Genomic DNA, 57,671 nt, shown 5'->3' with positions numbered 1-57,671 from the left:
GGTGAGAGATTCATACATGCTGAGCGAACCAATCAACTGTTTGCAAAAACGCAGCTCTTGTCACTTTATGTCCCGCCTCATCATCAGAAATAAATTTCAGCTTCCCGTTCTCATAAAAAGGTTTTATTTGTTGATAAAACTCATATGTATAATGATAAGGTACCACTGAATCTCGCTGCCCGTGCCACATCATGAGCGGGCGGCCGCGCAATTTCTCCGGCTGAAGCGAAAGATCGTACGGAGCCAGCCGCTGCCGCTCGTTTTCCAGCTGTTGATCTGTCAACAGAATCTTGCGTTTCATATTTTTCACCATTTCGATTTGAACATCAAAAAACGCTTGATAATACGGACTACCCATTAAGGAAACAGCGGCTTTAATCCAGGGATACACAGCAAGCGAGCCAAATGTCACGATTCCTCCCATTGAGGTACCGGCGACGCCAATGCGCTCTTCCTGTACAAGACCACCAGAACAGAGCTCATTTTTTATCTGTTCTATATCGCCAATCGTCCGCAGAACAATATTCCAAAAGGATAATCGCAGCTGCTCGTCTGTGAGGCGTTGTGCTCTTTCTCCATGGTAAAGCGCATCTGGCAAAATGACCCGATATCCCGCCTCAGCCAGCAAATAACCAAAATGAAGATTGTGCTCTTTTGCGCTCGTAAATCCGTGCACAAATAGGATAAGGGGCAGCTTTTCTTGCTGAGCCTCTTGCTTGACCACATGCAATACAGGAATGTCGGCAATCGCTTCATTTCTAATGACAATCATAGCCACTTAGACTCCTTTACACTTTTTCTCTTCCTTTAGTGTAACATGTAGACAAAAATTTTGGAAAAGAGTTACACTATCTGTGTAAGCTCTTTATCCATTTATGCCAAATCCAAAAACTATGTACAAAGGAGCTATTATGGAACGATATTTAATTGCGTTAGATTTAGACGGTACATTGTTAAAAGATGACAAAACGATCTCTCCGCTAACTAAACAGGTTATTTTCCGCGCGAAAGAAGCTGGTCATATCGTTGTCATAGCAACTGGCAGACCTTATCGCGCTAGCAAAATGTATTATGAAGAGCTTCATTTAACAACACCTATTGTCAATTTTAACGGGGCCTTTGTGCATCATCCAAGAAACGACTCATGGGGAATACGCCACTCTCCGCTTAATCTGGAAACCATTAAAGAAATTATTGAAGTGAGCGAAACATATCACATCAAAAACATTTTAGCGGAAGTCATGGATGATGTGTATTTTCATGACCACGATGAAAAGCTGTTGGATCTCGTGAAATTGGGCAATCCCAAAATCGAAATTGGCGATTTGCGGAACATGTTAAAAGCTGATCCAACGAGCGTTCTTATTCATACAGATGAACAGCATGCCGATGAACTGCAACGTTATTTATCCACCGTTCATGCCAATGTGCTTCATCATCGCCGTTGGGCTGCTCCTTGGCATATTATTGAAATTGTTCGTACGGGTGTTCATAAAGCATTCGGATTGCAGCAAATTTGCAACTATTTCCAAATCCCTCAAGAACGCGTCATCGCGTTTGGGGATGAAGACAACGATCTTGAAATGATTCAATGGGCAGGATATGGCATCGCGATGGGAAATGCCATTGAACCATTAAAACAAATCGCCAATGATGTGACAAAAACCAATGAGGAAGACGGCATCGCTGTTTATTTAAAATCGCTGTTAAAGCTGTAACGAATTGCCTTACTATCATTCCCCCAACACGGTTACAATATAAACGACGCAGCGATGCGTCTTGATTTTCAAGGGGGAATGCGTCTTGGGTAAACGAAATAAATCAAAGCGGTTTATTCAGCAAAGCACGGATGCTGTGGAAAAACATGATGAGAGAATCCCTTATCACATGACATATGCGGAAGCCGAAGAGCGAAAAGCAAAAGAAGCGATCGAAACTTCCCTTGGAGGATACTAACTGTGGGGAGCCGTTTATTTCAAGAAGCTCAGAAAGCCGTTATGACTGCAAAAGTAACAACAGAGGAACAAACGGTTGAAAAAGCGAAAAACGCTTTATCTTCTGCTTATACTCATTCGAATTTGGCAGAAAAAAGACAGCTGCGGCAACTGCAGAATGAATTAAACGATTTATAATCATTTTAAAGAAGCCGCGGGTTGATCCGCGGCTTCAACAAGTTATAGGCAAACTCTCGATCCTCTAAAAAACAGCGACATAAATGCTACGCTAAAAAACTGTATAGCGTAAACGATTCCCCTATTTTTTTCCACCCTAAAATGGCCACAGGAATATTCAGCAGGAATAAGAGCAATCGTGTCGAAAGATGATAAGGAGTATAATCTTCCACAAGCTTTGAAGCAAGCTGAGCAATACCAGCAAAACCGCTCGTATAAACGTTGGCCGGAATCAAAAACAGATTCATCGCTGCCGCATTCAGCAGCGCATCCATTAACACGATCACCAATTTTTTTACCTGCAGTCCAATCATCGTATCACTCCGTATCAGAAAAGAGAAATTGTATTTTTGTTGTTAACTCGTTACACTTATAAGGACGAAATCATTTTTTATTTTATAGTGAGAAGGTGAACACAATGTCGATTCATATTGTAGCGGATAGCGGTTGTGATTTGCCATATTCTTTTTTGCAGGAGCGCCATATTTATTTGCTCCCTCTTATCGTTCATTTAAGCGGCCGCGACTATGAGGATGCCGTCACCATCGATCCAAAGCAGGTGTATGAGGCGATGCGCAACGGGGAAGTGGCAAAAACATCCCAAACAAGCCCACAAAAAATAAAGGAAGTATTTTCCGAGCTGGCTAAAGACGGGCGCCCTGCTCTCTATATCGCTTTCTCATCAGAGTTGTCGGGTACATATCAAACCGCCATGATGATGCGCGAAGAAGTTTTAGAACAATATCCTGATTTTCAATTAACGATTATTGATTCCAAATGCGCATCGCTTGGCCTAGGGCTTGTGGTCATGAAAGCAAGTGAGCTCGCACAAAAAGGAATGCCTTATGAGCAGCTATGTGAAACAATCGATGCTTATTGCAGCCGAATGGAGCACATCTTTACGGTTGACAACTTAGAATTTTTAGCGCGCGGCGGGCGAATCAGCAAGGCATCAGCTGTTGTCGGAGGCCTTTTAAACATCAAGCCGCTCTTGCACGTAGAAAACGGCAAACTTATTCCGCTTGAAAAGATTCGCGGGCGCAAAAAAGTGCTAAAGCGAATGCTTGAGTTGATGGAAGAGCGCGGAAGTGATTTGCAAAAGCAACTCATCGGCATAAGCCACGGCGATGACGAGGAAACCGCATTAGAACTTAAGCGGCAAATTGAAGCCAAATTCGGCTGTACCCGCTTTTATATCTCCCAAATTGGAGCAGCCATCGGCTCACATTCGGGTCCTGGGACACTTGCCCTCTTTTTCTTAAACGAATATATTGAAGCATAAAACATTCTCTTGTTGCTCACACTATCGCTAGACAACCTCTAAAAAAGGAGGAGAAGCTTCATATGGCTCATACAAGCGATAATGATAAAAAAGCACGAGACAATAACGCCAAACAGCATGAGAAAAATATGCTTCACGAAAAAAATCGACAAGCGGGAAAAAACGAATACTCAAAAAAAACCGATCATTTGTAAAAAAGCATGTTGTAGACAAAGTCCATGTTGACTTTGTCTACAACCATTTTCATATCCTTTATTGAAGGTCTCACGAAAGCGCTTGGCAGACAAGAAACGCAACCGAGTGGAGGCCATGAACGGAACAAAAACGTTCATGAGCAGACGAACGACGAGGCCCGTGACACAGGATGAAACCGCTTGGCAACAGTCTGAGGGGCTTGCAGAGCAAGCTCTTTTTTATGTGTTTTTCAGCTGAAGCTTTTGTATAATAAAAAAGCAAGAAGGACACATTTTCTATCGAATGAAACAGAGCCGTTCTAAAAAGACAACGTTTTTTACAAAAGCGCTCCCAATCTCCATGCTAAAAAATACAAACGTTAAAATATGAGGCTTCATTAGATAAAAAATAAAGGCACAAGGAGGACCAGTTCCTGCCTCTTGGTACCCATTTTCCCATGAGAACTTATACGATCACACCGAAAAGAAATAGGATTAGGCGTGTTGAAAATCCAATAAAAACCTATTAATTCCTCGCTTTTCTATCGTAGTCAGCAAGCCGTTTGCTGGCCGACTGAAGATTTTTAGCATGCCCTTCTCGAACAACGTCACGTTCTTGTTCGAGGAAAGAAGCAGAGTGCTGCCCTATCATTCTGTATTTTTTCGTAAAATATAATATAGAGAAAGGATATGAATATCCATGAAAGAGTCCGTTACGCAAACGCCCCAAACAATCAAAGTCATCATTGCGGATGATAATTCATTTGTTCGCGAAGGGATGCGAATTATATTAAGTACCTATGATGAGTTTGACGTATTAGCAACCGTCAACGACGGCCAAGAAGCTGTTGAATACTGCCAAAAATTTTCTGTCGATATTGCGCTACTGGACGTGCGCATGCCGAACATGAATGGAGTCGAAGCAACCAAGCTCATATGCGAGCAAACAAACACAAAACCTCTGATCCTTACCACTTTCGATGATGACGAATACATTTTGGACGCCATCCGCAACGGCGCAAAAGGGTATTTTTTAAAAAATACGGATCCTGAACGCATACGAGAAGCGATTAAAGCTGTATACAATGGAAATACCATTATGCAAGATGTGATTATGGAAAAAATCAAATTAAATTTAACAAACGACAAAGAACCGGAGCCAAAAATTGATAAAACGCTTTTCACAGATCGGGAAATGGAAATCATGGCGTGCATTGCTAAGGGGCTTTCAAATAAAGAAATTGCGAAGCAGCTTTTTATATCGGAAGGAACGATCGCCAATTATATTACTTCGATTTTAGATAAAACCGGATTGCAGCATCGCACACAAATCGCCATTTATTATTTGACAGGAAAAATTTATTGAGGGATCGCAATGGAGCTTTTACTGATTTTAAATAAATTCATTTTATGGTGCTATATCTGCATTTGCTATTTATATTCAGATCATATCAATGCGGCTTTGTTTGTGTTTACTTCGCTCGCTTATCTCTCCATTAATATGAGCATTTATCTTTTTAAAAAAACACAACTTAAATACAGTGGCATATGGCTATCCATGATTCTTATTTTAGCTGCGAGTTTTCAAGTGGATCCTTTCTTTATGTTGCTTTTGCCAATGAATCTATACGAATTTTTTTCTATTTACATCAATAAAAAATGGATGCTATTGATTTTGCTGATGCTTCCGCTTGCCGTGATTTCTCACAGCCTGCACCCTGCCTATTTTCTTGCAGCGTCCTTTCATTTCATGAGCGTAACGATCACTGAACAGTACGTACAAAGAGCCGCAAAATTAGAAAGCGCCCTTGACACCATGAGAAAAGATATTCATCGATTAACCAAAAGCTTAAATGATTATTATGAATATATGAAACAGTCACAATATATGCTGCAATTAGAAGAACGCAATCGGCTCGCTCAACAGCTTCACGATCAAATCGGGCATGCCATGACTGGCGCTCTGATCCAAATGGAAGCGGCCAAGCGTTTACTTGATACGAACAGCTATAAAGCGAAGGAATTACTGCAAAACGCCATCCACATTTCAAAAGATGGCATCGAAAACATCCGAACGACATTAAAGCATATAAAGCCTCGTTCTGAGCAAATGGGCGTGAACCGAGTGAAATTATTCATCGAAGAGATGGCCGCACAGCACCATAGGCACATCCCATTGGTCTGCAAAGGTGATTTGGAGATCATCACTCCCATTCAATGGAAAATTATTTATGAAAACATGACCGAAGCATTGACTAATGCCATGAAATATGCCAACGCCACCGTTATTTCTATCGAGATACACGTACTAAATACGCTTATTAAAATGGAAGTCAAGGATAATGGAAAAGGAGCAGATAAAATCAAAAAAGGCCTTGGCATCATCGGCATGGAAGAACGGGCCGCTTCCGTCAATGGCATGGTCATTGTCGATGGTACAAACGGCTTTTCCGTCACCACTCTTCTTCCTATCCAAAAACATGAACCAGTTCAGACGTAACATATGAATATTCTCATGTTAAAGAAATGAACTCATTCACTTATATGAGTTCATTTTCTTTTTTATACTGAAAACATACTGAAAATAAAGAGGTGAGATCATGAACATTTTAGAAATAAAAAACGTGACAAAAAAATTTGGTGATTTTATCGCCGTTGATAATATGTCCTTAACCGTAGCAGAGGGGGAAATATTTGGATTTCTGGGGACAAACGGAGCTGGAAAAAGCACGACCATCAACATGATCTCTGGGCTTTTGCGTGCCAATTCTGGAGAAATTAAAATCCTTGGCAAAGATATACACAAGCACAGCCGATTTGCCAAAAAAAATATCGGTATCGTTCCACAAGACATCGCGATTTATGAAGATTTGACAACATACGAAAATGTTAAATTTTTCGCAGGTCTCTATGGGCTGCGCGGTACCCAACTTCATGAGCAAGTAGAAAAAGCATTAGAGTTTGTCGGGTTAAGCGATAAACATAAAAGCTATCCGAAAAGCTTCTCCGGCGGAATGAAAAGACGATTAAACATTGCTTGCGCGATCGCCCACCGGCCAAAGCTCATCATTATGGATGAACCAACAGTAGGAATCGATCCGCAATCAAGAAATTATATTTTAAACTCTGTAAAAAAATTGAATGAAATGGGATGTACGATTATTTATACAAGCCACTATATGGAGGAAGTTGAAGAAATTTGCTCTCGTATTGCGATTATCGATCACGGCAAAATCATCGCTGAAGGAACAAAAGAGCAGCTCAAAGCCATTATTACCAATACAAAAGATGTTTGGATTGAAATCAAACCGATGGAAACGATCGATTTAAATAAAATCGAAGCCATTAGCGGCGTAAAAGCTGTCCAAATGGAGGAAAACCTAATGAAAGTCAGTTCGGATGTCAGTGTCAACAACTTAAACGACATCATTCAATGCCTCATTAACGACAAAGTAGAAATCCGTTCACTTAAAGAACAATCGCCAAATTTGGAAACTGTGTTTCTGACTTTAACCGGAAGAAGTTTAAGAGATCATTAATGCAAAGGAGGGATGTTTTTTGAATATCATTCGTATTGCGTTCAAAGAAATAAAAAGCGATTTTCGCGATATACAAACACTTGTTTTTATGCTGGCATTCCCGATTGTATTAATGCTCATACTAGGAACGGCTTTATCTAATACCTTTAATACTTCCACTTCTGTTGGCGAGATCCATGTATTATATAAAGATCAAACATCCGGAGAATTTTCAGGCTATGTTCGTCAGTTTATGAAGGAAGCCAAAAAATCCGCTCTTCATTTTAAACGAATCTCTGGCCAGCTTGATGCAAAAAAAGAGGTACAGCAAGGCTATTATGATGGATATATGACAATTACCAATGAACAAATCCAGCTATATGTAAACGATACAAACTCGATCAAAGGGAGCGTTATTCAAGGAATGGCTGCCGCATTTGCCGATCAATATAACATCGCCACAGCCGTCGCAAAAGTAAAACCCGAGCAAGTACAGCTGTTAATGAACAACAAAGTACAAAATGATTATATAAAAGAAACGTCTCTGCATTCGAAAAGACAGCCAGGCGCGATGGACTATTATGCGATTGCTATGACAACGATGATCGCCCTTTATGGAGCCTTGTCAGCAAGTTATTTAATTCGGGGGGAAAGAACGCGCAAAACGGCAGATCGATTATTGGCAGCACCAGTCCATAAATTTGAAATTTTTATTGGAAAAATATTTGGAAACATGGTTGTGAATTTTCTTTGTGTCGCCATTGTCATTACGTTTAGTAAATTCGTCTTTAAAGCCTATTGGGGACATCATCTTGCTCTAGTATATCTTGTCGTATTTACAGAAGTATTATTTGCGATTAGCTTGGGTCTTGGGATCAGCTATATCGCAAGAACAGAAGGAGCGACCAGAATGATTCTTATGATTGTTATACAGCTAGCGTCTTTCTTGGGCGGAGCGTATTTCAAAATAGAAGCTACAGGCCCAATGGAAAAATTGATAACGAACCTCTCCCCTCTCACATGGGTCAATACAGCTCTTACAAAAATCATTTATTTAAACGATGTATCAGCCGGTTCTTTCGCCATGCTGCTAAATGTCGGATTGGCAGCGTTGTTTTTGCTGATCGCTGGGACGGCGTTCACAAGACAGGAGGGATTATAATATGCAAGATGTGATGTGGTTGGTGAGACATACATTAAAAAAGACGTTTAGTAATAAAAAAAATATTTTATTGTATTTTGGCACACCGCTTATCGGCATTATCATATCCCTGCTTGTCTACAGCGGTTCTAACGAAAAAAATGTACACATCGGCATTGTCAATAACGATCCTCATTATATGACGAATGACACGATCCATTTTATCAAAGGGTTAGAACATCTTTCTGTAACGAACATTAAGGAATCAGAAATAGACGATCAAATCACATCCGGCAAGCTCGATTGCGTGCTTGTTTTTCATCCAGGCTTTTCTAAAAGTGTCCAGCAAGGACGACCCGACCATCTGCAAATTGTTTCGATTCATGGCTCGGAAATTACCGGTTTCATCAAATCGTACCTATATCACTACATCAATAATATTAGTGCGCTCGGAAAAATAGCTAACGGGGATGAACGCACATTTTTGCAAATGTACGAACGCTACCAGCAATCGCCGTTTCGGACATCGGTCCATTCGTTGAAAGATACATCGAAAAATATCGGCATGACCTATCAGACCATCGGATATTTGCTGATGATTATGCTTTTTTCAGCGGGCAATTTAGCGGAAATGATCGTGAAAGAAAAAGAGAATCGAACATACTTCCGATTATTATCCGCTCCTATTAATGGAAAAAGATACGTATTGTCAAATATCATCGTCAACATGATTGTGATGACCGGACAGATTATCCTTACATTAGTGATAATGGATCGAGTATTTCACATAAAAACAAATATTGCTTTTTGGCAAATGGCCGTTGTTCTGATGTTATTTTCACTAGTAGCCATCGGCATCGCTTTTATAACGGTCGCTTTTGCAAACAGCTCTGCTTCAGCAGGAGCGATGCAAAACTTGATCGTTGTTCCTACCTGCATGCTTTCAGGATGTTTTTGGCCAGCGGATATTATGCCTACTTTCGTACAAAAAATAGCTAATTTTCTGCCGCAACGCTGGACGCTGGATGCGTTGTTAAAATTACAGCAAGGCCATTCCTTTGGAAGCTTATATTTGAATTTGCTCATTATCCTCGCATTCGCACTGATCTTTTTCCTCATCTCGGCCTATAAGTTTGGAAGAAATAACAACGTTAATAATTTTGTATAATAGGTTTCTTAAATGTACTAGAGACAACCTTTCAGCCTTAAAACAAAAGTTCTCCACCTAAAAAACGTGGAGAACTTTTGTTTGATGATAAATTTACTCCATGCGGAACTTTGTCATCACTGTATGCAATTCATCCGTCAATTGACGCAGCACCGCCACTTTTTCTACCATTTTTTCAAAAGCGACGAGCTGTTCAGACATCGAAGCAGCAATTTCCTCGCTGCCGGCCGCCGATTGTTCGACAACCGCGCTAATGCTTTCCACATTTTGCAGCACGCTCTCGCCCAATTGTTTAGAGGCAGCCACATCTGCTACGAGCTCCTGAATATCAGCCGATATCCCAATCACCTTGCTTTCAATTTCACGAAAAGCTTCTGCTGTTGCTTCCGTTGACCGAGATTGCTGTTCAGCAATTTTCACTCCTTGCGTAACCGCAGATGAAACAGAAGCGACCCCTTGTTTAATGTGAGAAACAGTGGCAAAAATTTGCTTCGTTGCTTGCGCAGACTGCTCGGCAAGCTTGCGCACTTCTTCTGCCACTACCGCAAATCCTCTTCCCGCTTCTCCTGCACGGGCTGCTTCAATGGCCGCATTTAACGCAAGCAAGTTCGTTTGCTCCGCCATCTCCGATACAGCCTTTGCCATTTGTTCAATATCCGCTGCATGGCTAATAAACTCTTGTGTTTCCCTCTCGATCAGCGCTGTCGCTTCAGCGTTATCGCGGATCAACTTCATTTGCTCCCCAATCGCCTTTTGTCCGTTGCGAATCGCTTCTACTGCGACTTCGCTGTACTGAGCCGTTTGTTCCGTCCGTTCAGCGGTTTGTGCAAACGTATCATCCATTTTTTCGATAAGCAATACCGCTTGCTGCAGTTCTTCGGAAATACTTTGAGCGCCGGCTGATAGCTCATTCGTAGATAAAGCAACCTGCTGGTTAATTTCTGTGAGCATTTTATTTTCTTGTTCAATCTCTTTAGCAAATGTTTCAACACGCCGGCTTGCGGAATCTACGGAATGTAGCAGCCGCTGCAGCTCATGGACCATTTGGCTGAATGAAGTGTTGAGCTCGCCGATTTCATCATGATGTTTATAGGAAACAGGCTCAACAAGCAAATGGCCGCTCGCTATTTCTTTCGCGTTGGCCGCTAGATGCTCAAGAGGTTTAGTAATAGAACGTGTGAGCCGTAAACTGCTTGCGCCAGCCAATCCAAGAAGCACCATACTTCCAATGATTGCCGTCCACACCACAAAGCGGATTTGTGCTTGCATCTCTTGCTGTAATTGTTCATAAAAATCATTTGCAGCCAACTTTAAACCATATATATCATTCATAGCCCCTTCGATTCGCATCGCTTGCCGTCTGGCCTCAGACGCATCAAGAGTGTTCAAAGCTTCAATGGATTGCTCATGTACATTGGAAAATTTGGCCGTTGCTTTTTCCAATAAAGCTTGAAAATGGTTTTGCTTTAACATCTTCTTCAGCTTACGAATGAGCTGCTCTGTTTGCTGAACTTGTTCAATGGCCCCCTGCTTATTTCCTTCTGTCATATTGTAGGCAAAGTTATTTAAGCTTTGTTTCGTTGATTTCATGCTCGCTTCTAGCTCCTGAACAGTGAGAAGCACGGGCACAATATCTTTGTTGGTCGCTTGAATCGACAGCATATTGACAATAATAAATCCCATCATGCCGATCGAAAGCAAAATCGAAATCGTGGCATGAAGCCATAGCTTTTTCCGAACCGTCATCGTTATCCCCTTTTCTATTCCTTCGTTGTTACTTCACCATTTTCAATTTTTTGCTTCCATTGTTCGATCAATTTTTGTTGCGGCTCGCTCCATGCCATCACGCGAATCGGCGCAAGTCCGACGCCATTTTCCTTAAGGCCCAGTTGAACCGCCCCTTGTGGCATTTCGCCTTTTTGCACATATTGCTGTAAAATCGTAAACAGCGCCACATCCACATTTTTCACCATTGATGTGACAACCGCCTTTTCCGCATAAAAATATTGGTCGCTGTCAACGCCAATAGCATACTTTCCTTGCGCCTCCGCTTCCTTTAACACTCCCACGCCCGTAAATCCAGCGGCCGTATATACGACGTCGCAGCTGCCTTTAAACATTTCTCCCGCAAGCTTGGCGCCAAGCTGATCATTTCCAAAATCCCCGGCATACACCACGCTCACAGAAGCTGAAGGCTTTAAGGCATGAACCCCTTTTTCAAAGCCGTCGGCAAATTTGTGGATAAGCGGTACATCGTCTCCGCCAATAAAGCCAACCTGATTCGTTTTGGTCGCTAACGCCGCGACTACTCCGGCTAAAAAGCTTCCTTCATCTTCCTTAAACGTAATCGAAGTCACGTTTTTCAAATTGGACACAGCATCCACTAGAATAAAATGCTGCTTTGGATATTGCTTCGCTACTTTTTCCAAATCCTCTTGCACCATGAATCCGAGGCCGATGACAATATCATTTCCCTCTTCGACCAATTCTTTTAGCCCTTGCTCATACGTTTTCGTATCCTGCAATTCGCGATAATCGAACACAATGCCAAGCTCGTTGCGCGCTTTCATCAATCCATTGAAAGCAGAATCACTAAACGATTGATCTCCAAGTCCGACGTCAGACAACATAATACCGACTTTTACTCTTTCTTTTGTTGTGGCCGTTTCCTGCGCTGAACATCCTGAAAAAAGGCACACGACCACCATCATAACAATGATAAGACGTAGTTGCTTCATCGATTTATCCCCTTATGCTGTAATCTATCCACTATTTTTATCGGCGATATAGGGGCATCTTTTTAGCCCTGCACAAAAAAAGCGGAGTATTGTACCCCCGCTTCTATTCTTCCTTATGCTTGATATAAGTCCAGCCATTTTCTTGATAAATCCTATCTTCTTTCATAAGCCGTCCCAATGCTCTTTTAAACGCGGCTTTACTCATTTGAAAGCGCGCTTGAATATCCTCTGCATTGCTTTTATCATGATAGGGCATGGCCCCTCCTCTGCTTTCAAGGTAACGATAAATCATTCCTGCATCTTCGTCGATGCTTTCGTGCTTGCGCGGCAGCAGCGACACATTCATTGTACCGTCTTCTTTGACAGCGATGACACGCCCTTCGACCACTTCGCCAAGACGCGGTTCTCTCCTGCGTTGAGATTCGTGGATAAAACCGATATAACCCACATCTGAGATCATAGACGCTCCAGCTTTGATCACACGATATATGCGACCGCGCACATTTTGATTAAAGACGGACTCCGAAGCTTTCGTAGCAAGCTGCCGGATTGTTTCCTCATCCGCCAAGTTAGCCAACAAGCGCCCTTTCCGATCTGTCTTTAACGAACAATATAACTGATCCCCTCGCTGTGGCCATAGTGACAAAAGAGGAGGCAAATCATCGCTAGACACAAGCACATCTTTTGATATGCCAATGTCAACAAAAACACCGAGCTTTGGAACAACATCAACCACCTCCACCCAATGATATGTATCCTTTGTTATTTTGGGTGATTTCATTGTAGCGCTCAACCGTCCTTGATGGTCGTGATATAAAAAGACATGGACCTCTTCTCCGATTGCAAGCGGACGGTCTATCTCCGCTTGATGAAGCAACACTTCTTCCTGACCGCTCGCTAAAAACCAGCCAAACGGAACCTCCCGCTTTACGGTTAATGTTCTTATTTCTCCTGGTATAAGTTGTTTCATGGATGCATCTTCCTTTTTATTGTTTATCATGCTACATTTTACTATAATAAGAACGAAATGACCAAATTTTACTGGAGGTAATATATGTCAAAAGAAAGCTCATTTGATATCGTATCCAAAGTAGATTTATCTGAAGTTACTAACGCCATTCATATCGCCATGAAGGAGATTCAAAACCGCTACGATTTCAAGGGAAGCAAAAGTGACATTTCCTTAGAAAAAGACGAACTGATCCTCGTTTCCGACGATGAATTCAAACTTGAGCAATTGAAAGATGTATTAATCGGCAAACTGATTAAGCGCGGGGTCTCTATCAAAAATATTCAATACGGAAAAATAGAACCAGCCTCAGGAGGAACGGTCCGTCAACGTGCCAGCCTTGTTCAAGGCATTGACAAAGATCATGCGAAAAAAATTAATACGATTATTAAAAACACAGGCTTAAAAGTAAAAAGCCAAGTTCAAGAAGATCAAATCCGCGTCAGCGGCAAAAGCAAAGATGATCTGCAAAAAGTGATCACAGCGATCCGTGAAGCTGATTTGCCGATTGATGTACAATTTGTCAACTATCGATAGGGGTTTGTGCGCTTCGTCTTAACAGCCTAATTCCTCCGAATTAGGCTGTTTTTATAACCAAAATGCGAACTATAGATTTCCCGGCGTAAGTCCACAAACTTTGCCTGATCGTCGCCTTTTGAGCGCTGATCCGTTCCATCTAAAAAATAATCAAAATTTGCAGTTGAATATTTTCTAAAAATTATTTAAATTATAAATAACGTATTGATTGAAAATTGCATACTCATTTTTCTTATCAAGAGAGAGGGAGGGACTGGCCCTGTGAACTCTCAGCAACCTGACCGTATGTCAAGGTGCTAATTCCAGACAGGCTTGATGCTTGGAAGATAAGAAGGAGCAACCCAAAGTCTTCTTCTTATTTTTAGAAGGCTTTTTTTATTTTTTAAGAAGACGAAGGAGTGATACGCATGGGATTTTTAGAAGAATTGCAGAAACGAATCATCATCGCCGATGGGGCGATGGGAACTTTATTATACTCCCATGGAATTGACCGATGTTTTGAAGAATTGAATCTCTCCAAACCAGAAGATATTATCCATATTCATGAAGCTTATCTTGACGCTGGCGCAGAAGTCATTCAAACCAATACATATGGCGCAAACTATATGAAGCTAGCACGCTATGGATTGGAGGACGATGTAAAAGAAATCAACCGCGCAGCTGTAAAGCTAGCGAAACAAGCGGCCTCAGGCCGTGCCTATGTTCTTGGAACCATCGGCGGTCTTCGCACATTCAAGAAAAGCGCCATCACTCTTGAAGAAGTGAAACGGACGTTTCGGGAGCAGTTGTACGTGCTTTTGCACGAAGAAGTAGATGGAATTCTGCTTGAAACCTATTACGACTTAGAGGAGCTTCAAACGGTGCTCGCCATCGCCCGAAAAGAAACAACATTACCGATTATCGCCCATGTGACCCTTCACGGTGTTGGCGTGCTGCAAGACGGGACTCCGCTCAGCGATGCGCTTTCCCAATTGGAACAATTGGGGGCCGATGTAGTTGGATTAAATTGCCATCTTGGTCCGTATCATATGATTCGTTCTCTTGAAGCCGTGCCGCTTCCCAGCACCGCATTCCTTTCCGCTTATCCGAATGCTAGCCTTCCAGATTATCGCGACGGCCGCCTTGTTTATGAAACGAACGCCGAATATTTTAAGGAAACGGCTCTCTCCTTTCGCGAACAAGGCGTCCGCCTGATCGGCGGCTGCTGCGGAACGACTCCTAAACATATTGCGGCGATGGCACAAGCCTTGATTGATCGCACGCCCATTCAAACGAAACAAGTGAAACAGCAGCAAGCAAACATCTCGATTCCATCAGCAGAGCCAAAATCTGAACCGCCTTTAGAAGATATCGTAAAAAAACGGCGGTCGGTCCTTGTTGAATTAGATCCGCCGAAAAAGCTGGGCATCGGAAAATTTTTGGAAGGAGCGAAAGCGCTCAAAGAAACGAATATTGATGCCCTAACACTGGCTGATAATTCTTTAGCTACTCCGCGCATCAGCAATGTCGCGCTCGGAACCCTTATTAAGCAACAGCTAGGCATCCGTCCGCTGATCCACATTACATGCCGCGACCGCAATCTGATTGGTCTGCAATCTCATTTAATGGGATTGCATACACTTGGCATTACGGATGTACTTGCTGTCACCGGAGATCCATCCAAAATCGGCGAATTTCCTGGCGCAACATCTGTGTATGATTTGTCATCATTTGATTTAATTCAGCTGATTCGCCAATTTAATGAAGGGATTTCCTACTCCGGTCAGCCGCTTGGGCAAAAAACCAACTTCTCTATCGCTGCGGCCTTCAATCCGAATGTCCGTTATTTAGATAAAGCGGTGCAGCGGCTTGAGAAAAAGATTCAGTGCGGCGCCCACTACTTTATTTCGCAGCCGCTCTATTCCGAACAAAAAATCGAAGAGGTATACGAGGCAACGAAACATCTTGAAGCGCCGATTTATATCGGTATTATGCCGCTTACAAGCGCACGTAACGCCGACTTTCTGCATCACGAAGTACCGGGAATCACGTTATCGGACGATATTCGTTCCCGAATGGCGGCTTGCGCCCATGATCCGATTCAATCGTCGAGAGAAGGAATTGCCATCGCCAAATCGCTCATCGATGCGGCTTTTGATTTATTTCGCGGCATTTATTTAATTACGCCGTTTTTGCGCTATGAAATGACAGTCGAGCTCGTCCGCTATATTCAAGAAAAAGAACGTTCGATTTCAGAAAGGAAGGTACTTCATCATGGCTAGCCAACTGTATAATCAGCTGAAAAAGAAAATTTTAGTAATGGATGGAGCAATGGGAACGATGATTCAAAGCGCCGAGCTTACAGCTGCTGATTTTGGCGGCGAATCATACGAAGGATGCAATGAATATTTATCTGTGACCTCCCCTCACGTCATTGTACAGATTCACGAAGCCTATCTTGAAGCGGGAGCCGATATCATTGAAACCAATACGTTCGGTGCTACCAGCATGGTGTTAGACGAATATGGGCTCGGCCATATGGCGCTTGAATTAAATATAGAAGCAGCCAAGCTGGCTAAGCGGGCGGCTGAACGCCATTCCACTTCAAGCTGGCCGCGGTTTGTCGCCGGTTCGATGGGTCCAACAACGAAAACCCTTTCTGTTACCGGGGGGACAACATTTGCCCAACTTGTAGCCGCCTATGAAGAGCAAGCGCGCGGCCTATTAATCGGCGGCGTCGATCTTCTGCTTTTAGAAACGTGTCAAGATACACTTAACGTAAAAGCGGGTTTTATCGGCGTTTCACAAGCATTTCAGAAGACAGGAAAAATCGTTCCGCTTATGATATCCGGGACGATTGAACCGATGGGAACGACGTTGGCGGGACAAACGATTGAATCGTTTTTTATTTCCGTCCGCCATATGAAGCCATTTGCCATTGGGCTCAACTGTGCAACCGGGCCGGAGTTTATGACTGATCACTTGCGTTCTCTTTCTCAACTAGCCGATACAGCCGTCAGCTGTTATCCAAACGCCGGGCTCCCGGATGAAGAAGGGCATTATCACGAAACACCGGATATGTTAGCAAAAAAAATCCGCCGCTTTGCTGAGAAAGGCTGGCTCAATATCGTCGGCGGCTGCTGTGGCACAACGCCGTCTCATATTCGCGCTATCGCTGAAGCGGTTCGCGATGTCGCTCCGCGCACGATTCCAACCTCATTCTCCGTTCATGCTGTTTCAGGAATCGAGCCACTTATTTACGATGAAACAATGCGCCCGCTTTTTGTCGGCGAACGAACAAACGTCATCGGCTCTCGCAAATTTAAACGTTTGATTGCGGAAGGAAAATATGAAGAAGCAGCGGAAATTGCTCGAACGCAAGTAAAAAACGGCGCTCATGTCATCGATATCTGCCTTGCAGATCCGGATCGCGACGAAAAGGAAGATATGGAACAATTTATCCAGCAAGTCGTTCGAAAGGTAAAGGTGCCGCTCGTGATTGATTCAACGGATGAAAAAGTGATTGAGTGCGCCCTTTCCTATTCGCAAGGAAAAGCGATTATTAATTCCATTAACCTCGAAGACGGAGAGGAGCGTTTCGAAAAAATTGTTCCTTTCATTCATCGCTATGGAGCGGCCGTTGTTGTTGGCACGATTGATGAACAAGGAATGGCCATTGCCGCTGAACGAAAGCTTGAAATCGCTTTGCGTTCTTACGATTTGCTTGTCAATAAATACGGCATACCGCCACATGACATTATTTTTGATCCGCTCGTTTTTCCAGTCGGCACCGGCGACGAACAATATATTGGCGCCGCGAAAGAAACGATTGAGGGCATCCGACTCATTAAAGAACAGCTGCCACATTGTCCAACCATACTCGGTATCAGCAATGTCTCATTCGGATTGCCGCCAGTTGGCAGGGAAATTTTAAATTCTGTTTTCTTATATCATTGTACGCAAGCCGGCCTTGATTACGCGATTGTTAATACGGAAAAGCTTGAGCGCTTTGCTTCCATTCCAGCGGAGGAAGTGCAATTGGCTGAGGCGCTCCTCTTTCATACGAATGATGAAACTTTAAACATCTTTATTCAGTTTTACCGGGGCAAAACGAAAGAAACGAAAAAAACGAATACTCATTTATCGCTCGAGGAACGGCTCGCTTCCTATGTCGTCGAAGGAACAAAAGAAGGACTGCTTGAGGATTTAGAGTTGGCCTTGCAAACATATAACACCCCTCTGGATATTATCAATGGTCCGCTTATGACCGGTATGGATGAAGTAGGCCGGCTGTTCAATGACAACCAGCTCATTGTCGCTGAAGTTCTGCAAAGTGCTGAGGTGATGAAAGCAGCGGTCGCCTTTTTGGAGCCTTATATGGAAAAAACCGAAACCAGTCTAAAAGGAAAAGTGATGCTTGCTACCGTCAAAGGGGATGTGCATGACATCGGCAAAAATTTAGTGGACATTATTTTAAGCAACAACGGTTATCACGTGGTGGATCTAGGCATTAAAGTCACTTCCCAGCAGCTGATTGAAGCCGTAAAAGCCGAAAAACCCGACATTATTGGCTTATCGGGGCTGCTCGTCAAATCAGCCCAACAAATGGTGCTAACCGCTCAAGATTTAAAACAAGCCGGCATTTCCTTGCCTATTCTTGTCGGTGGAGCAGCATTATCGCGAAAATTTACCGAAAATAAAATCGCTCCAGAGTACGATGGAATCGTGCTTTATGCAAAAGACGCCATGGACGGGCTCTCCCTTGCCAACCGCCTGCAGCAAAACGAGGTTGAATATAAACGAAAGGAACAAAGCTTTACGGTATCAGCGTCATCATCGCAAACGGCTACTCTTGTTCGGTCCAATGTATCCATCCATGTTCCAGTATATGTTCCGGCAGATCTAGAGCGTCATGTCCTAAAAGATATCCCGATCGCTCACATTGAGCCGTATATTAACTGGCAAATGCTGCTCGGACATCACCTTGGCTTGAAAGGAAAAGTGAAAAAGTTATTAGCGGAACAAAATGAAAAAGCTGTTTTTCTCAAACAATTGATAGAGGATCTTCTCTCTGCCGCCAAACAGCAACAGTGGTTAAAGCCAGCGGCTGTCTATCAATTTTTTCCCGCTCAAAGCGATGGAAACCGTATTTATATTTACTCGCCGAAAGATGCAAAAACCACGATCGAAACATTCGAGTTTCCGCGGCAGCGCCAGTCACCTTATCTTTGTTTGGCTGATTATATCAAGCCGGTGGAAAGCGGGCAGCTTGATTATGTAGGATTATTTGCCGTGACCGCTGGAACAGGCATCCGTGAGCTAGCGCAAGAATGGAAAAAAAGCGGCGAATTTTTAAAAAGCCATGCAATTCAAGCGCTGGCGCTTGAAGTAGCAGAAGGGCTGGCTGAACGGATCCATCAAGTCATGCGCGACCGTTGGGGATTTCCAGACGATCCTGATTTCACAATGGAGGAACGGTTCGCCGCCAAATATCAAGGACAACGCTTTTCTTTTGGCTATCCGGCATGCCCAAACCTAGAAGACCAAGAAAAACTGTTCCATCTTTTGCATCCAGAAGAGATCGGGATTGATTTAACGGAGGAATTTATGATGGAACCCGAAGCCTCTGTATCTGCCATCGTTTTTGCTCATCCAGAAGCGAAATACTTTAATGTATTGTAAAAAAGCTGGCGAATGCCAGCTTTTTTGTTTCGTCTGATCGAATGTCGCCAGTCACGTATTTCTTTTATCATCATCATTTTTTGAGGGATGCCTCACTTCCGGGATAAATGTTGATCCATCAAGCCGTATCTATATAGTAAAATAATGGATAAACGGCTTTCGTGATATTTTCGCTTGATTCTCCCATACTAAACAATGACTGAACATGATGGTATAAGGGAGGAATGATCAAGATGGTCACAAAGCAGCAAATGACCTTGCCGCCACAGCATCAATATCAGCAGCCGGGATTACAATCCGTGATGCAGCCCGAGCCCGTCTCCGAGGATCCTGCCTATCGAGGAAGCGGCAAGCTTCAAGGAAAGATCGCCTTAATTAGCGGCGGAGACAGTGGAATCGGCCGAGCGGTTGCCATTTATTTTGCGAAAGAGGGCGCGGATGTCGCCATTATTTATTTGAACGAACACCAAGATGCAGAAGAAACCAAGCGGCAGGTTGAAGAAGAGGGACGCCAATGCCTGTTGATTGCCGGAGATGTGGGAGATGAGCATTTTTGTATCGAAGCTGTCAAGCAAGTCATCGCTGCATTTGGAAAGCTAGATATTCTTGTCAATAACGCAGCTGAACAACATCCTCAAGACAGCCTACTGCACATCACCTCAGAGCAACTAGAAAAAACGTTTCGCACGAATGTGTTTGGCTACTTTTATTTAGCGAAAGCGGCACTTCCTTATTTAAAAGAAGGCAGCTCCATTATTAACACCTCATCCATTACAGCTTATGAAGGCAATGAGCAGCTGCTCGATTATTCGGCAACAAAAGGAGCGATCGCGACATTTACACGCTCGTTAGCTAAATCTTTGGTACAAAAAGGAATTCGCGTCAACGGTGTCGCCCCCGGGCCGATTTGGACACCCCTCATTCCTTCAACCTTTTCAAGCGAGCAAGTAGCTGCATTCGGTTCGAATACGCCGATGAAACGACCTGGACAGCCTGAGGAAGTAGCGCCAAGCTATGTGTTTCTCGCCAGCGATGACGCCTCCTATATAACAGGACAAATGATTCATGTAAATGGTGGAAAAATCGTGAACGGGTGAATGTAATAAAATTGAACATTTATTGTTAATTTTATTTACAGTATACTTGATTTATCATGTATGATCCAATTATGATTATTACGTACAGTGTTTGATGTCAGCCTTTTGCACAAACCAAAAGGTGACCCCTCTCTTCCCTTTGATAGACTTGCAACGATATGTTGCAAGTTTTTTGTTTATATACGAATCACCCATTCTTCTTATGCGCAAAAAAGCACCTGAATTTTGTCCGCTCACAAGCCTCTCTTATTCGATTTTCGTCTTCGCTTGACTGCGTCCCTTGTCTGCCAAGCGCAAACCAGCCCGGTGCGGAAATGGAGAATGCTTAACAATGATGGCCGACAAAGTCGAAACGGACTTTGTCGGCCATCTAACTTTTTTCATTTTGTTTGATCGTCATCGCAGGAAAATCGTTTCATAAGCTGGTGCGGAATAATAATTCGCTTGATCGGCTCATTTGGATTCGCAATTTTTTCGATTAAACTTTTCGTCGCTTCATATCCAAGCTGAAAAATATGAATATCGACTGATGTTAATGGAGGGCGTGAGAGCTCCGCTAACAGCGTATTATTAAAGCTGACAATGGATATATCCTCAGGAACGCGAACGTTCATCTCGTCCAACGTATTCAAAACCCCAAGCGCCATCAAATCATCCGCCACCACTAACGCTGTCGGCGGTTCACGTAACGACAGCAGCTCTTTCATCGCTTCTTGTCCGCCTTCTTTTAAAAATTCTTCATGCATAATATACTCTTGGCGGTACGGCAGCCCGGCTTCTTTAAGCGCCGCTTCATATCCTAGCAGCCGATCGACTGTCACTAAATAGCTGATATTGCCTCCGACAAATGCTATTCGCTTATGCCCAAGCTCAACTAAATATTGAGTCGCTTCTTTTGCCGCGCGATAGTTATCATTATCGACATGAGTAATTTGTTCTGCCATCTGGTGAGGCTTTCCAATGACAACAAATGGGAAGCGGTTCTTCTGCAAATATTTCATCAGTTTATCATTCGTTCTAGAGTAAAGCAAAATAACACCGTCAACCCGCCGCCCCTGCAGCATTTCGATCACACCTTCATAAATCTCGCTTTCCTTTTCGCCTGTCGACATTTGCAAAGCATATTTTTTCTCATGTGCTGCTTTGCTAATTCCGCGAATCACCTCAGGAAAAAACGGATTTTGCAGCGCTTGGTCAGTTGAGCTCGGCATCACGATTCCAATCACCTGCGACGATTGATTCGCCAGGCTCCGGGCAATAAAATTGGGATGATAGCCAAGCTCTTTCATCGCTTCTCGCACTTTTCTCTTTGTTTTTTCACTAATGCGCGGACTATCTGCAATGACTCTTGAAACAGTGGAGGGAGCCACATTCGCTCGTTTTGCAACATCTTTAATGGTGACGTTCATTTCACATCCCTCCTTCTCCATCCCTCAATTGTGGTCGATCCATAAGATGTTCTGCTTATCATCCCATCTACCATGTTGCTCGTTTCCATCGACGATCACAGTCGTCTGTGCCGTTCCTCCATGAATCGCAAATGACAGCTTCCAGTCTGGCCGGTACTCCCCTTCCGTTTTCGTGTCAATCCGAACAATATTCTCATCATACCTTATATCCAAATGCAAACGGAAATAAATTCCTTTCTCATAAGCAAACGTTTGTCCATCATCATCATATATCATATATGCGGTTTTTCCATCACACTTTTTATATAAGCGCACGATGCGCTGTTCATCCGGCATATCAGTAGAACGTCTTGCATTGGCAAGCGCAATGGCTGAGCCTTGCTTCACAAAAATTGGGAGCTTGTCTAATTCCGCATGAACCAGATGGTATTGACCTCCCTCCCAAACGGTATCTGTCCAATAATCGATCCATTTCCCTCTCGGCAAATATACAGCTCGATAAGCGGTGTTAGGCGTCATAATCGGAGCAACCAACACATTGTCACCAAGCAAAAATTCATCATAAAGATTATACGTATGAGGATCATCCGGATACTCAAAAAGCAAAGGTCGCATGACAGGAGCACCTGTCTCATGAGCTTCTGCAAAAAGCGTGTATAAATGCGGCAACCATTCGTAGCGCATCTGGATATATTGTTTGATAATTCGCTCATACTTTTCAGCAAACGACCACGGTTCTTGCCGGCGGAATCCGATCGCACAATGATTGCGAAAATATGGAGTAAACGCCCCCACCTGCGTCCAACGTGCTAAAAGCTCCCCGTTCGTATCGTGAGCAAACCCGCCAACATCCGCTCCGCAAAACGCTACGCCTGATAATCCTAAATTCATGCACATTGGCAACGACATTTGCAAATGCTCCCAAAAGCTGCGATTATCTCCCGTCCATACAGCTGCATAGCGTTGGATGCCTGAGAAACCGGCACGCGTTAACAAGAACGGACGCTTTCCGTTCAACAGCTTTTTCATGCCGGTGTATGTCGCTTCTCCCATCATCAATCCGTAAAGATTATGAAGTTCACGATGCGTTTTCGGGTTTCCATCATTATCATGCATCACGGCAATATCCATCGTTTTTGTTTCATTAAACACAGACGGTTCGTTCATATCGTTCCAAATACCTTCGATGCCTAAATCAGCATAAAACCGATGCTTGTCGCCCCACCAGCTTCTCGCTTGTTCATTTGTGAAATCCGGAAACGCGCTTTTTCCTGGCCAGACCTCCCCAATGAAAAGATTTCCCTCCATGTATTTGCAAAAATAATCGTCCCTTACTCCTTCTTGATAAATGGCGTATTCAGGATCCACCTTTACCCCAGGATCTACAATCGGAACAACACGAACCCCTTCCTGTTTCAAATCGGCAATCAGCTGCTTCGGATTCGGAAAGCGGTTTCTATCAAATGTAAACACACGATAGCCATCCATATAATGGATATCTAAATACACCGCATCAAGCGGAATATCTTTTTCTATAAACGTCTGCACCAGTTCTCTTACTTCCTGCTCCGTTTCATAGCTATAGCGCGATTGATGATAGCCGAGCGCCCATTTAGGAGGAATCGGCATTTTTCCTGTCAGATTCGTATATTGCTTCAATACATCGCGCGGAGTCGGACCGGCAAATACATAATAATCAATCGGTCCGCCCTCCGCCGCGAAGCAATATTCATCTTCGAACGTTTGAAAATCAAATATGGTCCGATACGTATTGTCAAAAAACAAACCGTGTGCCCATCCATTCCGCAACGTCATAAAATACGGATGAGACTGATAAAGAGGGTCCGTTTCCGGATTATGCGGCGCATACACATCTGTATTCCACATGGTCCATTTTTCACCGCGCTTATTCAGAAATCCGGTTTTTTCACCGAGCCCATAAAAATGGTCGGCCTGATCCATTCCTTTATAACAGTAAACATCACCTTCATAAGTGAAGGCCATCCCTCTCGCTTCCTCCCCTACAAGCAAACGGCCCGCTTGATCATAAATCTGCACACGAAAGGGCCGTTTTTTCACTACCACTTTCATTTGTGGTGAAGCCAGCTCTACCTGTTCCTCTGTTTCATGCACATCCACTTTTACCTTTTTTGGCTGCATGACGACGGCACGGCTTGTTTTCATGCTCGTTTCGCCAAAAGGATTAAAAGCGACGCGGACGATAGGATGATCATAAAACTGAACGTTCACTACACCTGCATCACATCGGAAGAAAAACACTTCATCTTTACAGGAAAAAGCCAGCATGTTTCCGATATCGATTACATTCCGTTTACGCCGCTTTCCCTCGCGATCCGGCAAAATAGCAAAGCTTGTATCTTCCAGCATCTTTTCTCCCTCCTACCTAGACCGTTTGGCACGCTTTTTCGCATAGTATAAAAACAATCCAAACAAGACATAAACAGCAATGAGCGCAGCGATAAATGGAATATTCAGACCCGTCTTTTTGGCAAGCACGTAAATTTCTGCTGTTTCCCTATCCGAAATCAAGTTATACCCGTTTTTGCTGCTTCGCACTAAATCGCCAGATAACAGTCCTCTCAACTCTTTTCCAGTGGCAAGCTGAGCGTTTGTTAAATGGACTTTTTGCGTTTTGTTTGTATTATTTATCGCGATGACAGCTGTTTCTCCCTTATATGTTCGTTTAAAAACAGCCATTCCCTTCTTTTCGTACAAGAGAGTAAAATCCCCCCGCCGCAAAGAAGGTAATTGCCCGCGCAGTTCTCCTAATTTTTTTATATAGTTCACCACTTCATCATCGGTGCGGAAATTCATAAGGCGATGATTATCAGGAGCCTTTCCTCCGTCTAACACAATTTCTGTTCCGTAATAGACAATAGGAACGCCTGGCGCTGAAAATAAATAAGCTAGACCAAGCTTCATTCTGGTTATCGGATTTTGCTTGTTTTCTAAAGCAAGCCTTGTGAATCGAACAGTTCTGTCATTGTCCAAAAACGTACCTAACAAATAAGGATGATCATAATAAGAGACATTGTTCTTCCAAACACGATAAAGCGGCGCAAGCGATTGATTCACATTGCTCAATACCTTTGACGCTTCATTATAAAAAGGATAATCAAGAAAACCATCGATTCCATCCTTCTCATAATCCGCTATATAACGCGGATCATTGCTGTCTATTCCTGCAAGCAGATAAAAGTCTTTCTTCACTGCTTTGACTTCATTTGAAAACTCCTGCCAAAACGATTTAGGCACATGTCCAGCGTCATCAAGATAATAACCATCAATATTCGTTTCTTTTATCCACCATTTAGCGGCATCAATCAAATAACGTTTCACTTCTGGATTTTCTTGTGCAAGATCTGGCAACCCATTTAACCAGCCGGTCTCTATTTGCTGTGGATTATTCCAGTCTGAAATCTCTCTTTTCTCATGATACCAATCTTTTTTCGCCGGATCGTTTATCCACGGATGGCGAGACGACGTATGATTCGTCACAAAATCCAAAATCACCTTCAGCTGGCGCTTATGTGCTTCTTTCACCAATGTTTTTAAATCACTGAGCGTTCCAAAATGCGGATCGACTTTATAAAAATCCGTAACCTTCTTTCCTTGATAATCCCCTGGCTCCGTTTGAAAAATCGGCGTCAGTCGAATCGCTGTAAATCCCATGCTTTGAATATAATCCAGTTTAGCTGTAATTCCCTTTAAATCCCCTCCGAAATAGGCGCGAGGATCTTTGACATTGACACCTTGGTCGCTTGTCGAATCCAAATTGTTAAATCGGTCAACCGTCATAAAGTAGACGGTTTCGTCTTGCCATGTCCTCTTTTCATTTGTGTCTGCCTGTGCAGGAATGGCAAATGAAAGTAAAAAAAGAAGCGCTAAACTAGAAACAAATGCTCGTTTCAACCTTCCCACTCCCTATCTATTTCGAGTCTACTTACTGTTTTAATATAGCTCGAAATAGCCTGAAAAGAAAGAACTTGAACGGTTCTTTCCCTCTCTTTCTTATCCTTTTGTTCCGCCAGTTGTCAATCCTGATACGAAATATTTTTGGAACGAAAGGAACAAGATCGCAATCGGCAGAGCGATCAGCACAGAGCCAGCAGCAAACGTTGTAAATTCACTTCCAAACTGCTTTGCGACCAAGTCATACAGTCCAACGGCCAGCGTATACTTTTCTTTGCTGCGAAGCAGGACGCTAGCCAAAATAAAATCGGCAAACGGTCCTGTAAAAGCAAATAGCGCCACAACCGCAATGATCGGCTTAGCCAACGGCATAATAATTTGCCAAAAAATGCGCAAATGTCCGGCGCCGTCGATTCTCGCAGATTCATCAAGCTCTTTCGGAATCGTATCTAAATACCCTTTCATCAACCAAGTGTTCATCGGAATAAATCCGCCTACATAAACAAGAATCAGCCCTAAATGCGTATCAATTAATTTTGTGAGCAGCCCTAAAACATAAATAGCAATTAATGCGGCGAAGTTCGGAATCATTTGCAAAATCAAGAAGGTGATTAAACCATTTTTCCTTCCGATAAAACGGTAGCGGGAAAATGAATAGGCCGTCAAACTTACGAGAATAACAGAAAAAACCATCGTAAGTGTAGAGATTTTTAAAGAGTTCCAGTACCAGCGCAAATAATCGCTTTGATCAGGGTCGAACAGCTCTTTATAATGAGCGAGCGTTGCATTCTCTGGGATCATCTTCGACCCCGACAAGCTCTGTCCGGGATTAAACGAAGAGCCAATAACCCAAAGAAGCGGATACATAATAATGGCGACGACCACTAAAATCACGATATACGACAAGGTTAAACGAATGATTTTTCGTCTTTTCATGCCCATTTCACATCATATCCTCTTCTTTAAATGATCTCGTTCTTCTAAACTGCCATAAAGCAACGGAGACAACAACAAGCGATAACAGCAAGGTTACAGCCGCGGCTTTGGAATATTGTGCCGACGTCATCGTCAGACGATAAATCCAAGAGATTAAAATATCGGTCGCACCGGCGTTTTGGCCCGAGACCGCCGGCCCTCCGCCATTAAACAAGTAAATAATGTTAAAGTTATTAAAATTAAACGTATACTGCGTAATTAAAATAGGGGCGACTGTATAAAGAACGAGAGGAAGCGTGATTTTTGTGAATTTTTGCCATGCTGTAGCTCCATCTACCGTTGCCGCTTCATACAATTCACTTGGAATCGATTGCAACACACCCGTTGTCATCGCAAAAATGAATGGAAAACCAAGCCATGTTTGAATGAAAATCAGCGCCACCTTTGTCCAAAATGGGTTTGTCATCCAATCAATAGCCGGAAGCCCCAAGGAGGCTAAAATGGTTTGATTGACCGCGCCAAAAGATTCATTAAACATGCCCGCAAAAATCAAAATAGTCACAAACGCCGGAACGGCCCAAGGCAAAATAAAAATAGTTCGGATAATCGCTTTTCCTTTTAAATCTTTTTGATTGACGAGAATCGCTAGGAAAATGCCAAGAGCAATTTGCAAGGTAGTCGCACCAAACGTCCAAATAATCGTCCATGCCAATACGTTAATAAACGTTTTCCGCCAAAGGTCAAGCTTCACTAAGTCAACAAAGTTTTGCAAGCCAACCCAATCGACTAATTTAGCTGGCGGCGTATGATACAAATCGTAGTTTGTAAACGCAAGCAGCACAACGAAAATAATCGGAAAAACAACGACAAAAATGAGCAAAATAAATCCCGGCGAGATCATTAAATAAGGAAATCCGCTATCGACAAGCGTTTGATATTGTTCACGCAGCGAGTTGATTTTTAAGCCAAGGTCGCGTTTTTGTCCGTTTTTATACGCATCCTGCAAATTAAACGCATAAAACCCGAGGCCAAATACGAGCACGATCGCCGCTAAAATCCCTTCCACCAACAAAAAAATGGAATGATCACGCGGGACTATTTCACCAAGCGTCACTAATCCCCACAAACCGATATCCAATAAATCATGAAAGACAATAAAAAAAGAAACCGTTAATACAAGAAAGAAAATACCTTTCGTATATTGGCGGTTGTATAGCTGTCCGAGTCCCGGAATAATCGATAAACCAAGCGCAATCTTCCGATGACGAGATTGATAGATAGTCGACTCCACATAAGCCCCTCCTTTCTAACATATCACCACTCACAACCAGTTCATATTTGAGAATGTTAGATTCATCACCTGCAAATATCAGTTCAGCATCCAATCCTTTTCTATCATCAAAAGTTCTATCGGCCATAAAAGCATAGTTCGGCAAATGCGATAGGCGTGTGAAAACATGGAAGCCATCCATACTATAAACGCCCGTGCAAAACATGGAGCCCAGCAGAAGCAAGGAACCTTTTCCACTCTCCTGTTTGATCGGCAAATGGTTTTTTCTTGATGCATCAATATGAACCCCTAAAGCGAGCCGATCACTATCGATTTCGATAGTCGGTCGACCGAACAGCATTGCTTCCAGACAAATTCATTTGCCTGGAAGTAGCTGATTGTTCGGTTCCTGGTCACGTTTTGGCGTGACTGAGACAAGGCAGCGACTTGCCTTTGACCGCCAATTTTCCACCAATCATTTGTTTCATCTTCAAGTTGTCTTATCGCCGATCCCGTAAAAGAGAGGCGCTCTCTTTTTACTCGCCTGAGTGATTCGTTTCAATATTGGTTTGAATGGTTTTCACCGCTTCATCTAATGCTTTCTTCGGTTTTATCTTTTGGTTCGCCACTAATTGCAGAGCGGTTGCCATCGGGCCCCATACTTCAGACATTTCCGGAATATTCGGCATCGGAACCGCGTATTGGGATTGAATCGCCACAGCCTTGGCCCCTTCATCTTCTGCAATAAGCGGATCATCAACGAGAGCTTTAACCGGCGGAATCTCTTTTGTTAATTCAAAGCGCTTTTTCGCACTTTCTTCATTCGTTAAAAACTCAATTAATTTCGTCGCCCATTCTGGATTTTTGGAAAAAGCAGACACATGCCATCCTTTTACGCCCATAAACGTTTTCACATGTTCTCCGTTTGGCAATGTTGGCATCGGTGCAACTCCAATTTCAATTCCCGCATCACGCATTCCTTGAAATGCCCATGGTCCATTCATGACAGAGGCTACCTTTCCTTCATTAAACAGGCCATCCATCGTCGAACCGCCGTTTTCACCGATAATTCCTTTCGGGAATAATTCTTTATACCATTTTTGGATGTATTCAGCTCCCTTGACTGCCCCATCGTTATTTAAACCGAGATTTTTCGGATCCAATGTGCCGTTATCCTCTTTAAATACATAGCCGCCCATGCCGGCAATCACACCGTGTGCAAAATAAAAGTTATCCCAAAGAGCTAAAAATCCGTATTTGTCTCCTTTTGTAAATCCCTTCGCAAATTGATACAGCTCATCCATCGTTTCCGGCGCTTTATCCATCAGCTTTTTATTATAGATAAATACCGGGGTTTCTACGGCCTTTGGCAGCCCATAAAGCTTTCCTTTATAGGTCTCCGCTTTGATAGAGGATTCTGTAAACTGATCTAATACGGATGGATCAACGTTGATTTCACGAATGAGTCCTTCCGTTACAAGCTGGCCGATCTGGTCATGAGGCACTGTAATCACATCGGGACCTGTGCCTGCCGGGCCATCTAAACGCAATTGTTCCCGTTGCTTTGTCGCCATCTCTACTTCTTTATACTCGACTTTAATCCCATATTTTTCTTCAAACGCTTTAATGGCTGGCTCAAGCGCTACTCCCCGCTTGACATCTTCCCAAACAACAAGCTTATCTGGCTTAGGAGGCATGCTGTTTTCTGATGTTTCCGTTTGCTTATTCCCTTCATTTGGATTCGTCTTCGTTGTTTCCCCATCAGGTCCGCACCCTGCCAACACCCCTGTCGTCAATGCGAGCGAGGAAAAAAGAGATACCATCCTTTTCATTCCGATCCCTCCTGTTTATTTACAAAAAATGAAAATGGCAAGCGTTTTCATAATGATTAATTAGGAAAACGGTTGCACAAATTATCACTTTTATTATACAATCATTTTGAATTTTGACAACTCTTTTTTACATGTTTTACAATTGGTTTAGCGATTGATTGACTTTTTATATAGTGATCAATTACTCTTAAAACATACGGAATGAATACGTTTCCTTTTTGTTTGGCAAAATAACAAACAAGCTATCATATTCATCTTGTCACTGTGTAACCAAATGGCAATCGCTTGCACTTAATCTTTTTTAAAGGAGCTGATTCCATGTTCAAAGAAGCCATTTATCATCGTCCAAAAGACAACTTTGCTTATGCATATGACGAGCAAACACTACATATACGATTGCGGACAAAAAAAAATGACGTCGAGCATGTCCGCCTTATTTACGGCGATCCATACGAATGGGAAAACTGCCATTGGCAGGTAAGCTATCAATCTATGCAAAAAAGCGGAACAGATGAACTGTTTGATTATTGGTTTATCGCCTTAACTCCTCCATATCGTCGCCTCCGTTACGGTTTCGAACTGACAAGCAACAACGAGCAAATCGTTTATACAGAAAAAGGATTTTACAGAACGGCACCGATGGATGATACCGCTTATTATTTTTGTTTTCCTTTTTTAAACAAAATCGATGTGTTCCAAGCACCTGAGTGGGTAAAAGATACCATTTGGTATCAAATTTTCCCAGAGCGCTTTGCCAATGGCAATGAAGCATTGAATCCTGCTGGAACATTGCCGTGGGGAAGCGCTGATCCTACGCCGACCAGCTTTTTCGGTGGAGATTTTGAGGGCATTATTCAGAAACTGGATCATCTCGTTGATCTAGGAGTTAATGGAATTTATTTCACGCCTATCTTTAAAGCATCATCCAATCATAAATATGATACGATCGATTATTTTGAAATTGATCCGCAATTTGGAGATAAACAGACATTTAAAAGGCTTGTGGAGCTTTGCCATCAAAAAGGCATTCGCGTCATGCTTGATGCGGTTTTTAATCATAGCGGTTACGAATTTCCTCCATTTCAAGACGTGCTGAAATATGGAGAAAATTCTAAGTATAAACATTGGTTTCATATTCGCGAATTCCCACTGCAAACCGTGCCGCGTCCAAACTATGATACATTTGCTTTTACTCCGAATATGCCAAAGCTGAATACAGAAAACCAAGAGGTGAAAAACTATTTATTAGATGTGGCGACTTATTGGATTCGTGAATTTGATATTGATGGCTGGCGCTTAGATGTCGCTAATGAGGTCGATCATCAATTTTGGCGCGAGTTTCGCCAAGCGGTGAAAACGATCAAACCAGACGCCTATATTCTTGGAGAAATTTGGCATGATGCTATGCCTTGGCTGCGCGGCGACCAATTCGACGCTGTGATGAATTATCCTTTTACAAATGGGACCCTTCGTTTCTTTGCTCAACATGAGATTCGCGCTTCACAATTTGTCGGAATGATGACACATGTGCTCCATTCCTATCCAACGAATGTAAATGAAGTAGCATTTAATTTACTCGGCAGTCACGATACGCCTCGTCTGCTGACTCTCTGCAAAGAGGATGTGCGGAAAGCAAAGCTCTCGTTTTTATTCCAGCTCTCTTTTACAGGAACACCTTGCATCTATTATGGCGATGAAATTGGAATAACAGGCGATCAAGACCCAGGCTGCCGCAAATGCATGATATGGGATGAACATCAGCAAAATCGCGAGCTTTTTAGACATGTCCAAAAGCTTATTGCATTGCGCAAGGCTTATAAGGCATTTGGAAATCGCGGAAATCTTCATTTTATCGATGCAAATGATGAAACGAATCATTTGATCTATATGAAAACATTCGAAGAAGAAGCAATCATTTTCCTCGTGAACAATAACGAACAAGAAATAGAGATCACCTTGCCTCTCTCTCTAAAAGGAAAGCTGCTCACGAATTTATGGACAAATGAGCAGTTTGCAGCTGAGGCTGACACATTAAAGTCGACACTTCCACCATACGGATTTTTCATCTATAAAATCGAAGATTGGTTATAAAGCGAGGAAGCATCTCCTCGCTTTTCATATGCGGTAAACGATGCGGCGGTACTCTGTTGGCGTCACTCCCTCCACTTTTTTAAACAAGCGGGAAAAGTAAGCGGCATCTTCAATCCCTACCCGCTTGGCGATGGAATCAATCGTATCGTTCGTTTCTGCCAGCTGCTTTTTCGCCTGAGCTATCCGATAGTAATGCAAATATTGCATGACGCTCATTCCCATCGTTTTTTGCATGCAGCGCGTGATATAGTCTGGATGAAAGCGCAACGATCGAGCTAATTTTTTCATCTCAAAAGGCTCACGATAGTACTTATGGATATATTGAACAGCTTCGGCACATACTTTTTCTGATGCCGTTGGAATGTCCAATGCTTGTTTCTGAAGCTGCACGAGAAACTCCGCGAAATAAATTTGCTGTTTAAGCGCACGATCAGGAGAGCTATCGTGCTCTAAATGAACCACTTGTTCCAGCAATTGCTCCATTCTTTCTTTTTGCTTCATTACCCCAAACTGCGGCAAGTAAAATTGATATTGTGCTGCCTCTACATATGATGCTTCTCGTTCCATTACATCATGCCAAGCGATTTCTCCTTTAGGAAGGATCTCATAATGTTGCTCCATGGTGAAATGAAGCCAGACAAACAAGGTATCTTCCACACATGGGCGATAACCATAATGTCCGCGTTGCGGTATCAGAATCATATAGGTTCCTTCTTTTACTTCAAATAGCTGATCTTCCTCTGCCATAAATAAGCAGCCTCGCTTTACATACAGCAAATCAAATACTGAAAAAGTTCGCTTGAAGTGTTTTTTTCCTTGCACAAACATCGCCTCTCCTCCCTTAATAAAGGTCGGAAAAGGCGGACACCTAAAGGCAATATGCCGCATAATCAATCTCCTCTTTATGTCGGAAATATACAAATCGAATCGTGTTGCTCCCTTTTATTATGCCGTAAAATCGATACACTGAATATAGCTTTTATTTATAAAAAAATCGGCATCAATCAAAATCGAAAACGTTTCAATCGATGAAAGAACTAGATTTATATATACCAGGATCAAATGCCGTTTATTTAAGTTTGATGCATCCACGTTTTTTGTTCTCAAATGAGATGATGATCACCGATTTCGACGGCCGGGCGATCGACTGCCGTCGCTTTCAGCTATAAAGGAGGGAACGATTATGTCTAATCATAAACACTTGTCATTATTCGCACTGACTTGGCCGATTTTTATCGAAACGCTTCTGTATATGTTGATGGGCAGTGCTGATACACTCATGCTCAGCCACTATTCTGATCAGGCCGTCGCCGCTGTTGGCGTCGCGAACCAAATTATTTTTCTTGTTATCGTCATGTTCGATTTTGTGGCAATGGGTACTGCTATTTTAGTCGCTCAATATATCGGCGCAAAAGATGTCAAAAATACGAGAGAAGTTGCCCTTGCTTCCATAAGCGCTAACTTTTTCTTTAGTTTTTTTCTTAGTGCCATTCTCCTGTTATTTGGAAAGCAACTATTATATGCCATGAAGCTGCCTGATGAACTTTTAGATGAAGCCTATTCTTATTTAGCCATCGTTGGCGGTTTTTTATTTGTTCAGGCTCTTATGATGACGGCTGGGGCCATTTTAAAAAGCCATGGGTATACTCGCAACACGATGTATATTACCGTCGGCATGAACATCCTTCATATCATCGGAAATTACATTTCTATTTTTGGGCCATTTGGTCTTACGGTTTTAGGGGTCAAAGGAGTCGCCATTTCTACCACCATTAGTCGAATCATCGCATTAATCGCTATCTTTTTCCTTTTGGCCAAGCGAACGAACTTGATTCCGTCGCTATCACGCTTCGCCTATTTGCCTATGCATCACATTCGTAGCTTGCTGAAAATCGGCATCCCTGCTGCCGGAGAAAATTTGGCCTACAATACAGCGCAAATGGTGATCACATACTTTATTACATGGATGGGAACTGAAGCGCTAACAGCAAAAATCTATACGCAAAATTTGATCATGTTTGTTTTTCTGTTTGGCATTGCCGTCGGCCAAGGCACGCAAATTCTCGTCGGTTATTTCGTTGGAGCCAAGCAATATGAGCAGGCATACGCGCGCTGCTTAAAAAGCTTGTATAGCGCCATCTCGATTTCTATTGCTATGGCTTTTACATGCTATCTATTGGCTGAACCCCTGCTCTCATTTTTTACACATAACAAAGAGATCATCGAAATGGGAAAAACGCTGTTATTACTAACTATTTTACTTGAACCGGGCCGTTCATTTAATCTAGTGATTATTAGTTCGCTCCGGGCAGCGGGCGATGTGCAGTTTCCTGTTTACATAGGAATTGCATCGATGTGGGGAGTAAGCGTCGTACTTTCCTATATTCTTGGCATTTATTTTGGTTTGGGGCTCATCGGTATTTGGATTTCTTTTATTGCTGATGAATGGCTGCGTGGACTATTCATGCTATGGCGCTGGCGATCAAAGACTTGGTGCCATAAATCCCTTGTCCAATTCCCCGTGGGAACGACATAATAAAAAGCAAAGGAGAAGCTTGGTAAACAAAAGCTTCTCCTTTTTCTTTTTTAATCTTTAATTTGAATGGAGTAATGCTCGAACCAAGTGTGAACTTGGCACAAATAAGCAAGCAGCTGCGGTCCTGTCATCAGCTGGCCAAACCAAGGCATTTGAAATGATTTCCCTCCTGTTTCCACCATTTCTTTTAGCTTTCCAGCTTCAAAAAATTCATATAGTGCAGAGGATCGCTCTTTTAATATTTCTTTCATTCTCGCTTTGACTAATTCTGTATAAAGAGGATGATGTGTTTTCGGATAAGGGCTTTTCTTGCGATATAGCACTTCTTCTGGCAAAATTCCTTCCAGCGCTCGACGCAATATTCCTTTTTCTCGATTTCCGTACATTTTCATTTCCCATGGAATGTTCCATACATATTCTACTAAACGGTGATCGGCAAATGGCACACGCACCTCTAGGCTCGCTCCCATGCTCATTCGGTCTTTGCGATCAAGAAGGGTTGTCATAAACCAAATCATATTTAAATAAAACAGCTCGCGCCGTTTCGCTTCGACGGCACTCTCTCCTTCCAATCTTGGAACCTCTGCGATCGTTTCACGAAATCGCGTTTGCACATACTCATCTAAGCGCAATTTTTTCCGCCATTTTTCTTGAAGCAAATCCATTCGTGCCTCCGTGGACCGCATCCAAGGGAATCCATTTCGCGCCAAATCATCTGGGCGATGAAACCAAGGGTATCCGCCAAAAATCTCATCGGCGCACTCTCCTGATAAGCTAACAACAAAGTCTTTCTTAATTTGTTGACAAAACCAAAGCAACGATGAGTCTACATCGGCCATTCCTGGCAAATCACGTACCGTAACGGCCTCTGTTAAATAATCAGCTAAATTCTGCTGCGAGATGACACAACGATGGTGAATTGTCGAAAATGTATTCGACATTTTCTCAATCCAAGGACCATCGGCATTCGGTTGAAAATCATTCGCTGTAAAGTACTGATCATTCCCTTCATAATCAATCGAATACGTATGCAGCGGGCCTTTCCCAGCCTTTTCAAACGCATTGGCGGCTATGGCAGTAATGGCGCTTGAGTCCACCCCACCTGATAAAAACGTACAAACAGGTACATCGGATACAAGCTGTCGCGTCACTGCATCAGTCAGTAGAAAACGGACTTTCTCTACCGTCTCTTCAAGCGAATCGGAGTGGACATGGCTTTTTACGTTCCAATAGCGGCGAATGTTGATACCTTCTCGCGAATAGATAAGCATATGGGCTGGACGCAATTCATGAATGCCATTAAATACTCCGTGCCCTGGAGTTCGAGACGGCCCCAATCCAAACACTTCCGCCAATCCTTCGCGGCCGATTTCTGTCTTTACTTCAGGATGTGCCAAAATCGCTTTAATCTCGGAACCAAATAATAAACTGCCTCCAATATGGCGGTAAAAGAGCGGTTTAACTCCTAAGCGATCCCTTGCTAAAAACAATTTTTCATTTTTTCCATCCCAAATGGCGAATGCAAAAATTCCATTAAGATAGTCCACACATGTTTCTTGCCACTCGATATAGGCTGTTAATAATACTTCTGTATCCGAATGGCCTTGAAATGTATAGCCCCTTTTTAAAAGCTCTTTGCGAATTTCTTCGGTATTATACAGTTCGCCATTATAACAAATTGTATAATCACTGCCATGTTTTTGTCTTGTCATCGGCTGTATGCCGCCTGCTGGATCGACGACGACAAGTCGTTTATGTCCAAATGCCACATGCTGGTCTAACCAGTAGTTTGTATCATCTGGACCGCGCTTTGCCAATGCTTCCGTCATTTTTTCAATGGTTGGTTGTGCAGTGCGCATCTCTCGCTGGAAATCCACCCAACCGGTGATCCCACACATATGAATCAATCCTTTCTTTTCTTCAGCGTAAAAACAGGTTGCTTTTTTTCATTATATGCAGCTAAGCGCTAGGCGCTCGTCGCCGCTTTTTTCTTTATCTACTCTGGCGACCGTCTCTCTTGTGCGAAACCAACTCCCTCCGGGTGGAGCGAGTAAACTTTGTCAATCCATCTTTCTCTCTAAAGCTAAGCGTTCTCCGCCGTTTTCCTTTATGGCATGCTTTCATTGTATGCAAATGCAGCGATTTCGATGAATTGTCCAATAGAGTGAATAAATGATGGGCAAATAGGTGAAAACGAAAAAAGAAAGGAGATGAGGAAAATTGACTCTTGAACAAAAGTTGGCACAGATTCCCGCCCAACAGCGCGCTTATATACAAGGAGAAATTGAATATGTAAACGGGGAATGGGTTTTTTTTGATGAAGAAGAGGAAGAAGCAGGACTGCTTGCAGAGTGGAGTGATGAGGAAATCGAAATTTTCCGATTCGGCCGCTGGCTTCGCGGATATTATCAACACAATGGAGAAATTCAATTATCTGGAACAAGAGTTTTACTGCAAAAGGGCGAGCTGGTTCGTTTTCGCAAACGATTGCCGTATGCTTATCGCAGCTGGCTTGATGCTCTTCCTGAAAAAACGTTTTTTGGCTTCATTGAATGGCTAAATAAACTGAATTTTTCATTATACGATTGTCTGTATTGCTATAACGGGCTCTTGTTTGAGAAGCGTACAGGCGTCAATTTTATGATTTTTGATAATACAGAGCTGATCGGGAACGTGCAACACTATTATGAGCGAGGCGAAACGAATAAAGATCGCTTTGAAATGACGTTCCATACAGGCAATCGGTTTATTTGCACACAAATCAGCTAAAAAGGGTGTCCACAGTAATTGGGACACCCTTTTCAATATAAGTAATACTTGACTGTCGTTTAGGAAAAAACATGGAATCCTAACGGAAGCTTAAGTCCTAAATATAAAACAAGCACAAAAGCCAGTACAAGCTGAATCCAAGCACTTTGGGCACGCTCTCCCTTTTTGGCGCGGACCATCACCATCTCCATCGCGACAATGACCCAAAGACCAACAATCGCTTTTACGATATACAGCGCTGAAATCGAATACAAGCTAAACAATAGCATCGCTCCAGTAGCGATAATGAGCAGATAAAACAAGCGCAAAACCATATGGGCGATTTTCGCCTTCGGAGAATGAGCTTTGTACATCGACAAAGAAACAAAAAATAAAATGAAAGCAATCACCCATGTTGTAATGTGTGCATGCGTCATCGAAAATGATCTCCTTTCCAGCATTCGTTTTCTTCATCATAGCATGTTTTTGTAAAAAAACGAAATGGCATGCTTGTCTATAAATAGAATACATATCATCAAAAGATAAGCCGTATAGCCGTTTCCAAAACAGAGCCCCCATTTTTCGACGGTCGAGCGATCGCCGAAATTGGATCATCACCTGTTCACACGGAAACAAAATGAAGGAATCGAGTTGTATTTATATCGTCATACGCAATGCTCCATCGCGCCATCAGGTAAGAAGCTCTCTTTGCAAGCAAGAAAATGGACAAAGGCCATAAAGTTCCTTCTTTTTCCCAATCTAACAAGCTCGTATAATTTTTGCTATAATATATAATGGAGCGAATATTGCAAATAGGAGGAGCACACATGAGCAAAACAACAGAAATTATTCACTTAACTGAGCAGTTTGGCGCAAACAACTATCATCCGCTGCCAGTCGTTCTTTCTAAAGGAGAAGGCGTATGGGTAGAAGACCCTGAAGGCAATCGTTATATGGATATGTTAAGCGCCTATTCCGCCGTCAACCAAGGACATCGTCATCCGAAAATCATTCAAGCGCTCAAGGAACAGGCAGACCGCATTACCTTAACATCTCGAGCGTTTCATAACGATCAGTTGGGCCCTTGGTATGAAAAAGTAGCCAAATTAACAGGAAAAGACATGGTTTTACCAATGAATACAGGCGCAGAAGCGGTAGAAACAGCCGTGAAAGCTGCGCGCCGCTGGGCGTATGATGTCAAAGGCATCGAAGAAAATAAAGCGGAAATTATCGTTTGCGAAGATAATTTCCACGGACGGACAATGACCGCTGTTTCCATGTCTTCCAACCCTGAGTATCAGCGCGGATTCGGACCGATGCTTCCTGGCATCAAAGTGATCCCATTTGGCGATGTGGAAGCATTAAAGAAAGCGATTACACCAAATACGGCTGCCTTTATCTTTGAACCGATCCAAGGGGAGGCAGGCATTAATATTCCTCCAGAAGGATTTTTAAAAGCCGCCTATGAAGTATGTAAACAACACAACGTATTGTATATTGCCGACGAAATTCAAGCTGGCCTAGGCCGCTCAGGAAAAATGTTTGCATGCGATTGGGAAAATGTTGTGCCGGATATGTACATCCTCGGCAAAGCGCTAGGCGGCGGTGTATTCCCGATTTCTTGCGTAGCGGCCAATCGCGATATTTTAGGCGTTTTCAATCCAGGTTCACACGGTTCGACCTTCGGCGGTAATCCGCTCGCTTGCGCTGTTTCCATCGCAGCCATCGACGTTCTTGTTGAAGAAAAACTAGCAGAACGTTCTTTTGGATTAGGTAATTATTTCCAAGAAAAGTTACGTGAAATTCAGCATCCTGATATTAAAGAGGTCCGTGGCCGCGGATTATTTATCGGCGTTGAATTGCATGGGCCTGCCCGTCCATATTGTGAAAAATTGCAGAATGAAGGATTACTATGCAAAGAAACACATGACACCGTCATTCGTTTTGCCCCTCCATTGATCATCACGAAAGAACAGTTGGACTGGGCAATCGAAAAAGTGAAAAAGGTGTTTAATGAATAAATAAAAGCAAAGAGAACAGCAGGTAATAAGTCGGTTTTCCGGCTTATAGACGCCCCTTTAATGCTTTATAGAGTTGACTTTCTGGACAGACCCTGCAACCATTTTAACCATCCTTCATGGATTGGGCTGGTTTCACATCAGACTCACTTGAAAGCACTTGGCAGACAAAGGGGCTGTGCTTTAGCGAAGATACCAATTGACCAAAGACGTTTAGGGGCTGAGGAGCGAAGCCAGTGACGAAAGATAAAAGCGTTTATCAGCAGTCAAGGGCTTTCCGGATGAGGAAAGCCCTCGTTTATGACATTCTTATTCGCCAATTCGATTGCGAAGCGTGCCGATTTTTTCGATGGTGATTTCCACGATGTCCCCTGATTGCAAAAAACGCGGCGGTTTCATGCCTTTTCCGACTCCAGCCGGCGTTCCTGTCGCAATAATGTCGCCAGGCTCTAACGTCATTCCTTGTGAAATCGTAGAAATAATCGTTTCAACCGAAAAAATAAACTGTTCCGTATTCGCTTTTTGCCGTATTTCCCCATTCACTTTCGTTTCAATATGCAAGCGGTTCGGGTTAGGAATCAGCGACTTGTGCACGATCCATGGCCCCATCGGACAAGACGTATCCAAGCTTTTGCCAAGCAAAAACTGTTTATGGCGCTGCTGCAAATCCCGCGCTGTAATATCGTTGATAATCGTATAACCAAATACGTAGTCCAACGCTTCTTCTTCTTTAATGCCTTTTCCTTTTTTGCCGATAACAACCGCTAATTCTCCCTCATAATCTAATTCTTCTGTCACATGGGCATGGCGCAAAACAAGGGACTCATGTCCTGTTACGGTTGTCGGCGCTTTAGAAAACAGCATCAGATGTTCCGGAATGTCATCCGCGCTTCCAAGCTCAAGTGCGTGATCGACATAGTTTTTCCCGACGCAAAAAATATTTTTGAGAGGACGCGGAATCGGCGCCAACAGCTGGACGCTTGCAAGTGGATAGACATAATCAGCAGCTCGCTGCTTCTCGCTCCATGTGACAATTTCCTGCACTTTATCGACAAACGCATCACCAAGCGCGATACACTCAATAAGTGAGTGGGGCAGCGTGGACTCCTCTCCCATGGCCTGCTCCGCCATTTGCAAGTGAATGACTTCATTTTGAGCGCTTAGTACGCCGACAAATGACGTTCCTTGGCGCTTAGCTGTCACAAATTTCATGATCCTTGACCTCCCTTTCTCCCTTTGATTATTCTCTATCTTGTCGTCCAAACCCTCCCAAAAATTTGTAGAAATATAGAATATTATGTCTTTTTTTAGCGAACCTCTTCCCTTCCTTCCCATTCTATGTATAATGATGATATACTATTCGCCATACTAAATTCCTAAAACATCATAATAAAACGTTGGTGAAAAACAATGATCATGTTGATTGAAGAAAAAAGACAACAGATGATTGAGTTAGCTTTAACATATGGTCTAACTGCCAAAGAAACCATTCAATGCAGCCAGGAGCTCGATGAATTGTTAAATATTCAATTAAGAGAGGCTCTAGCCTCTAAGCAGCATCATTATTCTCTTTCTAAATCCGCCTATCTTCGCATCGAATAAAAATCTACTGAAAAAGCCGATTCAGTAGATTTTTTATTTTTATCATGAATCTCTTTATGTTCTTTTAAACGGCTGCTTCTGCCCATATATGATTGTTCTCCATAGCCATTCTACCGGTCCTGTTCGATAGCGCTTCATCCATCTGTTGCTGATGACCACTTGCAGGCTATAAATGAAAATCGCCAAAAGCAATCCGTAAAATGGACGAACCGTTCCATATAATCCAAAGCCATAATGATAAAACAATAACGTGCACAAAATAGATTGAAATAAATAATTTGTTAGCGACATTTTGCCTACAGCTGCAAAAATGGAAAGAATTTTATTTCCCCATCTCATATCGGAACATAACGCAATGGTGGTCACATAAAAAATAGAAGTTAATGGCCCGCCCAGCATGTTTTGTACATATTCTGCCGCCATATTTCTTTCCGTCCAGTACGGCAAAAGCTTCAAGCTCCAGCCAAACAAAAGAGTGAAAATCCACAGTTTTTTCAATGTTTTTTTATTGGCAGAAATAGAGGAAAACCATTGTTGTTTGGCAACGTACGCCCCGAACAAAAACATGGGCAAAAGCGAAAGAATAATAAAGATCGTTCCTTCTGCGTTGTTTACATACATCCAGTCGTGCCAACGCTGCTGAAAAATCTCTGCAAATGTACCGTCTCGGTAATGATGAAGAGCCTCGTGAGCCAAGGTTTCGTCAGATGGTGCATCCGAATTTCCAGGCTCTATCCATACTGCAATCCCCAATAAAGCGCTAAGCAGTCCGTTGGGAACGAGCCAAAGCAGCAATGCCCAGACAAAGAGAGAACGCGGGGACGCCCGATGAAACAATAGCATAAACATTCCAGTAAGAGCATAGGAAATTAAAATATCGCCATACCAGATCAGAAAGGCATGGAGACATCCGATTAAAAGCAAGGAAATCATCCTTCTGGCAAAAAGCCGGACAAACGGCCTCTTTTTCATAAGCACTCGTTCACGAAAGATGATGACGCCAAAACCGAATAAAAAAGCAAATAATGGATAGAAGCTAGCTTCAGCAAAAATATCAATCATTTTTTCCGTCAAGCGATCGGAAGCATGGCTCGACCCGCTTCCGTGGCTCAAATACATGATAGGAGAGTTAAAATGGGGCATATTGACTAGAAAAATGCCCAAAATAGCAATCCCCCGCATCATATCGACAGATTGAATACGTTCTGTATCAGAAATAGAATGAAATTCGCTCATTGTCTTACCTCACCATTCACTCATGCCTGCTCATGTCTTCAACAATATAAAAAACAAAGGCCATCTGTCAATGAACAAATGGCCTTTCCTCCCCAAGACATTGCGCGTTTAGTTTACATATCTGTCTGCTTTTCCAATGGACGTCCAATATTCCTTGCGCAAATGCACTTTTTGAATTTTCCCTGATGCCGTTTTCGGAAGCTCATCCACAAATGTCACACCTGTAATGGCTTTAAAATGTGCGAGTCTTTCTCGTGAAAAAGCAATAAGCTCCTGCTCTGTAACCGTATGTCCTGGGCGTGTCACGACAAATGCATGTGGCGTTTCTCCCCACTTTTCATGGGGCACAGCAATCACTGCCACCTCCAACACGGATGGATGATCATACAGAACACCTTCCACCTCAATGGAAGAAATATTTTCGCCGCCACTAATAATAATATCTTTTTTTCTATCAACGATATCAATATTTCCATACGAATCAACTGTAGCCATGTCTCCCGTATGAAGCCAGCTGTTTCGGATCGTTTCCATCGTTGCCTCGGGATTTTTCCAATATCCTTTCATTACACCGTTGCTGCGCACAACGACTTCTCCAATCGTTTGACCGTCATGTGGAACGGCTTCACCATGCTCGTTCACCACTTTTACTTCGCAACCGATCATGGCGTGTCCCGCCTTTGCTTTCATCCGGTATTGTTCATGAAGAGGCAAGTCGCTTAGATGCGAGCGGATCGTAGAAACAGTGCTTAGCGGCGACGATTCTGTCATGCCATACACTTGGATAAACTCCCAGCCCAGCTCTTTTTCTACGCGTGTGACAAAGGCCGGCGGCGGTGCGGAACCAGCGATGACAACACGAACGGGATGCTCCATAATAGGAACATGCTGTTCGTAATATTGCAATAATGAATTGAGCACAGTGGGAGCCATATGCATCACATTAACCTGATATTTTTGAATGTATTCAAAAATCAGCTCTGGCGCCGCTTTTCGCAAGCAAATATGCGTCGCTCCATTCGCCGTATAATAAAACGGAGATCCCCACCCATTCACATGGAACATTGGCAGCACATGCAAATAGTTATCGCGATCTGATACGCGCAGGTGATGCATCGTTATTAGCGCATGAAGATAATTATTCCGGTGTGTAAGCATGACCCCTTTCGGATTTCCGGTTGTTCCGCTCGTATACAGAAGGCTGCATACATCATCCTCGTCGATATCAGGGCGCTGGAATGGCGCAGAAGTGAACTGCGTCAGCCATTCATCGTAAGCGATTTCATTCGTTTCCTGATTTTTCCCATGAACAATGATCGCTTCGATGGTTTCAAGCTTGTCCTTAATCGGCAAAATCAAGTGGTACAGCTCTTGATCTACAAACAGCACTTTGCTTTCACTATGATTTAAAATAAACAAATAATCGTCTGGTTTTAAGCGAATGTTTAACGGAACCATGACCGCGCCAAGCTGAAACACCCCATAAAATCCTTCGAGCATTTCAAGCGTATTCGGAGCCAAATACGCCACGCGATCCCCTTTTTTTACCCCCAAATCCCTCAGACCGTGTGACAGTTGATTGACTCTGTCATTTAGCTCGCGATATGTAAGCTCCTTTCCTTCGTCAATCACCCCTATTTTGTCGCCGTATAACGACACCGCCCGGTCCAAAAACTGGGTCAGCAGCAACGGTACTTTCATTTTTCTCTCTCCCCTCCGTGTTTATCTATCTGAAAATTCAATAAAATTATAACACATGGGTGATATAGATGTAACTTACTATTTCACATTTGTATGGATCAATGATCCAGCACATTGCTCTCTAGGCGAAAGCCGACTTCGACATCACATTTTGGCGTGGCCGGCTGCCGATCTCTCCAAAATATCTTCAAACAGCCTTTACATAAGAAAAGCGCTACAGGTTTGTAGCGCTTTTAATTGTTTCCAATATTGCTAGCGTCCTTCAAGCTTGGATCCAAAGTATTAGTGACACTAAACAATACATTCGTTTGAATAAAATTCCCTACATTATCTCCGCCGCCTCCATGAAAAGCCTTCGCCGTACTTTTTGGCGCAATTTGTAAAACATCTCCTAGATTTACCGTTCCATTTCCGCTAATGCTTGTCACCATGATACCGCCCAAAATCAATGCTGGCATGTCGATCATCCTCTTTTTTGTATTACTGTTATTTTATGAAGAGCAAACAAAAAACGATAGGGACATCCATCTTATATTCAACACTTTATTTCCATCTCCATATAATGATAAACAGATACCTATGATGAGAAAGGACGTGGTCATATGCCATCTTTTATCGGGGGGCCTATAAAAATCACACATGTCAGCGGCGATGGAACCGTCAATTTTGGCGATGTACTGCAAATCGCGCCAAAAAGCGCCTTAAAATCCAATCAAGGCGCCGGCGGCGGAAATAACGGAGATTTTTTGCAAACCAACACATTTGTCAGCTTTACAAACACATCCGATCCTGACGTTAATGATGCCAATAATGTCGCCAACAATTAAAGAAATGCACATTTTTCTCTATTCGCCCATAACCTATAACGAAAATAAAAAAAGGGTGTATGATGATGCCAGCATTCGTTGGGGTAGTAAAACTTAACAGTATCGGAAGCAGCGGTGTATTTCATATTGGTGACGTTTTTGCGATCAGTCCTTACAGCGTCGCGAAAACATTTGCCGGTGCTGGTTCTTTTAATACAGGAAACGGCTTAAGCATATATAATTATTACAGCAATACGAACACAAATGATGCAGATTTTATGGATGATAGTGTGGTCGGCAACGCATAAAGGAGTGACACGATGAACTTTTATATCAATCAAAGCATCTACATTTATCAATTTAAAATCGGCTCTGTGACCAACTCATCCGTGCTCCAAATCGGCAGCGCTGGGCAAATTCAGGCGCTTTCCACATTAAGCAACACAGGCGGATTTACCGAGCCTGCACCTGAAGCGATCATTTCCGCTCCTACAAGCGAGTCCAGCGCTCCATTGGTCCCTCTTCATTCCGCAACTCGCGAAAAAATGACAAAAAAAAGTGATGACAACCACTCATAGCCCATATATTGAAAAGAGAAGGGATCATTGAGAGGATGAGAAGCGACTATGAGCAGCTTGTTTCCATACGACTATTTTATGAAATTGCAGCAATATTTATTATGGCAAACAAACAAGATCCAAACCATCGAAAACCGGCTTGCCATTCTTGAAAAAGAGCTGCATGAAATCAAGCAGCATCCACAAACAATGATTGAACGAATTGAGTATAAATTTGATCAGCTCAAAGTAGAAACATTAGAAGGCACGTTAAATATCGGCCTCACGCCAAATGGCACGGGATCCATTGAAGATTTTGCGGTCGATGCTAAAAAAACGATTATTCCTAAACCAGAACCGGCCCTATTCGGCAATATCCAAACCAAAGTCAATGGTTATTTGCAAAATGAATGCATGCAAGTATTACAAGAGCTCGAAGCGAAATACGCCTATCCTTTAGATGATCCGTATCGCCAGTTTATTCTCCAGGATATTCAGCGTCAGGTCGATGAACGGATCCGCTTCTATTTGCAGCAAACCATGAATGGCGGATATGTCCCAGATCAAAAATCAGCGGAAAATATAGAGAATATGATATTTATGAAGCTGAAGGAAGACATTGAGCAATCATTAGAAAGCTTTATTAAACATCTTCCAAAACAAGGAGGAACATCATGAACTATACTGTGATTAATCGTGACGTGCAAGTAGGCGACATTTATCTTACAGCTGTAACGAGCTCAGCTATTTTTCTCATCGGAGATGCAGACGTGATAAATTTATCATCCGCTTTTGACACACCGCCTGAATCATTGATTATTGGCCCTCTCGTCCCGCTTGCTCCAAAAGGATCGTAACACCACAAGCTTAAGGGAAGGTTGTCGGTATTGATGAAGCGCTTATCAATGGTTCAATGGCTCAATAGTAACACCGTCCTTTTGAGCTCGGTGTTGCAAATTGGCGATTCTCGAGAAATTAACGCTCGTTCATACGTTTTAGCTGTTCAAAGGCAATACGAATGGTTTGGTGGGAATGAAGGAGAAGGGGCTTTTCCTGTGTTTACAAGGCCTTTGCCGAAACTTCCCGTATCCGCATACGTGCAAACTCGCCGCTTGAATGAATCACCTGTTCTTTCAGTTCGTTCGATTCACTTAATCGCTGTTTCCACCGCAGCAGTCGTTCATATCGGCTCCACTTCTACGGTTGATGCCGATACGCGCATTAAGCATATTCGGCAACTATCAGAGCCAAACATTCCTTTCTCTCTTTCGCTTCCACAAGCAGCAATTCGATAACAAAGGATGGATGAACATGCCAGCAGTTGTTGGTCCAATTAAAATTACAAACGTGAGCAGCGGTGCTGTTTTTCAAGTAGGAGACACCATGTACATCGCACCAAAAACATCTACCAAAACCCAAGGGGGATCCGGAGGATTTAATACGGGCGATTTTATTTTGACAAATAACGGTATCAGTTTTACAAATTCCCTCGATCCGGATGTATTCGATAACAATGTCGCTGGTAATAACTAAAGTTTTTCCAAAAAATGAACCTCTCCCACCAACACTCCGTTAAGAGGTGAGAGGCTTCTCCGTTAAAAAGCAGCAATGACAGCTACGATCGATGTCACTTATTTGCATGATAAAGGCTGGGTGTTTTCCCACAGCCCGATGATGGAACAACGCCGCTTCACAGAACCAGAACGGGTCTGAAAGCGGCGTTACTTCAACTTTTGTCACACATCTATGTAATGAAAAGACTAAGGACGGACAAGCCTCCAACTATTCGTTTTTCAGAAATCATGATATGCATCAAGTAGATAAAAACCCCTCTTTTGGCTACTTGACTACATGACTTCTAATTTAACACGCGTGCCCCGGCCAGAAGGCTCAGCAGGTTCGACAATGAGCCGCTTTGGAAGACGGGCGCGCAACTCCTGCACATGGCTGATCACGCCGATCGCCATATCGTTCGCCTGCAGCCGTTCTAAAGCAGAAATGACGACATCGAGAAGCTCCCCATCCAGTGTGCCAAACCCTTCATCCAAGAAGAAAAACTGCAGCGGATACTCACCGCGAAGCTGGATTTGTGCCGATAAGGCTAGGGACAATGACAGAGAAGTTAAAAAGGTTTCCCCTCCTGATAACGTCGTTACTGGACGTCGCACTCCTCCATTCGCATCATCCCTGATCATAAATCCTCCCTCTGAATCGACTTCGATGGCATAGCGCTGTCTTGTTAGCTCGCCAAGCCGCTCAGACGCATCACGAGTGACACGGATCAACTGCTCCTCCGCCATAAATTCAACAAAGCTGTTTCCGCGCAACACATTTTGCAGCTCACGATATTGCTGGACTAGCCGTTCCACTGCCATTCGCTGCTGCTCCAGCTCTTGAAAGCGTTTATGCTTTTCAGTCAGCTCCTCTACTCTTGTTTTAGCAGAAGCCACTTGTTTGATTAATTCTGTCGTTTTCTCTTCTTGTTGCCGGAGCATGGAAGCGCTCTGCTGCCATTGTTCTTCACTGATTTCCATGCCATTCATCCGGTCCGTCACCCGCTGCCATTCATTTTGCCATTTCAGCCAGTTTTCACGGAATTGTTGGATACGTTCTGCCATCGCGTTCTTTTCTTCTTGTGTTAATGGAGTTTTACGAATTTCATCAGCGTTTGCAAAAGAGCTCTGCTGCAACATCTCCCTCCATTTATCCTCTGCTTGCTCCAGCCGTTTTTCCCCTTCAGATAGCGCTTGTATCGCAGCCTGTTTTTTTGCTTCTAACAGCTGATATTGGCGCTGCATGCCGTTGTACGATTCATACGCTTCTTCTTCTTGTTTTTGCAACTGAACAAGCTGCTGCTCCACATCCGCCAATCGATGCTCAAGCGGTTGTTCGTCAATAGGAAATGGAAGGGATTGCTCGTACTCTTTATATTGTTGCTGTTTCATCTGCTGTAAAAGCAGAGCATCCGCTCGCTGCCGCTGTAGCTGTTGCCATTGTTCTTTTGCTTGTTCACATTCCTCCTGTTTTTGTTCAAGAAATACAACGCTTTTATCAATTCGTTCCTGCAATAATTGTGCTTCTTTTTCATCCGCACGCAATTGGTCCATCATTTGTTCAATCGCTGTAAATGAGAGATTTTCATAGATTGCTAGCCAATTTTGCATGCGTTCGTCCTTCATGCGCTCTCTTTCTTGGTATTTAGCGAGACGCTCTTCTATTTCTTGCTGCAGCGAATGGCGCTGATTGACAATCTCTTGCCGCTGCTTTTCAAGCGTTCGCCGCCTTTCCAGCATCGTATTGATTGCTTCACGGCATTGGAAATAATCCTGCTGTAAAGCTTTTACTTCTGCGGCCAGATCATGGAACTGTACGTCGATAGGAGCATAAGACTCTTCTTCTGCTTCTCTTTTTGCCCTAGACGCATCGCTTAACACTACTCCCTCTCTATTCTCCTCTTGCATAACCGCTTCAGCTAATTGTTCCAGCTGAATTTTCAGCGACTGGAAGGACGAAGCGAGCGGCTGTGCTCTCTCCAGCTCCTCGTCCCATTTTAACAGCTCCTGCTCGCTCGGTTGCTCGCTAGATGATAGGGCAGGAGACGGGTGATGGAGAGAACCGCACACAGGACAAGGACTTCCTTCTGTTAACGTTGCCGCCAAAGAGGCAGCCACATGCTGCAGCCGTGTCTTCTCCGCTATTTTTTGCTTTTGTTTGATCTTATAGATGAGCTTTTCAAGTTGGATTTGTTTTTCACATACACGATGGTAAAGCCTCTCGATTCGCTGAAAATGGGCTGTCCACGCTTTCTTACCATCTTCCAGTTGCTTTTCATACACACTTTCGCGCTGCACAAGCCGATCATAGCTTTCTTGCTTTTGTCTATACTCCCTCTTGATTTCTTGCAGCGCTTGATCAAGCACCATCACTTCTTTTTTTTCTTCATAAGCCCGATAGATCCGCTCTTTTACTTGCGCAGGGACCTGCTTTTGCCGCCATTGCTCCTTGAGACTTTTTTGCTTGTCCAACGCTCGTTCATAAAGCTGGGAAAGGTGTTCGAACGCTTGCTGTGCTTGCTTTTCTTTTGCCATCGTTTCCGAGATCCGCGCCCTAATATCCTTCATTTCTCGCTCCATTTGCTGCATCCGCTCCCACAGCTGCTTGGCTTGCAAAAGCTGTTCTTTCTTCTGCAAAAGCTTCGGCTCCTGCTCATTTTTTTTCGCGCGAATAAAACGGTAAGCTTCAGCTGCCTGTTCATATTGCTGACGAGTAACATGAAGCTGCTGCTCAATGCGCTTCATTTCTCTTTCCCATTCTTCAACCTCTCGCTTTGCTTGTTCATATTGCTGAGCGTAGGGAAGTAAGCGTTCCGCCTCCTCCGCCTTTTGGCGCTTTTGTTCAAGCGTGAGGATTTCCGTCTCCTCCATCCGGCATTTTTCCAACTGCTGTTCGATGTATTCCTTTTCCTTTTGCCATTGCCACAGCTCTTTATCACGTTCATATCGCTCTTTTATTTGAACCAAATAAAGCTGCTGCTGCTTGAGTTCTTGCTCCAGTTGTTCTAATTGCTGCAGTTGTTCATCCAACGTTTCTTTTGAGGCATTGCCAAGTCCTGCTTGCTCCGCGCAAATGGTTTCTAACTTGGCTGTAGCGTTTATGAATCTCGTTTTTAGCTTTTTGTTCAATTGATCCCCATATTGTTCAAGATTAAAAAGCCGCTGCAGCATTTGCCGACGCTCGACACCCTTTAGCGATAAAAATTCAGCAAATTTCCCTTGCGGCAGCACGACGGCCCGCGTAAAATCCTTCATTTCCAAGCCGAGCAGCTGCTTGATTTGATCGTCGACCTCCCTTGTTTTATCCGCAAGCACCACTCGTTCTGAACCTTCCTCAATTAGACGGCTAATCGCTGTTTTAACACGAAGTCCCTCACTTCTCTTAAAGCTTCGCTCAACGGTATATTTTCTCTTTCCATTGGCACTGGCCAATTCAAAAGTAAAGGAAACGACTAACTCCTGCTCTGCATGATTCATAATGCCGTTCGTATTGTTGGCCGCGCGCTCAACATTTCCGTAAAGCGCCAAAGTCATCGCATCTAAAATGGAGGATTTGCCGCTGCCCGTCGGTCCGAAAATGCCAAAAAGGCCCCCTTCACACAGCTTATCGAATTCGATCACCTGCTTTTCGCGAAAGCTATGCAATCCGGCAACCGTTAAACGAATCGGCTTCATGCTTCATCACCATCCTCATCTTCATCAGCAAGCAGTTCGAGGAACATCCGGACAAGCTCTTCCGTCGGCTTGGCCCCTCCTGTCTGCTTTTCATAAAAGCGCTGAAATAGCACTTCAATCGGAGTATGCTCGCGCTCCTCTTGTACAGCCTGTTGCTTGGTTAAAAAATGAGGGCGAATATAGATAAATCCGTCATAGCTTTTACGTAAACGATGAATTTCTTCCAATGTCAATGAATGCTCAACATAAATTTCCAAATCAATCCAAGCATTGCGGTCTTTTCCTTCCTCAAGCCAGCGATAAACCTGGGCCAAGCCTTCGGTCGCTTTCCACTTGGCAAGCGGTCTGCCGCATGACAACGGTAGCTCTGACACATTCGCTTCCTTTTGGGGATGAACATCCACAATCGTGACCGATTTGGTATAGCCCACTTCAGAAAAGCTATAGGCAAGCGGAGAACCCGAATAGCGCGCCGGCATTGCGGCTTGTTTAACGTTTTGCGGCCGATGCAAATGCCCTAGCGCCACATATTGAGCCTGGTCTGGAAAACAATGGGCTGATACCGTATAAGCCCCTCCGACTTCAATTGGCCGCTCCGAATCAGACGGCTCACCTCCCGCCACATATAAATGGCTCATCGCGATATTCACCGTATCGTGCCGAAATTGCTGATTCATCACAGTGAAAATTTCCTTTACCTTTTCATCATATTTTTTTCGTAATAGTTTCTCATCGTTTTCAGCAGCCAACAGCTGGGCTAGCCTTGATTCTGATGGGTATGGAAGCGCGGCTAACAACAACGTTTCCCCGCATGTCGGAATATAGATTTCTTGCCCTCTCATCGTGGGCAAACCAAGCAAGGTGATCGAATGAGAAGCCGCCAGCCGCGAAGCAGCGGCTAAACGATCCGGATGGTCGTGATTGCCTGCAATCACGACCACCGGACGCCGTCCGCCATTTGATAGCCTAGCAATCCCTTCATAAAACAACTGTTCTGCGGCTGCTGGCGGATTCACCGAATCAAAAACATCGCCAGCCATCAGCACAGCATCAATTTTTTCTTCTTCAACAATGGAGACCAATTCATCTAAAAATTGCTCTTGTTCTCGCAGCCGGCTTCTTCCTTCTAATGTTCTCCCTAAATGCCAATCGGCTGTATGCAAAATTCGCAAAGCCTTCCCTCCTACATGGAAACCAATTTTGCCCCGTCAAAAGCATAGATATAGCATTCATCGACGTGCGTTTTCCAGATTCGCTCAATGGCCAAACGATATAGTTCCATTTGTACACGATAGCGTTTTTCAATAAGAGCCGATACATCATCAGCCCACTGAACTCGATCCGTTTTAAAGTCAATAAGGACAAAGCCTTTTTCATCCTGAAATACGCAATCAAAGACGCCCTGAACCAGCACCGTTTCCTCGTTTTCCTTCCATTGTCCATACGTCTCCTTAGCTGGCAACGCTAAGTTAAATGGCACCTCACGCTCAACATACGATGCTTTTTGCAAGCGACGGCCGATATCGGTTTGGAAAAAAGCAAGAATGCTAGCCATATCGATTTCCTTTGCTTGTTCTTCTGTCAACCATTCACCCTGAAGCAGCTTGGCGATCTGCTCACGAATTCTTCCTTCTGTTATATCGCTTTTTAAATCGATATGCTGCATCACTAAATGCATCGCCGTTCCTTTTTCCGCGGAAGAGAGTTGTTTCGCCTGCATAAAACGCGGCCGATCCATGATTCCGGTACGAAACGGCTTAAGAAAAGCTTCATCTCCATAGGCTCCAAACGTTTCACGCTGCTGCTTCAATTCCGATACCGTCTGTTTGGCTCTCGAAGTGGTCGAAAGCGGATAAGGATAAAGCCAATTCATGCGGCGAACGATCTCGTCATGCCATTCGCTCTGAAGCGGCACGCGTTCCCCTTTGCGAAGCTGTTCCGTTATTTTCGCTTCCTGCTGTTCAGCATTTTCTATTTCTCTATCGATTTCAGCAGCAGAAACAGCTTGCACGTTCCATTTCGATTCATGGGCAAAAATGTCATTTTCCACCGTGAATCCATCATGCAAGCAAACGGCATCAGCATGCCGGACAAGCGAATAGCCGATCCAGTCTAAATAGCATCTAGCAGAAGCTCGAATATAGTCAGGCAGTAGCCACTCGCTGTGCACACAAACAGACTGCCACCGTTTTTTCTCGTTTTCTAGTTTCTTCACCGTTCCTACTAAAAACAATTTTTCCTTCGCCCGCGTCAAAGCGACATATAGGATGCGCATCTCTTCGGCAAGAAGCTCCAGTTCCTGCTTTCGTTTCAATGCCAGCTGGGCAATGGTCGGATAGCTGACACGCAGGCGCGGATGAACAAAATGGGCGGCAAATCCCAAATCTTTGTCCATTAAATAACTCTTGCGCAAATCTTGTGTATTAAAACTTTTTCCTAAACCAGCCACAAAGACGATCGGAAACTCAAGCCCCTTGCTCTTGTGAATCGTCATGAGCCGTACAACATCCTCTTGTTCGCTTATAGAACGGGCGGCACCGAAATCATCCTTGCGCTCCTGCATCCGTTCCATGAAACGCAGAAAACGAAAAATGCCGCGAAACGAAGTTTGTTCAAATTGTCGCGCTTTTTCATATAAAAAACGCAAGTTGGCTTGCCGCTGTTTTCCTCCAGGCATCGTACCGACAAAATCATAAAAGCTAGTAGCGCGATAGACGCTCCAAATCAATTCTGCTAATGAATGTTGCCGCGCCATCGTACGCCACTCTTGTAGGTGTGCAGCGAAAGGCGCGAGTTTTTTTTGAAGCGCTGCTTCTTGATCGGTGGCCGGCCGTTTTTCTAAAAACGCTAAAAACGCTTCGTAAAAAGCTCCTTTCGGTCTTTCAAGACGCAAAAGAGAAAGCTCGTTTTCATCTAATCCAACAATCGGCGAACGAAGAACAGAAGCGAGCGGAATGTCTTGATACGGATTGTCAATGACCTTTAACACCGACAGCATCACTGACACTTCTGTTGCCGTAAAGTATCCCGTCGAAAGCTCCGCGTACACAGGAATGCCTTGCTTGCGAAATTCTTCCATCAATTGCGGCGCCCACGGCATGGAACGCAATAAGACGACAATATCTCGGTACATTACGCGCCTTTCTTGCTTTAGATGACGATCATAGACATAAAAAGGCGTTTCAATCATTTCTTTAATTTTTTGGGCGATCCAGCGAGCCTCGAGCTGAACATTTTCAAGCTCTTGCTGTTCATCCTGCTGCAATTCATTTTCACTTTCCGGCGCATGATCGTTATCTGCTTTATCAATCAACACCAACTCGACAGGCATGCTTTTCTCAGGGTAGTAGCTTGCTCCAAAGCGCAGTTCTGCGTCAGCCTCATACACAATTTCGCCGACAGTCTCCCCCATAATTTGTTTGAAAACAAAGTTCGTCCCATCTAAAACCTCTGGACGGCTGCGGAAATTTTGCGCCAAATCGATGAGAATGCCTCCATTGCCGCCACTGTTTGAAAAACGCTGATACTTCTTGAGAAATAAAAATGGCTCGGCCAAACGAAAGCGGTAAATGGATTGCTTCACGTCTCCCACCATAAACAAATTACCCGCTGCTTCATCATCATGAATCACAAGCTGCAAAATCATTTCCTGCACCATGTTAACGTCTTGATATTCGTCAATCAGCACTTCTGTAAATTGTCCCCGATAATCAAGCGCTGCATCAGAAGGAAGCAATTGATCGCTTGTCGATGACGGATGCCGTAAAATTTGCAAGCAATAGTGCTCCAAGTCAGAAAAATCGACAATTCCCTTTTCTATTTTCTTCGCCTGTAAACGATCGGCCAGCTCTTTAACAAGATCTACGATCGTTTCAACCACCGGCTTCATCTCTTGCAAATGGTGCAGCCATGTTTCCGGTTTAAAAGAAAAGAGCTCTTCCTTTATTTCCTTGACTTTTTCTTTCGCTTTATCGCGCAAGGCTTTCACTTCGCTAACCAACTGCTCATCATATTCCCCATTTTTCGGCTTCCGCTTTGCTGTTGCCCACGTCAATGAATGAATCGCCTCGTGAAGCCGCTGCCATGAATGCTTTTTCGCTTCCTCCAGATCGCGAATTTGTAGGATATCACTCGCAAGCGTATCGCGTAAATAATGAGGACCTGCCGGATGTTCTGCCATCACAAGCGCGCGCTCAATCATCTGTTTAGCCGCCTGCAGCTGAAACTCGATGTATTGTAGCAAATAAGGCGCAAATGGAAGCTCTTCAATTGCCGTATTAGCTGAAACATGATACATGTCCACAAGCCGATCAAGCCACTCTCTTGGATAAGGATGCGAGCGGGCAAATTCATATAAGGAAAGCACAACCGTCTGCAAACCAATATCAGTCCGGTCGCTCGTATAACGGTCAACGACACTTAAAAACATGTCGTTCTCCTTTTTCCCGTATTGTTCTTCAAACAATTCTTCAATGGTTTCCTCTTTGATTAGCTCGATTTCCGTTTCATCAGCAATGCGAAACACAGGGTCTAGATCGATTAAATAATAATATTTGCGAATAACCTCTAAGCAAAACGAGTGAATCGTGGAAATGGCTGCTTTTGGCAGCAGGCTGAGCTGTCTGCGCAAATGAAGGGAATGCGGTTCCTTGGCGATCGCTTTTTCGATCCTCTCAGCAATCCGCTGGCGCATTTCAGCCGCCGCTGCATTCGTAAATGTCACCACAAGCAGCCGATCAATATCAATTGGATGCTGCTCATCCAATATTTTTTGAATGATTCGCTCAACAAGAACTGTCGTTTTCCCTGAACCGGCAGCGGCCGCTACAAGCGTATGAGCTCCATTCGTGACAATGGCGCGCCACTGTTCATCTGTCCATTGCTCTCCTTGCGGCTTTGGCGGAAGGATGATGTCCATTGCGATTCCCTCCTATTCTTCCTTCATTTGTTCCATTTTCTTATTCTTTAAGATCCGGTAGCGATCTTGCTCAATCGATTCGTCAAACTGGCAGAACGTCCGAAATTCGCAATATTGGCAAGCTGTCTCGTTTTTTCGTTTATACGGAGCAATATCGACCACTCCATCGATGATTTGCAATCCAGCCTCTTGAAAAATGGTGCGCACATGCTGACGCAACAAAGCAAAATCAGTCTCTGAAATCACAGAGGAGTTTTTGGAAATAGAGCCATCTTTATTGATTTTTACTGGAACAACGGCTGAACCTTTTCCTGCATCAAGCGTTTGGTCCATTAATTTGATCGTTTCGTGGTCATCAAGCAACCAACCGTTCATTTTAAAGCTTTCAAAAATTTTTTGTTCTGCTTCGTCCTCTTTTAGAAGCACATTTTTGCTTTTGATAATCGGGTTATGGATATGAAAATATAGCACACCTGCCGGCAAAGCCTTCGATCCGACCAAATACTCTGCAAATTCAATCACAATATCCAAATAGGCAAGCATTTGCAGGGCAAGCCCGTAATAAACTTCTGTAAAATCTAGTTTTTGATTGCTTGACTTATAATCAATAATGCGCAATAAAATGCCTTTTGAGCTTTTGGCTTGGTCAATGCGGTCAATTCGCCCGACAAGCTCAAGGACCGTTCCGTCGGCCAACGGAAAAGTCAACGGAGGCAAGGGCCCTTTGTCGCCAAATTGCAGCTCCACCTCCAGCGGGGCAAATCCGCTCATTTTTGCTTGTTCATTCAACACGCTTGCCGTCCTTGACATAATGTGATGCAATTTCCGCTTCACATAATGGTAACGATGCGAACTAAGTAAAATTTCTTGCTGGATATACGGAGCGATTTGTTCGACCGCCTCATAGGATAATTGTTCACATTGCTCTTTAGAAAGCTGTGCCCAATCTAGATGCTCTGCGCGAATGCGCTCTGTCATCATTTTTAAAGCATGATGAAATAATTGACCAATGTCTGGGGCTTTGAGCCGGAAAACATTGCGTTCTTTTAAGCGCAGCCCGTATGAGGCAAAATGAGCAAATGGACAGCGGTTGAATTGCTCCACTCGCGAAACGCTTGCTCTTAATGTCCGTCCGTATAGTTTTCTGCTAATCTCTCTCTTTAATTTTTTCGTTTTGTTTTCATAGAACAGTGCTTGAATGACTCTGTTAGCCCGTTCATTCCAGTCGTTATGACCTGTATAAAGATTATATACATCCCACCAAATGGGCTCGATCGGATATTGCCGTTTCCATGCATGAAGCTGAACAGCAAGAGCTCCAAGCGTTGCTGAATAATTGGTAATGAGTGAGAGCTGTTCCGAAAGCGGCAATGTAAAAGGTTCGCCGCCCCACCTCTTTTCTTGCACATCAGGAAATATTTCTTTTATTCTTTTAATCAGCACAGATGGCAGCAACGTTCTTCCTTCTTCATCGGCAAGCGGATACGTAATATAAAGCCGTTCCTTTGGGCTAGCCAACGCCATATAGATCGCAAACGGCTCATCTAGCAGCTGTTGCCGGCTTGTCGGAGCGACATGTACCGAAAAATGATGCAGCAGCTCGCGGTCTTGCTCAGATAATACCCCATCCGCGCTTTTTCGTGAAGGAATCACCCCATCATTCGCACCAATGATAAATATACACTTGATATCGGTTAGACGCGAACGGTCAAAGTGAGCAATCAATACTTGGTCGATCGCTGGCGGTACAAGTGAAAATTCCAGGCTCTCAAGCCCTGTTTCCATCAAAGCGGCAAATGACTGAAGGGGCATCGGCTCTTCCCCTAATATTTCTACATACTGGTCAAGCAGTTCCATGACTGCCCCCCACGCTTGCTCATGGTGCCGGGCTTCCAGCAGCTGCCCTTTTGCCTCAGCTTCATCACGCAGCTTCTCCAGCTTTTTAGGAATCTGCAATTGTTCAAAATATAAATAAAGGGCTTCGCACATATCCCGCCCATTTTTCGCTTTTTGTAATCGTTTTTGCAGCGTCAGGAGCGGGGAGGCGACCATTTCTCTCCACACATTTAGCTTTTCCTCGTAGTTTCTTTCTTCGTCTGTTTGCGGCGCCGCGATCTCCTCAAGTCCCTGATAGCGCCGGTACACCCAGTTCTGCCTCCATTTCGCTCCATAAATTCCGTGTTCAAGCACATAATTTTCCAGCTGATCCATTGCTTCTCGCATCGTTTGCACATGGCTCTCCAGCGGAAAAAAGAAATCGGTCTTTACCGCCCGAAACACGGCTTCATACCGCCAGTTTGTCTGAATCACATCCAAGCTTGCACGAATCAGTTCGATAAATGGATGATTTCCCAT

At 43.5% G+C, this 57,671-nt stretch carries 48 protein-coding genes, 1 pseudogene and 1 riboswitch (1 of these 50 only partly in view); of the genes and pseudogenes, 26 read left to right on the top strand and 23 right to left on the bottom strand.

Annotated features, from left to right (window positions below):
• Positions 1-10: 10 nt before the first annotated feature.
• Positions 11-772, bottom strand: a complete 762-nt coding sequence (gene yjfP / locus AT864_RS08405; RefSeq protein WP_066148249.1) for an esterase — start codon at positions 770-772, stop codon at positions 11-13.
• A 139-nt stretch (positions 773-911) separates the two neighbouring features.
• Here yjfP and AT864_RS08400 point away from each other — a divergent pair, with 139 nt between their 5' ends.
• The 3 genes from AT864_RS08400 to AT864_RS17540 all read left to right on the top strand — a co-directional run bounded on the left by AT864_RS08400 (position 912) and on the right by AT864_RS17540 (position 2,132).
• Positions 912-1,718: a Cof-type HAD-IIB family hydrolase gene (locus AT864_RS08400; RefSeq protein ID WP_066148248.1), complete on the top strand. Its 807-nt coding sequence runs from the start codon at positions 912-914 to the stop codon at positions 1,716-1,718.
• An 85-nt stretch (positions 1,719-1,803) separates the two neighbouring features.
• On the top strand, positions 1,804-1,956 hold the full coding sequence (locus AT864_RS18135; RefSeq protein WP_172798648.1) for a hypothetical protein: 153 nt from the start codon (positions 1,804-1,806) through the stop codon (positions 1,954-1,956).
• A gap of 2 nt (positions 1,957-1,958) precedes the next feature.
• Positions 1,959-2,132, top strand: coding sequence for a DUF3813 domain-containing protein (locus AT864_RS17540; protein WP_082741659.1), 174 nt, complete (start codon positions 1,959-1,961; stop codon positions 2,130-2,132).
• An 89-nt stretch (positions 2,133-2,221) separates the two neighbouring features.
• On the opposite strand, the pseudogene AT864_RS08395 reads toward AT864_RS17540, so the two are convergent.
• A pseudogene (locus AT864_RS08395) lies at positions 2,222-2,485 on the bottom strand (YitT family protein); the annotation flags it as partial.
• A gap of 104 nt (positions 2,486-2,589) precedes the next feature.
• Between AT864_RS08395 and AT864_RS08390 the strand changes: the two are divergent.
• The 7 genes from AT864_RS08390 to AT864_RS08365 all read left to right on the top strand — a co-directional run bounded on the left by AT864_RS08390 (position 2,590) and on the right by AT864_RS08365 (position 9,453).
• Positions 2,590-3,453: a DegV family protein gene (locus AT864_RS08390; RefSeq protein ID WP_066148244.1), complete on the top strand. Its 864-nt coding sequence runs from the start codon at positions 2,590-2,592 to the stop codon at positions 3,451-3,453.
• A 62-nt stretch (positions 3,454-3,515) separates the two neighbouring features.
• Positions 3,516-3,647 (top strand): DUF3941 domain-containing protein, encoded by a 132-nt coding sequence (locus AT864_RS17535; protein ID WP_082741658.1) that lies wholly within the window; start codon positions 3,516-3,518, stop codon positions 3,645-3,647.
• Positions 3,648-4,326: 679 nt separating this feature from the next.
• Positions 4,327-4,992 carry a response regulator transcription factor gene (locus AT864_RS08385; RefSeq protein WP_066148242.1) on the top strand — a complete coding sequence of 222 codons (666 nt, stop codon included), beginning with the start codon at positions 4,327-4,329 and terminating at the stop codon, positions 4,990-4,992.
• Positions 4,993-5,001: 9 nt separating this feature from the next.
• Positions 5,002-6,126, top strand: a complete 1,125-nt coding sequence (locus tag AT864_RS08380; RefSeq protein ID WP_066148240.1) for a sensor histidine kinase — start codon at positions 5,002-5,004, stop codon at positions 6,124-6,126.
• 100 nt (positions 6,127-6,226) lie between these two features.
• Entirely contained in the window at positions 6,227-7,165 is a 939-nt protein-coding gene (locus tag AT864_RS08375; RefSeq protein ID WP_066148238.1) for an ABC transporter ATP-binding protein, read from the top strand.
• Between the two features lie 19 nt (positions 7,166-7,184).
• Positions 7,185-8,306: an ABC transporter permease gene (locus AT864_RS08370; RefSeq protein ID WP_066148236.1), complete on the top strand. Its 1,122-nt coding sequence runs from the start codon at positions 7,185-7,187 to the stop codon at positions 8,304-8,306.
• Position 8,307: 1 nt separating this feature from the next.
• Positions 8,308-9,453: an ABC transporter permease gene (locus AT864_RS08365; protein WP_066148233.1), complete on the top strand. Its 1,146-nt coding sequence runs from the start codon at positions 8,308-8,310 to the stop codon at positions 9,451-9,453.
• A 93-nt stretch (positions 9,454-9,546) separates the two neighbouring features.
• Here the strand turns inward: AT864_RS08365 and AT864_RS08360 are convergent, their stop codons facing one another.
• The 3 genes from AT864_RS08360 to AT864_RS08350 all read right to left on the bottom strand — a co-directional run bounded on the left by AT864_RS08360 (position 9,547) and on the right by AT864_RS08350 (position 13,161).
• Positions 9,547-11,199 carry a methyl-accepting chemotaxis protein gene (locus AT864_RS08360; protein ID WP_066148231.1) on the bottom strand — a complete coding sequence of 551 codons (1,653 nt, stop codon included), beginning with the start codon at positions 11,197-11,199 and terminating at the stop codon, positions 9,547-9,549.
• A gap of 14 nt (positions 11,200-11,213) precedes the next feature.
• Entirely contained in the window at positions 11,214-12,191 is a 978-nt protein-coding gene (locus tag AT864_RS08355) for a BMP family protein (protein WP_066148229.1), read from the bottom strand.
• A gap of 103 nt (positions 12,192-12,294) precedes the next feature.
• Positions 12,295-13,161, bottom strand: coding sequence for a S1 RNA-binding domain-containing protein (locus AT864_RS08350; RefSeq protein WP_156450514.1), 867 nt, complete (start codon positions 13,159-13,161; stop codon positions 12,295-12,297).
• Between the two features lie 84 nt (positions 13,162-13,245).
• On the opposite strand from AT864_RS08350, the gene AT864_RS08345 reads away from it, so the two are divergent.
• From AT864_RS08345 to AT864_RS08330, 4 genes are all read left to right on the top strand, one after another.
• A complete protein-coding gene (locus AT864_RS08345) occupies positions 13,246-13,737 on the top strand; it encodes a YajQ family cyclic di-GMP-binding protein (protein ID WP_066148227.1) in 492 nt (163 codons plus the stop codon).
• A gap of 229 nt (positions 13,738-13,966) precedes the next feature.
• Positions 13,967-14,070, top strand: a riboswitch (SAM riboswitch).
• A 74-nt stretch (positions 14,071-14,144) separates the two neighbouring features.
• Entirely contained in the window at positions 14,145-15,998 is a 1,854-nt protein-coding gene (locus AT864_RS08340; protein WP_066148225.1) for a bifunctional homocysteine S-methyltransferase/methylenetetrahydrofolate reductase, read from the top strand.
• The gene (gene metH / locus AT864_RS08335) at positions 15,991-19,398 is read left to right on the top strand and encodes a methionine synthase (protein WP_066148223.1); all 3,408 of its coding nucleotides are present in this window, start codon (positions 15,991-15,993) and stop codon (positions 19,396-19,398) included. Before AT864_RS08340 ends, metH begins: the two co-directional genes overlap by 8 nt.
• Before the next feature lie 233 nt (positions 19,399-19,631).
• Positions 19,632-20,495 (top strand): SDR family oxidoreductase, encoded by an 864-nt coding sequence (locus AT864_RS08330; RefSeq protein ID WP_044745694.1) that lies wholly within the window; start codon positions 19,632-19,634, stop codon positions 20,493-20,495.
• 246 nt (positions 20,496-20,741) lie between these two features.
• On the opposite strand, the gene AT864_RS17905 is transcribed toward AT864_RS08330, so the two are convergent.
• The 7 genes from AT864_RS17905 to AT864_RS08295 all read right to left on the bottom strand — a co-directional run bounded on the left by AT864_RS17905 (position 20,742) and on the right by AT864_RS08295 (position 29,875).
• Complete coding sequence (locus AT864_RS17905) at positions 20,742-20,879, bottom strand: hypothetical protein (protein ID WP_156450513.1); 138 nt, start codon at positions 20,877-20,879, stop codon at positions 20,742-20,744.
• Positions 20,876-21,904: a LacI family DNA-binding transcriptional regulator gene (locus tag AT864_RS08325; RefSeq protein ID WP_066148220.1), complete on the bottom strand. Its 1,029-nt coding sequence runs from the start codon at positions 21,902-21,904 to the stop codon at positions 20,876-20,878. Before AT864_RS08325 ends, AT864_RS17905 begins: the two co-directional genes overlap by 4 nt.
• 24 nt (positions 21,905-21,928) lie before the next feature.
• Positions 21,929-24,292: a glycoside hydrolase family 31 protein gene (locus tag AT864_RS08320; RefSeq protein WP_156450512.1), complete on the bottom strand. Its 2,364-nt coding sequence runs from the start codon at positions 24,290-24,292 to the stop codon at positions 21,929-21,931.
• A 12-nt stretch (positions 24,293-24,304) separates the two neighbouring features.
• A complete protein-coding gene (locus AT864_RS08315; protein WP_066148217.1) occupies positions 24,305-25,837 on the bottom strand; it encodes an alpha-amylase family glycosyl hydrolase in 1,533 nt (510 codons plus the stop codon).
• A 99-nt stretch (positions 25,838-25,936) separates the two neighbouring features.
• Positions 25,937-26,779, bottom strand: coding sequence for a sugar ABC transporter permease (locus AT864_RS08310; RefSeq protein ID WP_066148214.1), 843 nt, complete (start codon positions 26,777-26,779; stop codon positions 25,937-25,939).
• A gap of 1 nt (position 26,780) precedes the next feature.
• Positions 26,781-28,064: a carbohydrate ABC transporter permease gene (locus AT864_RS08305; protein WP_066148212.1), complete on the bottom strand. Its 1,284-nt coding sequence runs from the start codon at positions 28,062-28,064 to the stop codon at positions 26,781-26,783.
• A gap of 515 nt (positions 28,065-28,579) precedes the next feature.
• On the bottom strand, positions 28,580-29,875 hold the full coding sequence (locus tag AT864_RS08295; protein ID WP_066148206.1) for an extracellular solute-binding protein: 1,296 nt from the start codon (positions 29,873-29,875) through the stop codon (positions 28,580-28,582).
• Positions 29,876-30,193: 318 nt separating this feature from the next.
• On the opposite strand from AT864_RS08295, the gene AT864_RS08290 reads away from it, so the two are divergent.
• Positions 30,194-31,966: an alpha-glycosidase gene (locus tag AT864_RS08290; RefSeq protein WP_066148203.1), complete on the top strand. Its 1,773-nt coding sequence runs from the start codon at positions 30,194-30,196 to the stop codon at positions 31,964-31,966.
• 24 nt (positions 31,967-31,990) lie between these two features.
• Here the strand turns inward: AT864_RS08290 and AT864_RS08285 are convergent, their stop codons facing one another.
• On the bottom strand, positions 31,991-32,854 hold the full coding sequence (locus AT864_RS08285) for an AraC family transcriptional regulator (RefSeq protein ID WP_066148200.1): 864 nt from the start codon (positions 32,852-32,854) through the stop codon (positions 31,991-31,993).
• Positions 32,855-33,146: 292 nt separating this feature from the next.
• Between AT864_RS08285 and AT864_RS08280 the strand changes: the two genes are divergently transcribed.
• Complete coding sequence (locus AT864_RS08280; protein ID WP_369815513.1) at positions 33,147-34,502, top strand: MATE family efflux transporter; 1,356 nt, start codon at positions 33,147-33,149, stop codon at positions 34,500-34,502.
• Positions 34,503-34,552: 50 nt separating this feature from the next.
• Here AT864_RS08280 and asnB read toward each other — a convergent pair whose 3' ends face one another.
• Complete coding sequence (asnB, locus tag AT864_RS08275; protein WP_066148195.1) at positions 34,553-36,400, bottom strand: asparagine synthase (glutamine-hydrolyzing); 1,848 nt, start codon at positions 36,398-36,400, stop codon at positions 34,553-34,555.
• A 322-nt stretch (positions 36,401-36,722) separates the two neighbouring features.
• Here asnB and AT864_RS08270 point away from each other — a divergent pair, with 322 nt between their 5' ends.
• Positions 36,723-37,271 (top strand): DUF2777 family protein, encoded by a 549-nt coding sequence (locus tag AT864_RS08270; protein ID WP_066148192.1) that lies wholly within the window; start codon positions 36,723-36,725, stop codon positions 37,269-37,271.
• 59 nt (positions 37,272-37,330) lie between these two features.
• Here the strand turns inward: AT864_RS08270 and AT864_RS08265 are convergent, their stop codons facing one another.
• Complete coding sequence (locus AT864_RS08265) at positions 37,331-37,687, bottom strand: YisL family protein (RefSeq protein ID WP_066148189.1); 357 nt, start codon at positions 37,685-37,687, stop codon at positions 37,331-37,333.
• Positions 37,688-38,077: 390 nt separating this feature from the next.
• On the opposite strand from AT864_RS08265, the gene AT864_RS08260 reads away from it, so the two are divergent.
• Entirely contained in the window at positions 38,078-39,271 is a 1,194-nt protein-coding gene (locus tag AT864_RS08260; protein ID WP_066148185.1) for an ornithine--oxo-acid transaminase, read from the top strand.
• A gap of 306 nt (positions 39,272-39,577) precedes the next feature.
• On the opposite strand, the gene AT864_RS08255 is transcribed toward AT864_RS08260, so the two are convergent.
• Positions 39,578-40,480, bottom strand: a complete 903-nt coding sequence (locus tag AT864_RS08255; protein ID WP_066148182.1) for a fumarylacetoacetate hydrolase family protein — start codon at positions 40,478-40,480, stop codon at positions 39,578-39,580.
• A 198-nt stretch (positions 40,481-40,678) separates the two neighbouring features.
• Here AT864_RS08255 and AT864_RS08250 point away from each other — a divergent pair, with 198 nt between their 5' ends.
• The gene (locus AT864_RS08250; RefSeq protein ID WP_044745679.1) at positions 40,679-40,870 is read left to right on the top strand and encodes an aspartyl-phosphate phosphatase Spo0E family protein; all 192 of its coding nucleotides are present in this window, start codon (positions 40,679-40,681) and stop codon (positions 40,868-40,870) included.
• A gap of 54 nt (positions 40,871-40,924) precedes the next feature.
• Here the strand turns inward: AT864_RS08250 and AT864_RS08245 are convergent, their stop codons facing one another.
• From AT864_RS08245 to AT864_RS08235, 3 genes are all read right to left on the bottom strand, one after another.
• Entirely contained in the window at positions 40,925-42,106 is a 1,182-nt protein-coding gene (locus AT864_RS08245) for a DUF418 domain-containing protein (protein WP_066148179.1), read from the bottom strand.
• A 108-nt stretch (positions 42,107-42,214) separates the two neighbouring features.
• On the bottom strand, positions 42,215-43,807 hold the full coding sequence (locus AT864_RS08240) for a long-chain-fatty-acid--CoA ligase (protein ID WP_066148176.1): 1,593 nt from the start codon (positions 43,805-43,807) through the stop codon (positions 42,215-42,217).
• Positions 43,808-44,040: 233 nt separating this feature from the next.
• Complete coding sequence (locus AT864_RS08235) at positions 44,041-44,265, bottom strand: spore germination protein (RefSeq protein ID WP_044745676.1); 225 nt, start codon at positions 44,263-44,265, stop codon at positions 44,041-44,043.
• A 144-nt stretch (positions 44,266-44,409) separates the two neighbouring features.
• On the opposite strand from AT864_RS08235, the gene AT864_RS08230 reads away from it, so the two are divergent.
• From AT864_RS08230 to AT864_RS08200, 7 genes are all read left to right on the top strand, one after another.
• Positions 44,410-44,634 (top strand): spore germination protein, encoded by a 225-nt coding sequence (locus AT864_RS08230; RefSeq protein ID WP_044745675.1) that lies wholly within the window; start codon positions 44,410-44,412, stop codon positions 44,632-44,634.
• 65 nt (positions 44,635-44,699) lie between these two features.
• A complete protein-coding gene (locus AT864_RS08225) occupies positions 44,700-44,921 on the top strand; it encodes a spore germination protein (protein ID WP_066148173.1) in 222 nt (73 codons plus the stop codon).
• Positions 44,922-44,933: 12 nt separating this feature from the next.
• Positions 44,934-45,191, top strand: coding sequence for a spore germination protein GerPB (locus AT864_RS08220; protein ID WP_066148170.1), 258 nt, complete (start codon positions 44,934-44,936; stop codon positions 45,189-45,191).
• A 48-nt stretch (positions 45,192-45,239) separates the two neighbouring features.
• A complete protein-coding gene (locus AT864_RS08215; protein ID WP_066148167.1) occupies positions 45,240-45,848 on the top strand; it encodes a spore germination protein GerPC in 609 nt (202 codons plus the stop codon).
• The gene (locus AT864_RS08210) at positions 45,845-46,027 is read left to right on the top strand and encodes a hypothetical protein (RefSeq protein WP_044745671.1); all 183 of its coding nucleotides are present in this window, start codon (positions 45,845-45,847) and stop codon (positions 46,025-46,027) included. Before AT864_RS08215 ends, AT864_RS08210 begins: the two co-directional genes overlap by 4 nt.
• A 33-nt stretch (positions 46,028-46,060) precedes the next feature.
• On the top strand, positions 46,061-46,465 hold the full coding sequence (locus tag AT864_RS08205) for a spore germination protein GerPE (RefSeq protein ID WP_066148164.1): 405 nt from the start codon (positions 46,061-46,063) through the stop codon (positions 46,463-46,465).
• A gap of 16 nt (positions 46,466-46,481) precedes the next feature.
• Positions 46,482-46,703: a spore germination protein gene (locus AT864_RS08200; RefSeq protein ID WP_066148161.1), complete on the top strand. Its 222-nt coding sequence runs from the start codon at positions 46,482-46,484 to the stop codon at positions 46,701-46,703.
• A gap of 314 nt (positions 46,704-47,017) precedes the next feature.
• On the opposite strand, the gene AT864_RS08195 is transcribed toward AT864_RS08200, so the two are convergent.
• The 4 genes in view from AT864_RS08195 to addB are tightly spaced (at most 12 nt apart) and all read right to left on the bottom strand, a layout consistent with a single transcriptional unit that may run on beyond the window.
• On the bottom strand, positions 47,018-50,398 hold the full coding sequence (locus AT864_RS08195) for an SbcC/MukB-like Walker B domain-containing protein (RefSeq protein ID WP_066148159.1): 3,381 nt from the start codon (positions 50,396-50,398) through the stop codon (positions 47,018-47,020).
• Positions 50,395-51,570 carry an exonuclease SbcCD subunit D gene (locus AT864_RS08190; RefSeq protein WP_066148156.1) on the bottom strand — a complete coding sequence of 392 codons (1,176 nt, stop codon included), beginning with the start codon at positions 51,568-51,570 and terminating at the stop codon, positions 50,395-50,397. Before AT864_RS08190 ends, AT864_RS08195 begins: the two co-directional genes overlap by 4 nt.
• An 11-nt stretch (positions 51,571-51,581) precedes the next feature.
• A complete protein-coding gene (addA, locus tag AT864_RS08185) occupies positions 51,582-55,316 on the bottom strand; it encodes a helicase-exonuclease AddAB subunit AddA (protein ID WP_066148153.1) in 3,735 nt (1,244 codons plus the stop codon).
• 12 nt (positions 55,317-55,328) lie between these two features.
• A protein-coding gene (addB, locus tag AT864_RS08180; RefSeq protein ID WP_066148149.1) for a helicase-exonuclease AddAB subunit AddB crosses the window boundary here: on the bottom strand, positions 55,329-57,671 show its 3' portion. It continues 1,131 nt past the right edge of the window; the window shows 2,343 of its 3,474 coding nt (coding positions 1,132-3,474); the start codon falls outside the window, past its right edge; the stop codon is at positions 55,329-55,331.

Origin of the sequence: Anoxybacillus sp. P3H1B, from assembly GCF_001560855.1 — a bacterium.
In the GTDB taxonomy this organism is placed as follows: domain Bacteria; phylum Bacillota; class Bacilli; order Bacillales; family Anoxybacillaceae; genus Anoxybacteroides; species Anoxybacteroides rupiense.
Note: the sequence above shows the minus strand (reverse complement) of the source record. Positions and strands in the feature narration are given on the sequence as shown.

What these genes read in the sequence shown, in the direction of transcription:
- yjfP (WP_066148249.1), bottom strand. Translation starts at nt 772, where the DNA reads ATGATTGTCATTAGAAATGAAGCGATTGCCGACATTCCTGTATTGCAT.
- AT864_RS08400 (WP_066148248.1), top strand. Translation starts at nt 912, where the DNA reads ATGGAACGATATTTAATTGCGTTAGATTTAGACGGTACATTGTTAAAA.
- AT864_RS08390 (WP_066148244.1), top strand. Translation starts at nt 2,590, where the DNA reads ATGTCGATTCATATTGTAGCGGATAGCGGTTGTGATTTGCCATATTCT.
- AT864_RS17535 (WP_082741658.1), top strand. Translation starts at nt 3,516, where the DNA reads ATGGCTCATACAAGCGATAATGATAAAAAAGCACGAGACAATAACGCC.
- AT864_RS08385 (WP_066148242.1), top strand. Translation starts at nt 4,327, where the DNA reads ATGAAAGAGTCCGTTACGCAAACGCCCCAAACAATCAAAGTCATCATT.
- AT864_RS08380 (WP_066148240.1), top strand. Translation starts at nt 5,002, where the DNA reads ATGGAGCTTTTACTGATTTTAAATAAATTCATTTTATGGTGCTATATC.
- AT864_RS08375 (WP_066148238.1), top strand. Translation starts at nt 6,227, where the DNA reads ATGAACATTTTAGAAATAAAAAACGTGACAAAAAAATTTGGTGATTTT.
- AT864_RS08365 (WP_066148233.1), top strand. Translation starts at nt 8,308, where the DNA reads ATGCAAGATGTGATGTGGTTGGTGAGACATACATTAAAAAAGACGTTT.
- AT864_RS08360 (WP_066148231.1), bottom strand. Translation starts at nt 11,199, where the DNA reads ATGACGGTTCGGAAAAAGCTATGGCTTCATGCCACGATTTCGATTTTG.
- AT864_RS08355 (WP_066148229.1), bottom strand. Translation starts at nt 12,191, where the DNA reads ATGAAGCAACTACGTCTTATCATTGTTATGATGGTGGTCGTGTGCCTT.
- AT864_RS08350 (WP_156450514.1), bottom strand. Translation starts at nt 13,161, where the DNA reads ATGAAACAACTTATACCAGGAGAAATAAGAACATTAACCGTAAAGCGG.
- AT864_RS08345 (WP_066148227.1), top strand. Translation starts at nt 13,246, where the DNA reads ATGTCAAAAGAAAGCTCATTTGATATCGTATCCAAAGTAGATTTATCT.
- AT864_RS08340 (WP_066148225.1), top strand. Translation starts at nt 14,145, where the DNA reads ATGGGATTTTTAGAAGAATTGCAGAAACGAATCATCATCGCCGATGGG.
- metH (WP_066148223.1), top strand. Translation starts at nt 15,991, where the DNA reads ATGGCTAGCCAACTGTATAATCAGCTGAAAAAGAAAATTTTAGTAATG.
- AT864_RS08330 (WP_044745694.1), top strand. Translation starts at nt 19,632, where the DNA reads ATGGTCACAAAGCAGCAAATGACCTTGCCGCCACAGCATCAATATCAG.
- AT864_RS17905 (WP_156450513.1), bottom strand. Translation starts at nt 20,879, where the DNA reads ATGAAAAAAGTTAGATGGCCGACAAAGTCCGTTTCGACTTTGTCGGCC.
- AT864_RS08325 (WP_066148220.1), bottom strand. Translation starts at nt 21,904, where the DNA reads ATGAACGTCACCATTAAAGATGTTGCAAAACGAGCGAATGTGGCTCCC.
- AT864_RS08320 (WP_156450512.1), bottom strand. Translation starts at nt 24,292, where the DNA reads ATGCTGGAAGATACAAGCTTTGCTATTTTGCCGGATCGCGAGGGAAAG.
- AT864_RS08310 (WP_066148214.1), bottom strand. Translation starts at nt 26,779, where the DNA reads ATGGGCATGAAAAGACGAAAAATCATTCGTTTAACCTTGTCGTATATC.
- AT864_RS08295 (WP_066148206.1), bottom strand. Translation starts at nt 29,875, where the DNA reads ATGAAAAGGATGGTATCTCTTTTTTCCTCGCTCGCATTGACGACAGGG.
- AT864_RS08290 (WP_066148203.1), top strand. Translation starts at nt 30,194, where the DNA reads ATGTTCAAAGAAGCCATTTATCATCGTCCAAAAGACAACTTTGCTTAT.
- AT864_RS08285 (WP_066148200.1), bottom strand. Translation starts at nt 32,854, where the DNA reads ATGCGGCATATTGCCTTTAGGTGTCCGCCTTTTCCGACCTTTATTAAG.
- asnB (WP_066148195.1), bottom strand. Translation starts at nt 36,400, where the DNA reads ATGTGTGGGATCACCGGTTGGGTGGATTTCCAGCGAGAGATGCGCACT.
- AT864_RS08265 (WP_066148189.1), bottom strand. Translation starts at nt 37,687, where the DNA reads ATGACGCATGCACACATTACAACATGGGTGATTGCTTTCATTTTATTT.
- AT864_RS08260 (WP_066148185.1), top strand. Translation starts at nt 38,078, where the DNA reads ATGAGCAAAACAACAGAAATTATTCACTTAACTGAGCAGTTTGGCGCA.
- AT864_RS08255 (WP_066148182.1), bottom strand. Translation starts at nt 40,480, where the DNA reads ATGAAATTTGTGACAGCTAAGCGCCAAGGAACGTCATTTGTCGGCGTA.
- AT864_RS08250 (WP_044745679.1), top strand. Translation starts at nt 40,679, where the DNA reads ATGATCATGTTGATTGAAGAAAAAAGACAACAGATGATTGAGTTAGCT.
- AT864_RS08245 (WP_066148179.1), bottom strand. Translation starts at nt 42,106, where the DNA reads ATGAGCGAATTTCATTCTATTTCTGATACAGAACGTATTCAATCTGTC.
- AT864_RS08240 (WP_066148176.1), bottom strand. Translation starts at nt 43,807, where the DNA reads ATGAAAGTACCGTTGCTGCTGACCCAGTTTTTGGACCGGGCGGTGTCG.
- AT864_RS08235 (WP_044745676.1), bottom strand. Translation starts at nt 44,265, where the DNA reads ATGCCAGCATTGATTTTGGGCGGTATCATGGTGACAAGCATTAGCGGA.
- AT864_RS08230 (WP_044745675.1), top strand. Translation starts at nt 44,410, where the DNA reads ATGCCATCTTTTATCGGGGGGCCTATAAAAATCACACATGTCAGCGGC.
- AT864_RS08225 (WP_066148173.1), top strand. Translation starts at nt 44,700, where the DNA reads ATGCCAGCATTCGTTGGGGTAGTAAAACTTAACAGTATCGGAAGCAGC.
- AT864_RS08220 (WP_066148170.1), top strand. Translation starts at nt 44,934, where the DNA reads ATGAACTTTTATATCAATCAAAGCATCTACATTTATCAATTTAAAATC.
- AT864_RS08215 (WP_066148167.1), top strand. Translation starts at nt 45,240, where the DNA reads ATGAGCAGCTTGTTTCCATACGACTATTTTATGAAATTGCAGCAATAT.
- AT864_RS08210 (WP_044745671.1), top strand. Translation starts at nt 45,845, where the DNA reads ATGAACTATACTGTGATTAATCGTGACGTGCAAGTAGGCGACATTTAT.
- AT864_RS08205 (WP_066148164.1), top strand. Translation starts at nt 46,061, where the DNA reads ATGAAGCGCTTATCAATGGTTCAATGGCTCAATAGTAACACCGTCCTT.
- AT864_RS08200 (WP_066148161.1), top strand. Translation starts at nt 46,482, where the DNA reads ATGCCAGCAGTTGTTGGTCCAATTAAAATTACAAACGTGAGCAGCGGT.
- AT864_RS08195 (WP_066148159.1), bottom strand. Translation starts at nt 50,398, where the DNA reads ATGAAGCCGATTCGTTTAACGGTTGCCGGATTGCATAGCTTTCGCGAA.
- addA (WP_066148153.1), bottom strand. Translation starts at nt 55,316, where the DNA reads ATGGACATCATCCTTCCGCCAAAGCCGCAAGGAGAGCAATGGACAGAT.